The organism is Streptomyces gobitricini (genome assembly GCF_039532985.1).
GTDB classification, from domain to species: Bacteria; Actinomycetota; Actinomycetes; order Streptomycetales; family Streptomycetaceae; genus Streptomyces; species Streptomyces gobitricini.
In genome coordinates, this window is record NZ_BAAASR010000013.1 from 376,747 (window position 1) to 434,057 (window position 57,311).

The following is a 57,311-nucleotide window of genomic DNA, read 5'->3' on the forward strand; positions in this document are numbered from 1 at the left end:
GGCAGCGCCGGGGTGATCGTCCTGGGAAGCGCGAACTCGCCCTGTACGGCGGCGGGCCGGCGGCCGTAACCACCGGAACGCGTCGGCCCGCCGGAGCGGCGCGGTGCGGGCGAGCCGAAGCGGTTGCCGCCCCTCCCCGCGTCGGCACTGCTCTTACGGGTGCGGGCGGATCGGTCGTTGGTGCGTGTGCGGTTCATGCGGAACCTTCCTCGATGTGGCACATATCAAGGAATTCCCGCAGCGATGAGCGGCATGGAGAATTACAAGTATGAACCGATGGAAAAAGAAAGCACATCCGGCCGGCGGAAATACGCGCGGGCGCGGGTGCTGAGACGGGTGGCGCGGCAAAGGACGCGGGATACGGGCGTCGGCCGCGGTGAAGTTCTCCGGGTTTCCGCCCGCGCCCCTTGAAGGGGAGCCGCGTGTGGTGGAACCGCGAGGGCTCCTCGCGCCGGTCCCCCGGGCTGACCGCTGCGGGAAACGCGTGCAGCTGGGGCCCGCACCCCGAAGGATGCGGGCCCCAGCTACAAAGTCCGCGTCAGCGTCAGGCCGGAACGATGTTCTCGGCCGTCGGGCCCTTCTGGCCCTGCGCGATGTCGAAGCTCACCTTCTGGCCTTCGAGCAGCTCACGGAAGCCCTGGGCGGCGATGTTCGAGTAGTGGGCGAACACGTCGGCGCCGCCACCGTCCTGCTCGATGAAGCCGAAGCCCTTTTCCGCGTTGAACCACTTCACGGTGCCAGTAGCCATGTCATATCTCCTTTGGGGCAGTACATCGGATCCGCACTGCGCGGACGCCGTGTCGCCGCGATGATTACCCCGCCCGGAAAATGACCGGAAATACAAAAGTGCTCCCGCCGGCTGGGCCGGGCGGGGGCACTTGAAGTTTTGGGAACCACAACTGCAACTGAGATCGACAGTAGCACGCCGAAACGGCCGGCGCACGCCGCACAATTCGTCTTTGTCCATCGTGGCAAAAACCCTCATTACGCGGTCCGCCAAACCCTCACTTCGCGGCTACAGGTATTGATTCCTCGGGGTGCGACGTTTCGGGCGGATCGGTGTCGCCCGCCGCGACCAGGGGCACCGCCGGGCTCCACGCGCCTGCCCCGTCCGGCGCCGACAGCCGAGGCCGACGCCCGCGCGGAGGGGCCTGCTCACCGCCCCGGGACGGCGGCCGAGGCGTCGCCCTTCCGCCCCGAACGCCCGGAAGGTCGGGCCAGCGGACAGGCCGTCGGCGCGTCGTCCCGTCGGCGGCCCTGTACCGGGACAGGGCGCGGCCGTGGTGCTCGACATCGAGGGGGACGACGTCCTCATGAGCCCGGAGGAGCTCGGCCGGCTGCTGGGGCTGCGGATCGCGTCCCTCACCATGAAACTGGTGGCTGTCCGCCGACGTCGACGTGGTCGGCCAGTACGCCTACGAACCGCTCGGCGGCGAGATCCAGACCTTGTGGCTGGACGGTCGCACGGCGGAGCAGACGGACACGGTCGAGGCGGCCGTCTCGCCACGGCCACCGCGCTTCCGGCACCGACCCGCGCCCTGATCGTCGACCGGAGGGGCATGGGCGACCCCGGCGACTGGGACTCACCGGTGCTGTACGACGGGGAGAACTCGCCGCCCTTCCGGACCGGCTGCCGCTGGACCCCTGCTAGCGGACCGGCATCTGGCGGCCCGGCCGGAGCTGAGGGGCGAGACGACACCAGGAGGGCTGACCTCGCTCATTCCCGCCCCTGCCCGCTGACCCGCCACCCCCGAGGAAAGCCCCGCCGGACCCGCATCCGGCGGGGCTTTCCTGGTGCGCGCGGCGCTTCCGATGGGCGGGCGCGCCCCCAGGGGGTCGCTGGAGCGCACGGAAGGCGGGGAGACGCTGCGCTTCGTCGGACACGGTCACGGCGTGCGGATGCTGTCCGGCACCGACGAATGATGAGCGGTCGACACAGGTCGAGGACCTCGTCGGCCGGGGACTGCCCGGACCGACCGGTGTCCCTGTGCCCTGGAGCAGCGGCTGGCTGGAAACAGGTATTCCGGTGGGACGGCAACCAATCCCGCTTCTGCGGCGACTGCTGAGCAGCCCGTTCCCCACGGGTCCCCCACGTACGTACAGATTGGGAAATCGGCATGACTGAGCTGCACGGCCACGGCAAGGCGCGGCACCGCAGAAAGAAGACGGCACTGCTGGCGGGGGCCCCGCTGGCACTGGCCGCCGCGGGGGCCATGGCCTACGGCACGGCTTTCGGGGTGTTCGGAGAGGGCGCGCGGCCGAAGGCCTCGGCGGCCGCCGCACCGGCCTGGGCCGACGACACCGCCGACGGTTTCGCGTCGGTCCACGCGCTCGGGCAGAAGGGGACGTACGGCGGCAAAGGTGGCAAGACGGTCACCGTGCGGACCCTGGCCGATCTGGAGAAGTACGCGACCGCCCGGGAGCCGTACGTCATCGTGGTGGCCGCCACGATCCCGATGAACCCCAAGGGCAAGGAGATCAGGGTCGCCTCCGACAAGACGATCGTCGGCGCGGGCACCTCGGGGCACATCGTGGGCGGTGGCTTCTTCCTCGGCCAGGGCGTGCACAACGTGATCATCCGGAACCTCACGATCCGGGATTCGTACCAGGGGATCTGGAACGACAAGGAGCACGACTGGGACGCCATCCAGATGGACGGCGCGCACCACGTCTGGATCGATCACAACGACCTGCGGCGCATGGCCGACGGGCTGATCGACAGCCGCAAGGACACCACCTACGTGACGGTGTCCTGGAACAGGCTGAGCGACAACAACAAGACGTTCGGCATCGGCTGGACCGAGAACACGACCGCCGACCTGACGATCCACCACAATTGGTTCCGGGAGACCGGGCAGCGCAACCCGTCGACCGACAACGCCGCACACGCCCATCTCTACAACAACTACCTCCAGGACGCCCCGGGCACGGACATCACGTCGTCCTACGGCAACTACGCGCGCGGCAGGACGAAGATGGTCCTGGAGAACAGCTACTTCGAGGGTGTGAACAACCCCGTCATCAAGGACGGCACGGCAGGACTGGTCCAGCGCGGCAACGTCTTCACCCGCACCAGTGGCCGCAACGAGAGCGGCGGCACCGCGTTCGACCCGAAGTCGTACTACAACTACCGTCTCGACAAGGCAGCCGACGTTCCCGCGCTTCTCACATCCGGTGCGGGGCCGCGGAGTTCGATCGGAACAACGGTGAGCGCCGGGCCCGCGACCGCCGCCGCGCAGAGCACCCTGACCGTGGCCAAGGACGGCAGCGGCCGGTACAAGAGCGTGCAGAAGGCCGTCGACGCCGTCCCGGCGGGCAACACCTCGCGCGTCGTGATCCGGATCGCGCCCGGCACGTACCGCGAGGCGGTGAAGGTCCCGGCGAACAAACCGCACATCACCTTCGAGGGCACCGGTCGCAGCCGCAAGGACACCGTCATCGTCGAAGGCCACGCCGCCGGGATGACCAAGCCGGACGGGTCGGGCACCTACGGCACCGGCGGCAGCGCGACCGTCGCCGTGGAGGCCGACGACTTCCAGGCCCGCAACCTCACGATCTCCAACGACTTCGACGAGGCGAAGCACCAGCAGCTGAACGGCCAGCAGGCGGTGGCGCTGCGCACCGCCGCCGACCGCGTCCGCCTGGACGCCCTCATCATCAGCGGCGACCAGGACACCCTGCTCCTCGACACGGCGGGCAAGGACCGTACGGGCCGGGTGTACCTGACCAACTCCTACGTCATCGGCAACACCGATTTCGTCTTCGGCCGCGCCACCGCGGTCATCGACAAGTGCGTCCTCACGCTGAAGAAGCGCTGGAACGGCACCTCGGCCGGGTACGTCACCGCGCCCAGCACCCCGGCCGGCCGCAAGGGCTTCCTCATCACGCGCACCACCATCGACGGTGACGTGTCCGCCCGGAGCTTCCACCTCGGCCGCCCCTGGCACGCCGGCGGTGACGCGAGCCTCGACCCGCAGACCACCATCCGCGACAGCGTTCTCGGCGCGGCCGTCAAGGCCGCTCCCTGGACCGACATGGGCGGCTTCTCCTGGAAGAACGACCGGTTCGCCGAGTACAACAACGAAGGCCCGGGCGCAGGCGCCGCCGGCGTTGACCGCCCGCACCTGACGGACGCCCAGGCCGCCACCCAGGAGACGGCGGATTGGTTCGGCGGCTGGAAGCCCACCGGCGCCTGATCCCCGGCCCGGAGGAAGCCCCGGCCCCGGGGGAAGCCGCCCAGGCCGCCCGGGGTGTGGCCGCGCTGGACGGTCACACCCGTCGACGCGCCCGATCCCCGGCCAGGGGCGGCCCACCGACGTCCGGCCCCGGCCCCGGGGCTGAGCCGGGGACCCCCGCCGGGCCGCCTGAGCGGCCTGCTCCTGGAAGAGATCACCCACCCCGCCCGTGGCCACGTCGGACAACCGCCACCGCCGGGCCCGCGCCACGCCGCGCATCCCCTCGCCCCGGGCCATAGGAAACACGACGGAGATTCCCCGACCGTCTGCGGCGGGACCCGGCGCGGAATCCGCCGGGCCCCGCAAGGGGGCTGTCCGGACGCGGGCACGCCCTGATCGCCACTTCCGTCACGGGAGGTTCACCACAGCTCCGACACGCGAGCACCATTCGTTCTCTCGAACCCCAACGCCATGTCCACCCCCACCGGAAGGAGAAGCGCGTGAGCCGCACTCTGCGCAACTCTTCGTTCCTCGCCCTGCCCGCCGCCGTCATGCTCGCCCTGATGCCGTCGAGCGCGTCCGCCTACCCGGCCCCCGGGCGGGTCACCGGCGACGTCGTCGTCCACGACCCGACCATGCTCCGCGCGCCCGACGGGCGCTACCTGCTCCATTCCACCCACGGCTACCTCGAGTTCCGCACCTCCACCGACCGCGTCGCCTTCAACCGCCATGGTGACGCCTTCTCCTCACCGCCCCGTTGGTGGTCGCGCTACTCGTCCGAGAACGACCCGTGGGCACCCGACCTCACCTATCACGGCGGCCGGTACCTGATGTACTACGCCGTCTCGGGCTTCCGTTCCAACACCTCGGCCATCGGCCTCGCCACCTCCACGACCGGGACGCCGGGCAGTTGGAAGGACCAGGGCATCGTCCACTCCTCCACGGCCGACAGCGACTACAACGCCATCGACCCCGACCTGTTCGTCGACGACGACGGCAAGTGGTGGCTGGCCTTCGGCTCCCACTGGAGCGGAATCAAGATGATCCGCCTCGACCCCCGGACCGGCAAGCAGTACGCGGGGGACACCACCCGTCACGCGCTCGCCTCGCGTTCCGCGGCACCGCGGGCGGTGGAGGGTCCGACCGTGGTCAAGCGGAACGGGTACTACTACCTCTTCGCCTCGTACGACACCTGCTGCAGCGGTACCACCTCCACGTACAAGATCAAGGTCGGCCGGGCCACCAGCCCCACCGGGCCCTACTACGACCGCGACGGCGTGGCGATGAACCGCGACGGCGGCACCGTGCTCATGGCGTCACAAGGATCCGTGATCGGCCCCGGCGGGCAGGACATCATGCCCGACACCGACGGGGACCTGCTCGTCTACCACTACTACGACGGTAAGGACGGCGGTACGGCCAAGCTCGGCCTCAACCGGCTGAGGTGGGACGGCGGCTGGCCCACCGCGTACTGACCGGAGCTCGGCGGCGAGGGGGCGGTCCGTGTGCGGACGCCTGCGCCAGGGCCCAGCGCGGCAACGGTCGCGCACCGGCCTGCGTGCCCCGGCACGGCGCGGTGTCCCGTCGTGCCGCGCCCCCTCGCACGGCTCACCGGTTCCCGTACACCTCCGGTGGCCAGCCGGTGCGCGGCACGCCGCGTTCCCGGGCGGTCCGAAACGGTGCTCAGCCCACGGCCTTCCCGGGCGCGGCCCCGCCGCGAGCGCGGAAGGCGCCGCCGGCCGCCTCTCCCAGGAGCCGGTGCACGGCCCGCAGGAGCGGCCGGTCCCCTCGGCCGGCGCGCGGGTGGAGGCGCCCGCGTCGCTCAAGACCCCGTCCTACCGCGCCGACGCCCCGGACCGTGGTCCACCTTCGCCACGCTGGTCCGCGACGGATGGGCGGCCCGCCTCTGGCAGGGCCAGTCGCTCAGCGCCGATACGCGGCGGGTCTTCGCCTACTTGGCCGGCACGGGTACCGGGTCCCGGCCGGCACCAGCGTCGCCATGCCGCTTCGGCACCCCGATCGACCCCCGGCGAGCCAGACGCGCTCGCTGGCCGTTCTCACCGGACACCACATGGACCTCGGACCCGGCCCCGCGCACCCGACTTCGTCGCCGGACTACACGGATAACCGTACGACAGCCCCCACGACACCTGTGTGGAGTACCCGACCGAGGTCCGGTCCTGATCGGAACGGAGGACGCGGTCGCCGGAGCGGGCGACGGCGCGTCCGTCGGCCTGCCGGTCCTCGGCGCCCGCGCCCTGGTCGACTCAGGATTCTTCCTCGACGGCCCGCCCGAGGACATCGCCGCGCGACTGGCCGGATACGGTCGGGCGGGAGTGAACAAAGTTGTCGGCAGCGTCGCAGGTGTGTATCCCGAGCATGGCCGACCCGACCCGTGCGGGGTCTCCAGGAGGATCCTCACGGCCTGCCGGGAGCAGACGGACTGACCAACGACGGGGTGCGTCAGACCGGCCGCCCCGAAGGGCCGCCCGGCAGTACGCAGGAGGGGGAGGCACCGGGGTGCCCGACGACATCGCCCGCTGGCTGACCGAGCACGCCCGCCCCCTGGGCACGCTCACACCGGGCGCTCCCACGGAGGACCTGAAACCCCTGGGCGAGGCCCTGCGCGGGACGCGGATCATCGGTCTGGGCGAGTCCACCCACGGCACGGGCGAGTTCTTCCGGCTGAAGCACCGCATCGTGGAGTTCCTGGTACGCGAGGAGGGGTTCACCACCCTCGCCATGGAGGCCAGCCAGTCCGCAGGCCGGGCGCTTGACGCGTATGTACGGCACGGCAACGGCGACCCCGAACGGCTCGTCGCCCGGCTGGGCTTCTGGACCTGGTGCACCAGGGAGATGGTCGACCTCGTCCAATGGCTGCGCGCCCACAACCGCGGCCTGCCCGAGCAGCGCCGAGTCCGCTTCATCGGCACGGACCCCCAGCGCTGCGCCGACTCGGTGGAGGCCGTCGCCGCCTTCCTGCGCCGGACGGCACCCGAACGCGCCGGCGACGTCCGCGCCCTCGAGGTGCTGGCCCAGGCCAGCCCCGCCTCGTACCCCGACCCCGCCCAGGCCCTGATGCGGCGCGCCGAGGATGTCGCCCGCCTTCTGGCGGACCGCCGCGAGGCGTCGGGTCCTGACGCCGACGCCGACGAGGCCTTGGAACACGCGCGGATCCTCGTCCGCGCCGCCGACCTGGTGACCCGCTCCTTCGAGCCCTCGGCAGGGGAGGACAGCGTGTTCGCCGTGCGCGACCGCTACATGGCCGAGGCCGTCGTACGTCTCGTGGACGACGACCCGCAGACGCGCGTCATGGTCTGGGCGCACAACGGCCACATCGCGAAAGGCGCGTACGGGAAACAGGTCCCCGCCCTCGGCAGCAGGCTCCGCGAACGGTACGGCGACGCCTACTACGCCCTGGCCCTCTTCTTCGGCAAGGGATCGTTCCTCGCCCGGCGCGGCGACGACCTCCAGGGCCCACCGGTACGCCACCGGATCGGCACGGGAGTCCGTTCTCTGGAGGCGCGGCTCGCGGACGCCGTACGCGGCGACTACTACGCCGACCTGCGGACCGGGACCGCGCCATGGCTGCACACCCCGCAGGCGCAGCGCAGCTTCGGAGCCAACGTCCCCCGGTTCGCCTACCGTTTCCACACGGCCCCGCTCGTCCCGGCGCAGGACTATGACGGCTTCTCGTTCGTCGCGCGCTCGACCTGCTCCCACCCGCTTCCCCGGACGGAGCCCTGTGGCCGTTGACTCCGGGCCACAATGCGAGGACGTAGTGCGTCATCGGGGACCATGCGCACCGGCGGAGTGATCCGAAAACTGGCGGGCCAGAGGCCTTCCGACGCAACGTCGGCCACGGTCGGGTGGGCGCGAGCGTCACACGGGCGTCACGTGAGGGTCGTGTGCGCCTGACCGCTTCCCGGCTCAGCGGCCCGATTCGTCGGCGTCTCCCGCGGGTCCCGGCGGCAGAGCGGCCCCCGTGGTCGAGATCGAGCGGTACACGCGGTCCAGATACCGGCGCAGGCGCTCGGTCATGTCCAGCCACTCCGGCTCCAGCGCCCACTGGAGCTGGAACCCGTCCATGACGGCGATAAGTTCCTGGGCTTCCGCCAGGTAGTCCGTGTCGGGCTTGAGTTCCCCCGAGTCGACGCCGCGCCGCAGGGTGTCGGACAGGTCGCGCAGGACCTTGCGGTAGCGCCGGGTGAAGAAGGCGTGCGCGGGATGGCCGGGGTCCGACGACTCGCCGACAAGGACGTTGAACATCCGGGTCCGCCCGGGGCGGCGGCTGTTGTACTCGACGAGCTCGAGCAGGCGCAGGAAGCAGTCGGCGGCGGAGTCGAACTCGGTCGAGAAGAACCGTTCGATGTCGTGCTCCTCACTGCGCTCCAGCACGGAGACGAGCAGGTCCTCCTTGCTGCGGAAATGGTGCAGCAGGCCGCCTTGGGTGATGCCGACGTCCTTGGCGATGCGGGCGAGCGAGGAGGCATGGAAGCCCCACTGGGCGAAGTGCTCCACCGCGGCGTCCAGGATGCGCAGGCGCCGCTCGTCCCCCACGGCGTAGCCGCCGCGAGCTGCGCCCTCGCCGTTCCCCGGGGTCTTCGTGCGCGCCGACCGCCCGTCCTTGTGATCCATGGGCAGCACCTTAACCAGTCGGCGAACCGGGCCGGATTGCTGTGACCCACGCCACATTCACAAAACCTACTACCCACTCGGTATTCGTGATTGCCTGTGCTCGCCCGAACGGCGGGGCCACCCCCCACGCCCGGTACGGAGCCCTCCGGCGATCACGGCCGCCCTCTCGTCCACGCCTCCCCACAAAGGCCCCGTTCCTCCTTCCCCGTTGCCTGCTTCGGCGTCCCCGTCCCACTTCCCCTCTTCCGTCCGCGAGAGCCGCCGCACCCCGAGGAGCCGGACATGTCCAGATCCGAGACCGATCGCGTCTCCGTACCACCGTCCGCACCAGCCTCCGCCGCGCCGCATGCCGGCGGCCCGCTGGGCAGGCTGTTGTTCCTGCTCGCCGTCGGCAACACCGCGATGTTCGTGGTCTACATGGGCGTCGGGCAGGTACTGCTCCCCGTGCAGGTGGAGCTGCTGGACCCGGCCGACAAGATCGCCAACCTGGGCCTGGTCTCCGGGATCGCCGCCGTCTTCGCGACCCTGTTCAATCCGCTGGCCGGACTGCTGTCGGACCGCTCCCGGCGGCGCAACCCTTGGATCCTCGGCGGCGGCCTGGCCGCGCTGGGGGCGCTCGCGCTGCTGGGCGCGATGAGGACGATCCTGCTGGTCACCATCGGTTGGTGCCTGGTGCAGGCGATGATGAACGTCTACCAGGCCGCCATCACCGCGGTCGTCCCCGACCGGGTCCCCATGGAGCGCCGGGGGCTCGCCTCCGCCATGGTCGGCATGGGCATCCCCATCGGCACGATCATCGGTGTCATGGCCGCCGCCGCGTTCGTCCCGCACGACGTGCGCACGGGCTACCTCGTCCTCGGTGCGGTCGTCGCCGGGGTGGCGGTGCTCTTCACCGCTCTCGTACGGGAGCGGAAGCTCCCCGAGGTGGAGACGGTGCCACTGGGCCGGCAGCTCGCCGCCTTCGGCTCCGCACTGAAGACGGGTGACTTCCGGTGGGCGTTCATCGGCCGGTTCCTGATGATGCTCGGCTACTTCGCCGTCTTCCTGTACCAGCTGTACATCCTCCAGGACCACATCGACCTGCCCAAGGGTCTTTCGCCCGCCGCCGCGGTGGCGATCATCTCGCCGGTCAGCGCGGTCTGCACGCTGCTGTCGACGGTGGTCGGCGGTGTGCTCTCCGACCGGATCGGCCGGCGCAAGCCGTTCATCGCGGTCTCCTGCGTCTTCACGGCGCTCGGCATGATCGTGCCGGTGGTCAGCCCCACCTGGACCGGCATGCTCGCCTTCTGCGTGATCACCGGGCTGTCGTTCGGCTGTTTCATGGCCGTGGACACGGCCCTGGTGACGCTGGTGCTGCCGAGTGCGGACGACGCCGCCCGCGACATGGGCGTCCTGAACATCGCCAACGCCGGTCCGCAGATCATCGCGCCCTTCATGGCCTCGCTCGTCGTCGCCTCGCTCGGCGGTTACACCGCCCTCTTCATCACCGGTGCCGTGATCACCGTCCTCGGCGCCCTGTCCGTCGTCCCGATCCGCGGCGTCCGCTGACCGAGTCGTTCCCCCTGACCCCCCGCTCCTGCCCCGGTTCTGTCCCAGCCCCGTCCCCGGAGAACCCATGCCTCCCGCACCGCCCCGCAACGACGGCCACCCCTACCAGGACCCGTCCCTCCCCGTGGACGCGCGCGTCGCCGACCTCCTCGCCCGGATGACGTTGGAGGAGAAGGCCGGCCTGCTCTTCCACACCATGCTGGCGATGCACCCCGACGGCCGCCCGGTCGAGGCGGGCGACGACGCCCTGATCCCGTCCGACACCACCGGCCTGCTGCGGTCGAAGCTGATGAGCCACGTCAACCTGGTCGGCACCGCCGGGCCCCGGCAGCTGGCCGAATGGCACAACGCCGTCCAGGAGATCTCGGCCGGCACGCGCCTCGGCATCCCGGTGACCGTCTCCACCGACCCCCGCCACTCCTTCACCGCCAACATCGGCGCGTCGATCCAGGCCGGCGCGTTCTCCGCCTGGCCCGAGCCGACCGGCCTCGCCGCCACCCGCGATCCCGAACTCGTCCACCGCTTCGCCGACATCGCCCGCCGCGAATACCTCGCCGTCGGCCTGCGCGTCGCCCTGCACCCGCAGATCGACCTCGCCACCGAGCCCCGCTGGTCGCGCCAGTCCGGCACGTTCGGCGCCGATGCCGCCCTGACGAGCGAGCTCGCCCAGGCGTACATCCGCGGCTTCCAGGGCGAGACGCTCGGCCCGCACAGCGTCGCCACCATGGTGAAGCACTTCCCGGCCGGCGGCCCGCAGAAGGACGGCGAGGACCCGCACTTCCCGCACGGCAAGGAGCAGGTCTACCCGGGCGGCATGCGCGACCACCACCTGGAGCCGTTCAAGGCCGCCATCGCCGCCGGGGCCTCGCAGATGATGCCGTATTACGGCCGGCCCATCGGCACCGACTGGGAAGAGGTCGGCTTCGGCTTCAACAAGGACGTCATCACCGGTCTGCTGCGCGAGCGGCTCGGCTTCGACGGCATCGTCTGCACCGACTGGGGCTTGCTGACGGACGCGTCGATCTTCGGCGAGCTGCACCAGGCCCGTGCCTGGGGCGTCGAGCACCTCACCGTCGCCGAGCGCGCGGCGAAGGCCCTCGACGCGGGCGCCGACCAATTCGGCGGTGAGGACTGCCCCGAGACCGTGGTCGAGCTGGTCCGCTCCGGCCGGATCACCGAGGGTCGCGTCGACGCCTCCGTACGCCGCCTGCTGCGCGAGAAGTTCGTCCTCGGCCTCTTCGACCACCCGTACGTCGATCCGGACCTGGCGGAGGAGGTCGTCGGCAACAGCGAGTTCCGTGCCGCGGGCGAGGCCGCGCAGCGCCGCTCCCTCACCGTCCTGGTCAACCGCGGCAGCACCCTGCCGGCCAGTTGCGCACCGGACCTGCGCCCGAAGCTGTACGCCGAGGGCGTCGACGCCCGCGTCGCGGCCGAGTACGGCGACGTGGTGACCGACCCGGCCGACGCCGACCTCGCGGTGCTGCGGCTCCACACCCCGTACGAGCACCGGGAAAACCAGTTCGAGTCGCTGTTCCACTCCGGACGCCTCGACTTCACCGACGAGGAGCTGCAGCCGATCCTGCGGCTGCTCGACGCCGTACCGACCGTCGTCCTCCTCAACCTCGAACGGCCCGCCGTCGTCCCGGAGATCGCCGAACGGGCCGCCGCGCTCATCGCCGACTACGGCGCCAGCGACAAGGCGCTGCTCGACGTCGCCTTCGGCCGCGCCACGGCCGAGGGGCGGCTGCCGTTCGAGCTGCCCCGCTCGATGGCCGCCGTCGAGGCCTCCCGCCCCGACGTACCGCACGACACGGCGGACCCCGTCTTCCCGTACGGGTCGGGCCTGGCCCTCTGATCCTCCGTACCCCCTCCCAAGCCGCCGGGGGCGACGACACCTACCCGCGCGCCCCCGGCCCCGCCTGAAGACTGCTCGAAGGGACCCCTCTCACCCATGCCCTCCACCCCGCGCGGACTCCTCGCCGCCACCACGACCGGAATCGCCCTCGTCTGTCTCGGGGTGGCGGCCGCCGCCGACACCACCGACACCACCGGCCCGGGGCCAAGTGCCGACCGCCGCCCGCTCGCCGGGCTGCGCGTGCTGCTGTCCAACGACGACTCCATGCAGGCCGCCAAGGCGTCGAACTCCGACGGACTCGGCCTGTACGAGATCCGCAAGGCGCTGTGCGACGCGGGCGCCGACGTCGTCGTCATGGCACCGTGGCAGGTGCAGTCCGGCAAGGGGACCGCGGTCACCAACGGCGGCACGCTCACGCTCGCCCGGCGCGCCCAGCTGCCCGCCGGTTACGGCAACGACTGCGCCGGCGCCCCTTCCGGCGCCCCCGTCTTCGGCATCTGCCTGTCCGACGGCCCGTGCGGCCCCGACAGCCCGAGCGCCACCCCGGCCGACACCGTGAAGTTCGCGCTGCGTGGGGGCCTCGCCGCCAAGGCCGGCTGGACGGGCGGCCCCGACCTCGTGGTGACCGGTATCAACTCCGGGCCCAATGTCAGCGCCCAGGTCAACGACTCGGGCACGGTCGGCGCCGCCATCGCCGCCATCGACCAGGGGGTGCCCGCCGTGGCCTTCTCCTCTTCCGGGGACGCCTCCCACACGCGCTTTCCGCTCGCCAACTACCGCGCCCACGCCCGGTTCGCCGCCGCCTTCCTCGGCGGGATGCGTGAACGCGACCTGTTCAGCGGCCGCTTCGCGCTGAAGGTGGACTACCCGGACGTGAGCGCAGGGCAGCGGGCCAAGGCCCCGGTGTGGACCAGCGTCGGCCATGGGCAGGTCGTATGGCACGCCTACCAGCCGAAGCGGGCGGGGAGCGACAGCTACGACATCACCATGGGCGTGTGCGCCGACCGCCCCGGCGACCGGTGCACCGAGACCGTGAAGGACGCGGACTCCACCGCCTTGCTCGGCCGGGGCCACATCGCCGTCGCGCCGGTCACCGCCGACCGTACGTACGGGGCGAGGGCCGACGCCACGAGGGAGCTCGCCGGGGTGAGGCACTACATCACGCACGACGCTCCCCGCTCCTGACCGCACTTCCAAGGAGAACCGTCATGCCGCACCTCACCGTCCATACGCCGCGCGGCCCCGTGCGCGGGAGGCGCCACGCCACCGGCGTACGGTTCCTCGGTATTCCCTACGCGCAGCCCCCGGTCGGTGAACTCCGGTTCGCCGCGCCCGTACCGCCCGAGCCGTGGTCGGACGTCCTCGACGCGACCGCGTACGGGCCGACCGCGCAGCGCCGGCCGTTCGCCGAGGTCACCACCGTCCCCGAGCCGACCATCCCCGGCGAGGGCACCCTCAACCTCAACGTCTTCACACCGGACCCGTCCCCGGGCACCGGGCTGCCGGTCCTGGTGTGGATCCACGGCGGCGGCTTCGTCGCCGGGTCCGCCGCGAGCCCCTGGTACGACGGCGGGGCATTCAACCGGGACGGCGTGGTCCTGGTCTCCCTCGGCTACCGGCTCGGCGTCGAGGGGTTCCTCCACCTGCCGGACGCGCCCGACAACCGGGGTGTCCGCGACTGGATCGCGGCGCTGGAGTGGGTGCGCGACACCATCGCCTGCTTCGGCGGCGACCCGGCCAAGGTGACCGTCTCCGGTCAGTCGGCGGGCGGCGGGGCCGTACAGACGCTGCTCGCCACGCCGGCCGCCGGCGGCCTGTTCCGCGCCGCCATCTCGGCGTCGGGTGCCGTGATGCGGCCGCAGGGCCGGGAGGTGGCCGAGGCCGTCAGCCGGCTCTTCACGGCCCGGACCGGCGTCCCGGCGACCGCCGCCGCGCTGAGAGACGTGCCGGACGGCGAACTGCTCACCCACCAGGACGCGCTGGCCGCGCCCGGGCCGGACCGGGGACAGCTGCCGATGCTCCTCCTCGCGCCCTTCGCCGACGGGGAGCTGATCCCGCGCGCGGTGCCGGACGCGCTCATCGCGGGCGACGCGGGCGCGGAAATCCCGCTCATGGCGGGCTTCACGGCGCACGAGTTCAACGGCATGCCGAGGCCGGGCGCCACCGACGCCGACGTGCGCGGCCTGCTCGCCTCCCTCGGCCTCGACGAGGCACGCACCCGGCTCTTCCTCGAGACTTACGAGCAGTACGCGGGCGAGCCGGCGGCCCTGATGGGCCAGGCGGTCACGGACATCACCTTCCGCGCGCCCACGCTGGACATCGCCGAGGCGCGGGCCCGGCGCTCCCGGCCCACCTGGCTCTACCAGTTCGCGTGGTCCGGCACCGCGCCGGGCTTCGCGGGTACGGCGTACCACTGCGTCGACCTGCCGTTCGCCTTCGACCTGCTCGGCGCGGAAGGCGTCACCGATGCCCTCGGCGAGGACCCGCCGCAGCACCTCGCCGACGCCGTGCACGCCGCCTGGACTGCCTTCGTACGCGATCTGGACCCCGGATCGGCCTGGCCGCGGTACACCACCGAGGGGCGGGAAGTGATGCTCTGGGACGGCGAGCCGCGCGTCGCACGGGACCAGCTGCGCCCGGTGCGGGAGGTCTGGCTGTCCGCCTGAGGCCGAAGGGGCGGTGGCCAGCCGGTCATGCCTGAAGCACCGCGGTCCTGACGGTGGCAGGGGCGGTCGAAGCCGACGTCGACGGCCCGCAAAGCCGCATCCGCCATCGCATCGCCCGCAAGGAAAGCCCTGGCCCTCGCGGTCGGGCTCGACGGCGAGGGCCCTTGCCGATCACGGCGGGTTCACGCTGTGGAGTCGGGGGCGTATCGCAGCCCGTGGCCGAAGGGGTAGAGCGGATCGGTGCTCTCCTGCGGGACGTCCGGACGGCCGACCGCGACCTCGTCCATGGAACGAGGAAGTTGGAACGGCAGCCTGCCCTGCGGGGCCGCCCGGCCGAACAGGACGTCGAACAGCGCCCGGTCACCGGCGCCGTAGGCGGCGAGCAACACAGCGGAACGGTCGGCGATTTCGGGGATGACCGCGGGTCGTTCGAGGTGGATGGTGACGACGGTGGGCACTCTGTCGAGCAGGGCGAGGATCTGCTTGAGGCGGTCTTGGTCGAAGTCGAGCCGGCCGGCGTGGAAGAAGGACTCGAACAGGCCCGGTCGGGGCTCGTAGGGGGTGTTCAGGCGCAGCACCGCGAGGTCGGCCCGAGTCGGGTCGGTGACGATGTCGGTGTACTCGGCGGCCACGGCCGAGTCGACGCCTTCCACGTACAGCCGGGGCCGGCCGGTCAGCGGCAGTACGCCGGCACGGTTTTCCAGCAGGGTCAGAGAGCGGCGCTGGGCGGCCTCCCCGGCGGTGCGGAAATCGGCGCGGCCGACGATCTCTTCGGCGGCGTCCGGGTCGACATAGCGGCGGTCGTCGAACAGGCCGAGGCGGAACTTCTCGGCGAGCAGGCGGGTGGCGGAGGCGTCGAGGCGAGATTCCGCCAGCCGTCCGTCGCGGACCAGGCCGGTGATCAGCTCGGGGCATGCCTCGCCGCCGATCTGGTCGGCGCCTGCGTGCAGCACCTTCAGCGCCCGCTCCTGCGGCGCGAGGTGTTCCACGCCCCAGGCGCGGGCGGCGTGCATCTCTCCCATGATCGGGCCGTCGTTGATCAGACCCCAGTCGGTGCAGACGATGCCGTCGAAGCCCAGCTCCTCGCGCAGCAACCCGGTGATGATCCCCTTGTTGAAGCCGAAGCCGACCTCTTCGTGCCCGGTGCCGACCGGCATGCCGTAATACGGCATCACCTGCGTCGCCCCGGCGGCGATGGCCGCCTTGAACGGCTTCAGGTGGTAGTCGAAGAAGCCGCCCGGGTAGACCTGTTCCCTGCCATAGGGGAAGTGCGGGTCCTCGCCGTCCTTCTGCGGGCCACCGCCGGGAAAGTGCTTGACCATCGCTGCCACGCTGTCCTGGCCGAGCTGCTCGTCGGGACCCCGCAGGCCCTCGATGTACGCGGCGGCCAGGCGGGAGGTGAGGTCGGCGTCCTCGCCGAAGGTGCCCGAGATGCGGGCCCAACGCGGTTCGGTGGCCAGGTCGATCTGTGGGTGCAGGGCGACACGGAGACCGACGGCCAGGTACTCGCGGCGCACGGTGTCGCCGTACCGGCGAACCAGTTCGACGTCGTCGATGGCGGCCATGCCCAGGGCTTCGGGCCACTGGGAGAAGGGGCCGGCCATCATCGCGGTGCCCGGGTTGTCGGTGAACGCGTGGCGCGGATCGGTGGACAGCGTCACCGGGATGCCGAGCCGGGTGGCGGCGGCCTGCTCCTGGAGGCGGTTGTGGAGCTCCGCCATCTCGCGTGGGGTGCCCGCGCCCAGCAGGTTGAAGTGCGACATGAGCTGGTCGGACATCATCTGCTCGGCGGTGAGGCCGACTGGTGCGGGGTTCGCTCCGATGCCGATCGCGTGGTGGAAGAGCAGCCCGGCCTTCTCTTCCAGCGTCATCCGGGGCAGCAGGTCCGCCACCCGTTCTTCGACGCTGCGGCTGGGGTCCTGGTACGGGAGGGTCACTGCTGCTCCTCGATGGTGTGGTGGGGGGTGTGGAAGGTGTGGGTGCCCGGGCCGGCCCGGGTCGGTTCGGCGCCCGGCAGGTCGACGGTGGCCTCGGTGCCCCGGGGGACGGTCACGGTGACCGTCAGCCGGCCGTCGGTCAGGCGCCACGCCACCTCGGCCGGTCCGTACGGTGTCTCGTGCGCGGCCTTGGCCCAGGTGAGGCCGCCGCCGGGACGGGGCCGGATAAGCAGGCGGCGGTAGCCGGGGGCAGCGGGGGCGAGACCGGCGACGGTGCGGTGCAGCCAGTCGGCGATCGCGCCGAGCGCGTAGTGGTTGAAGGAGGTCATCTCTCCGGGGTTGACACTGCCGTCGGGCAGCAGGCTGTCCCAGCGCTCCCAGACCGTGGTGGCCCCCATGTCCACCTGGTGGAGCCACGAGGGGCAGGAGCGCTCCAGCAGCAACCGGTAGGCGGTACGGATGTGGCCGGTGGCGGTGAGCGCGTCACACACCAGAGGCGTGCCGAGGAACCCGGTGCCGATCCGGTGCCCACGCTCGGCCACCAGAGCGGCCAGCCGGTTGCCGGCCTCCGTCCGTTCGGCGCGGTCCTGGAGCAGGTCGAAGCCGAGGGCGAGGGCGTAGGCGGTCTGGGTCTCTTCCGTCAGGTGGCCGCCGCGGGTGTGGAAGCGGGCGCGGAAGGCTTGCCGTACGGCACCGGAGAGTGCGTGGTAGTGCTCGGCGTCGTCCTTCTTCCCCAGTACGTCGGCGGTGCGGGCCAGCAGTCGCGACGAGTGCGCGAAGTAGGCGGTGGCGACGAGTGAGGAGGAGGTCGTCGCCCCGCCGGGGTCGTCGGGGGAGGCGGTGGGGTCGAGCCAGTCGCCGAACTGGAAGCCCTCGCCCCACACGTGGGCGGGACCGGCGATCCGGTCGACGGCGTCGACCCAGGCGCGCATGGACGGGTACTGGGTGCGCAGCACCTCGGTGTCGCCGTACCGCTCGTACAGGATCCACGGGACGATGACGGCGGCGTCACACCAACCGGCCATCGGGGGGTTGCCGGGAGGGATCGGTACGGGAATGTTCAAGGGAATGGCGGGGCTGATCACCGGGGGGATGCCTTCGGGGTCCTCGCTCTGGTCGGCGGCCAGGTCGCGCAGCCAGGAGCGCAGGAAGTCCCGGGTGTCGTAGAGGAACGTGGCGGTGGGGGCGAAGACCTGGATGTCGCCGCTCCACCCGAGGCGTTCGTCGCGCTGGGGGCAGTCGGTGGGAACCTCCAGGAAGTTGCCCCGCATCCCCCACACCACGTTCTCGTGCAGCCGGTTCAGCGAAGGGTCCGAGGACTCGAACCAGCCGGTCCGGCGCAGGTCGCTGTGGAGGACCACGGCGGTGACGTCTCCTGTGGCGAGCTCGCCGGGCCAGTTGTCCACTTCGGCGTAACGGAAGCCGTGGAAGGTGAAGCGGGGCTCCCACTGCTCGCCGTCGGTGTCGCCGCGCAACGTGTAGCGGTCGGTGGCCGTGGCACCGCGTAGCGGACGTACGCACAACTCGCCGTCCTCCAGAACCTCGGCATGCCGCAGCGTCACTGTGCGACCCGCCTCACCGCGGACGCGGATGCGGAGTCTGCCGACCAGGTTCTGGCCGAAGTCCACGATGGTGCGCCCGGTGGGCGAGGTGGTGACGGAGGTCGGGGGCAGGCATGCGATGCGCCGTACCGGAGGGCTGTCGGCCGGGAAGAGCACCGAGGTGTCGAAGTCCACCACGCGCACCGGGTGCCAGTCGGTGTCGTCGAAGCCCGGCTCGCTCCAGCCGGGCAGTTCCCGGCGGGCATCGTGGGTCTCCCCCTCGTACAGGCCGGCGGCGGTGACCGGCCCGGCTGCCGCGCGCCAGCCGGGACCGGTGGTGATCGTCTGGACGCTGCCGTCGGCGTACTCGATCCGCAGCTCGGCGAGCAGTCCGGTGTGCGCTCCGTAGATGTCACGCTTGCCGCCGTTGAAGCCGAGCAGGCCCCGGTACCAGCCGTCCGCCAGGTGCGCGCCCCAGGCATTGGGACCGGGGCGCAGCATCCGGGTCACGTCGAAGGACTGGTAGCGGTGACGGTGGTGGTAGCTGGTCCAGCCCGGCGCCAGGACGTGGTCCCCGACCACGGCACCGTTGAGATGCGTCTCGTACACCCCCAGGGCGGTGGCCCTCAGCTCCGCCTTTCTCACCTGGCTGCTCACGGTGAACACCTCACGCAGCAGCGTGGCCGGGCGGCCCGCCGTGCCCGGTGGCTCTTCCGGCCAGGCGGGGGTGATGACCTGAGCGGTCCAGGTGTGTGGCATGTCTGCCTTTCTCGTGTCGGCGGGGCGGAGCGTGGGGCGTTCAGACGAGTGGGGCGGCGTCGGTTTCCGCGGGGTCCCGCAGTGGCGGGATGAACAGCGATATCGCCAGGGTCAGCGCGGTGAGCAGCGCTCCGGTCCAGAAGAGCCAGGCGTAGCCGCCGTCCTGGTAGAAGGCGGTGCCGTCCACGACGGTGCTGTGTGTCGCGAGGGCGGCGAACGAGAGGGCGGTGACGATGGCGCCGAAGAAGTTGATGCCCATGTTGAGCATGCCGCTGCCCAGGCCCTGCTCCTCCTTGGACACCACGCCGACGACCAGCGCCGGAGCTCCCGCGACGACGAGGCCGGAGCCGAGGTTGGCCAGGCACGAGGTGAGGATGAGCTCGGTCTCATTGGCGTGGAAGAAGCCCACCAGGCCGTAACCGACCGCCATCAGAGCCAGCCCCGCCCACCAGATCAACCGGGCGTCGACGGTGCGCAGGAGGCGGCTGGCGACGATTCCGGTACCGAACATCACCACGTTCCAGGTCACGCTGACGGCGGCGTTGTGCTGTGCGGTCCACCCGAGACCGGCGGAGACGCCGGGGATGTGCGGGTAGAGGGCGAGCAGGATGGCCATGCCCGGCATGGTGTAGGCGACGGCCTGCGCGAGTCCGCCGCTGACGAGGACCAGCGCGACCGGGCGCCGGCTGAGCACCTTCAGGTCCAGGATCGGGTGGGGGCTGGAGCGCTCCACGAAGAAGAAGACGACCAGTGCGGCCAGGCCGGCGGCGAGCCAACCGAGGGTTTTGGCGTCGGCCCACCCCCAGCTCTGTCCCTGGCCGACCGCGTAGACGACCGCGGTCAGACCTCCGCCGAGGACCAGCCCGCCGAGCCAGTCGAAGCCGGGCCGGAAGTCGTGCCGTGGGGTCTGGGGCACCAGGAGGGCGATCAGTGCGAAGCCGACGGCGGAGGCCGCGGCGAGGAACCACATCACACCCTTGTAGCCCCAGCCGTCCACCAGCCAGCCGGCGAGGAACGGCGCGGCGAGGGCGACCAGTCCGACGCTGCTGCCCAGGATGGCGCTGGCCGGCTTCACCAGCCGGGCGGGGAAGGTGTCCCGCACGGCGGGGAAGGACAGGGCGGCGAAGGGGCCGTAACAGCCGGCGATGGCCCGTCCGACCAGCAGCAGCCAGAAACTCCCCGCCATCGCGGCGATGACGTCTCCGACGACTCCCAGGCCGGTCATCACGAGCATGAGCCGCTTCTTGCCGTACCGGTCACCCAGTTTCATCACGAACGGCGTCAGCAACGTCGAGACGAGGACGACGGTCAGACCGAACCAGGCCACGTGCGTGGTATGGAAGCTCTGCGCCACGCCGGCGGTGGCATTGGCGCCCAGAATGCCGGCGGCCGCCAGGAGCTGGGTCGGCCAGATGAGCGCGATGAGTACGGCGACCAGTCGCGGGGTCCATCTCGCGGTGTCGTCGGACGGAGCTGCGTCGAGCGAGGGGCTGGCAGACGTCGGTGTCATGAAGCCGCTCCTTTCGCGAACAGGGCGGGTCGGGTTCGTTGCGTGGAACGGCAGGCCGTCAGCCGGGGCTCGTATCTGGCCACAGGCGCGAAACGTTCCCTCGCTTTCGGATGATGATGAGACCAATACTTAGTGCACGCTAGGTATTGGGAGAGTGACGCACATCACATAACTGAGGGTGAGGCGTCCCCTGCCGTGCGGCGGCGACACCTCACGGGAGCCGACGACGGGCACTCGGTACGGTTGTACGCATGGGGACTCCACGCGGGCCGCGCGGCGGCTACACAACAGGGCTGGCCAGGCGCAACCAGATCCTCGAGGCCGCATTGCTGCGCTTCGGCCAGGACGGCTACCGCAAGACCTCACTGGCTCGCATCGCCCGCGACGCCGGCATCACCGACGCCGGCCTTCTCCACCACTTCCGCGACAAGCAGCAACTGCTGCTGGCCGTGGTGCAGTACTGGCACGAGCGCCTCGACGAGCAATGGGTACGCGTGCCCGACTCCGTACGTGACGCCTTCCGCTGCCACCTGGAAGACGCCGCAGAAGCTCTGGACATGCCGGGGATCCTCGAACTCGCCGTCATGATCGGCGCCGAGGCCACCGCCCCCGACCACCCCGCGCACGAGTTCTTCTCCCACTGGCAGGAAAAGGGCGTACGCGAACTCGCGGACCGCCTGCGCGCCGGCGCCGAGTCCGGCGAGCTCAAAGCGGGCCTGGACCACGAGAACATCGCCCGGGAGTGCGCCGCACTCGACGCCGGCCTACGGCTCCAGTGGCTGACCAGCGGGCGCTCATTCGACCTGATCGCCGTGATGCGCTCACACCTGGACCGCCTGATGAGCACGATCGCGGCCGACGGCAGAGGGCTGTAACACCCAGACGGAATCGAGGCGCGCGGCCACTCCGGGCGGCAAGCGCACACCGCGCCGTAGCCGCGCAAGATGTCAGGTAGCCTGACAGAGGTCGCCCCCTCCTACCGGAGGTCCGCCATGACCATGGAGTTCGTCCGCTTCCACCGCGGTGCGACGTGCGGCCTGCCCAACCACCGGAGGAGAAACGGGAGCTGGTCCTGATGGCATACGTGAAGGTGCTTCTGGCCGGGGTGGTGGTCGGGGTTCTGTACGTGGCACTGCGAGTGAAAGCCCCCGCTCCCCCGCCCGTCGCGCTGTGCGGCCTGCTCGGCATGCTGCTGAGCCAGGCCGCCCTGGGGGCCCTGTGACCGCCCCGCGCCAGGTCCGTGCGGCGGCATTCGCGCGGCGGGCGGGGGTCTCCCTCCTCGCCGGAACCGTGATGGGCGCGGTCTTCTGGGCCCTGGACGTCACCGCACCCGCGCCGCCCCTGCTGAGCCTGTGCGGACTGGCGGGCATCCTCCTCGGCGAGCGGGTCGCCACGGCCCTCCGCACGCGGTGGGCACGGCGCCGCCGGCCCGCCGCCCGGCGTGCCGCCCCGGGGCGTGCGCCTACGCCGTAAGTGGCGCAGCCGGATCACGGGGCCGCGGTCTCGGGGCACGCGGTGGACTCCCGTCGGTGCCGGTGGGTCACAGATCCAGGACGAGGCGCGGGCAAGCGGCGCGCGAGACACAGATGAACATCGTGTCGTTGCGGACCTGCTCGGCGGGGGTGAGGAGGGAGTCGCGGTGGTCCACCACCCCGTCGAGGACCGTGGTCTCGCAGGTGCCACAGGTGCCCTCCCGGCACGAGGACAGGATGTGCACGCCGGCTTCCTCGACCGTCTGGAGAACGGACTTGTCCGGGGGGACGGTCACCGTGATGCCGCTCCGGGAGAGTTCCACCTCGAAGGAGGTCGAAGGGGCGTCGTCCTCCCGCGCCTCCGGCGTGAACCGCTCCATGTGCAGCGTGCCCTCCGGCCAGGAGGCACACCGCCGCTCCACCGCGTCGAGCAGGGGCTCGGGACCGCAGCAGTAGACGAGGGTGCCGGGGGCAGGGCTGCCGAGCAGCCCGTCCAGGTCGAGCAGGCCGGTCTCGTCCTGGGGGCACAGCTCCACCCGGCGGGGGTGGTCCTTGGCGAGCTGCCCGGCGAAGGCCATGGTGGCGCGGCTGCGCCCGCCGTACACCAGCCGCCAGTCGGCGCCCCGCTGCTCGGCGGCGGCGATCATCGGCTGGATCGGGGTGATGCCGATGCCACCGGCGATGAACAGGTAGCGGGGGGAGTCGACAAGGTGGAAGTGGTTGCGGGGGCCGCGCACCCGGACCGTGTCTCCCTCGGCCAGGGTGTCGTGCACGTGAAGGGAGCCGCCCCGACTCGCCGGCTCGCGCAGCACGGCCGCTTGGAGGAGGGAGGTGTCCCCCGGGTCGCCGCACAGCGAGTACTGCCGTACCAGGTCCGGACCCAGTATCAGGTCGATATGGGCGCCCGGGCTCCATGCGGGCAGCCGCTCGCCGGAGGGGTGGGCCAGGCTGAGCAGGACGACGTCCTCGGCGAGGGGCTCCTTGCGCACCAGGGTCAGATCGAGTCCGGCGTCGGTGCGTTGAGGGCTTGTATTGGTCATGGTGGTTCTCTTTCGGGACCGGGGGCCGCTTCAGGCGAAGGCCGCGTGCCGAGGCTGAGGGGTGGATGCGGGAGCACGCTCCGGGACAGGGCCGGGGCGGTGGTCCTCGGGGTGGCCCAGGAGCCAGTCCCACAGCTCCACCGGGTCCTCGAACTCCCGCTGCGCACCGCAGTGGCAGACGGCCAGCAGCCGGTCGGTGCCCAGCACCCAGTGGATACGGAAGACGCTTTCACCCGTCAGGGCTGCGGGGTGCGGTGGAGTCATCGGGCCGGCGCCGCCGGCTGTTCGGCACCGGTCTGTGCCAGGCGGGCGAGAATGCGGCGGGCGGCAAGGCCGCCGGTGTCGATGTTGACGCTCAGTTCCTGGTAACCGGCCTTCTCGGTGTCCAGGGACTTCTGGAGCACGTTGAGGGCCACGACATCCTGCATGACCACCGTGTGGTTGTTGGTACGCAGGAACTCGGTGATGTCCTGGTCGTCGAGAGCGAAGTCGCGGGCCACGGCCCAGAAGTCGTACGTCGTCTTCTCCGTCGACGGGGTGATGCCGTAGACCACTTCGACGTGGAAGGCGTGCGGGTCGCTGCCGTCCGGATTCGGTCCGGGAGAGCCGACGGGCGCGACGCGCGAGTGGAGCAGGTAGAGACCGGGCGCGTGGTACTCGACGTCCTGCCAGCGCGTGATCCGGCCCTCGACACCCGTCGACTTCGCGTAGAACGGAGGGCACTCCGCGTCGTCCATGTGGCGGCTGACGTACACGATGCCGGCCGCGTCGTCGACCTCGGTGGTGATGGGCGTCTCGGCCACTTCGGGAGTGCCGATGTAACCGCCGTGCAGGTACGTCTCGTGGGACAGGTCCATGAGGTTGTCGACGAGCAGACCGTAGTCGCTGTCGATCGGCTCCATGCCCGACACGACGGTGTAATCGGGTGAGTCCATCCACGGGGCGCGGGGCGGCAGCTTGTCCCCCGGCTCCCGGTCGCCGATCCATATCCACACGAAGGAGTCCTGCTCGACGACCGGGTAGGTCTTCAGCCGTGCGGTGCGCGGGATGCGCTGCTGGCCGGGCACGGAGACGCAGCCGCCGTCGGTGCCGTAGGTGAAGCCGTGGTACCCGCACACCACCCGGTCGCCGTCCAGCCGGCTCGGCGCCTGCGACAGCGGGAAGCGCCGGTGTACACAGCGCTCCGACATCGCCACCGGCCGGCCGTCCTCGGTGCGGTACAGCAGGATCGGCTCGCCCAGTACGGTGCGTCCGAGCAGCTCGCGCCCGACCTCGCGGCCATAGGCGGCGACGTACCACTCATCGCGTACGAAAGCAGTCATGATCGTTTCCTTTGGGAGTGGGGCGTTCAGTGCGCGGTGCCGGCGGCCGGGGCCGCGGCGGCGGGCTCTGTGTCCCCTGCCGTGGCGGGGCGCAGCAGCAGGAGGAGGGCCGCGGTGGCGATGAAGATCAGGCTGACGGCCAGGTAGAGGTTCTGCGGGGTCCAGCCGGCGTCGAGCATGCCGCCCGCGACGGTCGGGGCGAGGATCGCGCCGATGCGGCCGACCGCGAGGGCGCTGCCGAGTCCGGTGGCCCGGATCCCTGGGCCGTACGTGGCCGGGGTGAGGGCGTACAGGCCGGCCACGCAGCCGTTGGCGAACAGGCCGATCAGCGCGCCGAGGGCGAAGGCGGCCCCCAGCGAGGACGTCGAGGCGATGAAGGCCGACAGCATCACGGCCGTGGTGATCAGGTAGGCCATGAGTACCGAGCGGAGCGCGAAGCGGGCGGCGAGGGCCCCGAGCGCGGCCGCGCCGAAGATGCCGCCGAGGTTGAGCAGTGTCCCGCCGGTGAGGCCCTGGGTGCCGGACAGGCCGGCCTCGACCAGCAAGGTCGGCGTCCAGCTCGTCACGAAGTAGAAGCCGGCCATGACGAGGAAGAAGGCGGACCAGAGCAGCAGCGTCGAGCGGCGCAGCGCGGGTGAGAGCAGCTCGCGGAATCCGGCCCCCACTCCGGACGGTTGGGCGGCGGGCTCGGGCAGACTCTCCAGCGGTGGTTGGCCCATGCGCCGGGCCAGGGCGTTCATCCTCTCCAGGGCGCCCTTCGGCCTTCGGGAGGCGAGGAAGTCCACGGACTCGGGCAGGCGGAAGTAGGCCAGCGGGACGGCGACAGCGGTGGCCAGGCCGCCGGTCAGGAAGACCGAGCGCCAGCCGAACTGCCCGATCATGCCGACCGCGAGCAGCCCGCCCACGGTGGCGCCGACCGCGTAGCCGGTGGAATTGAGGCTGACGGCGAGCCCGCGCCAGCGGCGGGAGGCGTATTCGCCGGCGATGACGTTGCTGCCCGCCAGGACACCTCCGATGCCGACGCCGGTGAGTACGCGCAGCGCTCCGAGCTGTGCCGGTGACTGGCTGACCGAGGAGAGCAGCATCCCGACGGCGGCCACCGCCAGGCAGCCGAGGATGACCGGCCGGCGGCCGATCCGGTCGGCCCAGGGGGCGACGCACAGGGCGCCCAGAGCCATGCCGACGAGGCCCGCGCTGAGCAGCAGCCCGAGCTCGGAAGCGCTGAGTTCCCACTCCGCCGACACGGCTTTCCCTGTGAAGGCCATGACGAGTACGTCGAAGCCGTCGAGCGTGTTGAGCAGGACGCACACCGCGATCGTGCTCCATTGGAAGCGGCTCATCGGCCCCTCGTCGAGCGCGGCGCGCAGAGCGGAGCCGGTCACCGGACGGTTCCGGAAGGACGGGGAGAGGACAGTGGCAGAACCATGGCAGCACTCCGTTGTCGACTGCGTGGTGGTGGTCGGCACCCTCCGCGCTGGGGGTCCTCCACGCCGCCAGGACGTGGGGGAGGGCGCGGCCCCGGCGGACCGGGGCGCGGGCGTCGACCGGTGCGGACCATCGTGGGGTCGGCGCCCTCAGGTCACCATGGGGCTTTCCGGATGCCGGGAAACATCTGCGAAATGCCGGCCGCGCTGCCGTGGCGGACGGACACCGGGACCTGGCCGCAGGGGTTGGCCCGCGACACGGCATGGGCGGGTACCGGAACTCTGTCGCAGGACGGCGAGGCTCAGACCTGCGGCGTGATCATGGCGCGGGAGATCGCCCGGGCGCTGGTACGGACGAGCCTGGCCAGCGCGTGCGCGGAGGTGCTGCCGTGGCGTACCACCAGTGAGACCGCGGCGATCACCGCTCCGCCGCCGCCGTGCACCGGGGCGGCGACCGACAGGGCGTCCATCGTGACCTGACGGTCGCTGACCGCGTAGCCATGGGTCCGCGCCTCGGCCAGCATGCTCCGCAGCTCGCGCGGATCGGTGACCGTGCAGGGCGTGAAGCGCTCGATGGGGCCGGCGAGCGCCTGCTCCTGTATCTCGATGGGGGCGTGCGCGAGCAGCACCAGCCCGACGCCGGTGGCCGTGAGGGCGAAACGCCCGCCCACACGCGTCAGCACGGGCACCGCACCGGAACCCGCGATGCGCTCGACGAAGACGACCTCCGTACCCTCGCGCACCGCGAGCTGAACGTTCTCCCGGGTGATCCGGGAGAGGTCCTCCAGGAACGGCAGCGCCCGCTCCCGCAGGCCCTGTCCGCGCGGCGCGAGGGAGGCGACTTCCCACAGCCGCAGGCCGACGCGGTAACACCCCTGGTCACCGCGCTCCAGCGCTCCCCAGGCGAGGAGCTCACCGAGCATCCGGTGCACGGTCGACACCGGCAACCCGGACCGCCGGGACAGCTCGCTCAACGTCATCTCCGGGCAGCTCGCGCTGAACGCCCCGAGGATCTGCAGCGCACGGCCCAGCACGGGCCCGGTGGCCGACCCGGAGCTGTGGCGGCGGGTCGTCGGGGTGCCTCCTTCGTCCGTCACCGGCGAAGGCTCCTCATCGGCATGCTGCGGCTCACGTACGAGCGAGTCTCCCAAGGCGCCCTCACCGATTCCCGACTGTGCGTTCCGGTCGGCCGCCGCACGGCCGACCGCGGCGCCTGACGACCCGCGGGCGACTCGTCCAGAGCCGTGGCGGTCAGTGTGCAAGAAGGTCGCGGCCACGTCGAGACGTCGAAGGAGCCGCGGTCCCCGCTGGGATTGTCCGTACGGGGGCCAAGAGCCCCGGACGACGTGAACGACCAATGGCGCGCGGCCCATTGACCAACCGTCGAGCCCCCCCCTACGTTGAACCGCATTCCGGCACGATTGATTCGCATCACGGAACCAAGGGGGTTCTGGTGCCACTCGCTCCTGCTGCTTCTCCTCTCTCCCGCTTCACCGTTGACGGGCGTTCGATCGTCATCACCGGTGCCACCGGCGCCCTCGGCAGTGCGGCGGCACGCGCCCTGAACGCCCTGGGAGCTCGCCTCACCCTCGCCGGTGGCAACGCCGACAAGCTCGACACGCTGGCCGCGGACCTGGAAGGTCCCGGACCGGTCGAGACCGTCCGGCGCAGGCCGGACACCCCGGACGACGCGGAGGCGATCCTGTCCGCCGCGGTGAAGACGTACGGTGACGTGCACGGTTTGCTCGTCGCCTCCGGCATGAACCACGTCGCGCCGATCACCGAGATGACGGTCGAGGACTTCGACGCCGTTCAGTCGGCGAACGTCCGTGGCTCCTGGCTGATGTGTCAGGCGGTGGGGCGGCACATGCTCGGCCGGGACGGCGGGGGCAGCGTCGTACTCGTGTCCTCCACCCGCGGCCGGCTGGGTCACCCCGCCGGGTACTCCGCGTACTGTCCGTCCAAGGCCGCGGTCGACCTGCTCGGCCGCAGTCTCGCCGCCGAGTGGGGGAGCGCCGGAGTCCGGGTGAACGTGCTGGCTCCCACCGTGTTCCGCTCGGAGCTGACCGCCTGGATGTACGAGGAGGACGAGAAGGCCACCGCGACCCGCGAGGCCATGCTCGCCCGCATCCCACTTGGCCGGCTGGCTGAACCGGAGGACTTCGCCGGGGCGTTGATCTACCTGCTGAGCGACGCGTCCTCGTTCGTCACCGGACAGGTCCTGTACCTCGACGGGGGGTATACCGCATGCTGACCGTCGCCGTCGTCGGCGCGGGGCTGATGGGCCGTGGCATCGCCGAGGTGTTCGCGGGGGCGGGCCATCCGGTACGTCTGCACGACGTCGACGCCGGCGCCCTGCGCGGGGCGGTGGGCAGCCTGCGGGACGTCGCCGGGGCCGTCGACGGCAGCACTGACCTCGCCGAAGCCGTCACGGGAGCGGGCCTTGTCGTCGAGGCCGTCGCCGAGAGCCTGGAGGCCAAGCGGGATCTGTTCGCCCGCCTGGACCGCCTGTTGCCCGACGCGCTGCTGGCCAGCAACACCTCCGTGCTGCCGGTGAGCAGCATCGCCGAACGCACCACCCGCCCCGAGCGGGTGGTCGGGACCCATTGGTGGAACCCGCCCGGCCTGATCCCCGTGGTCGAGGTCGTCCGCGGGAAGCACACCAGCGAGGAGACGATGGAGCGCACCGCCGCTCTTCTGACGTCCCTCGGCAAACTGCCGGTACGCGTCGAGCGCGACGTACCGGGTTTCGTCGGCAACCGTCTGCAGCACGCCCTGTGGCGCGAGGCGATCGCACTGGTCGCGGACGGAGTGTGCACCGCTGAGACAGTCGAGACGGTGGTACGCAACACCATCGGCCTGCGCCTGGCCGCCATGGGCCCCCTGGAGAACGCCGACTACGTCGGGCTCGACCTCACCCTCGCCATCCACGAAGCCGTACTGGCCGACCTGAACCGCTCCCCGAGCCCTTCTCCGCTGCTGAGGGAGTTGGTGGCGGCGGGCGACCTGGGTGCAAAGAGCGGCCGGGGCTTCCTCACGTGGCCCGAGAACAGCCGCGAACGGGCAAGCAAACGCCTGGCGCGGCACATCGCCCGGCAGCTCGCGGCCACGGCGGACAACGACCCGCCCGCGGCGTGACCTGCCCACTACCACCCGACCGGTGTGATCGCCGATCCGCTTGAGCTTACTGCGGCCGGGAGTTCCATGCGGAGCTGCCCCTCCTCTTTCTCCGCCCGGACGGCTTCGCCGTGCGCCCGCCGCGGTGTCCGCCCGCGCTCATGCCCACCACCATCGAGATACGGAAGCCCATGACCGACAGCTCCGGCCCGTCCGACGCCGCTGCCGACGGCATACCTCGCCGCACGCTGGGCGGGCTGCTCGGCGTAAGCGCTCTTGCCTCCGCCACCGGACCGGCAGCCCCATCCTCCGCCTCCGCTGCACCCGGTGGCGGCAGTGCACGGCGGATGGAGCAGCCGATCCGCGCCCGGACCGATCGTACGAACATGTGGCGCCCGAACCTGCTGGTGATCCTCGCTGACGACCTGGGCTGGGCGGACCTGTCCTGCTGGGAGAGGACCGCCGCGACCCTGCTGCCCTGCCCCGACTGACGTCCGAGTCCCCAGGACACCCCGACGTCATGCTCCGAATCCGTGGCGTCGGGCCGGCTCCTCGACGACTCCCACAGCCACAGCGCACCGGACGGCGCCCCGTCCGGACACCCGACGAAGAACGAAAGGCGGAACACCATGTCCCAGACCCCCTTCACCTGGCCGCTCGGTGCCGACGAGCAGGGCCTGGAGTTCTACGACCTCTCCCACCCGTGGGGGCACGGAACGCCGTGCTGGCCGTACTTCGAGGACGTGAAGATCGAGCGCCTGCACAGCATGTCCAAGTCCCGCGTGCTCACCCAGAAGATCACCACGGTCATGCACTCCGGCACCCACATCGACGCCCCCGGCCACGTCGTGGAGAACACCCCGCTGCTCGACGAGATACCGCTCAGCTCCTTCTTCGGCACCGGCGTGGTCGTCTCGATCCCCAAGAAGAAGTGGGAGGTCGTCACCGCTGCCGACCTGGAGGCCGCCACCCCCGGGATCCGCCCCGGCGACATCGTCGTCGTCAACACCGGCTGGCACCACACCTACGGCGACAACAGCGACTACTACGCCTACTCGCCCGGCTTCTACAAGGAGGCCGGAGAGTGGTTCGCCGCCAAGGGCGTCAAGGCGGTCGGAACCGACACCCAGGCACTCGACCATCCGCTGGCCACCGCCATCGGCCCGCACGGCCCCGGCGCCCCGAAGGGTCTACTGCCGTGGGCCTGCGAGGAGTACGAGACCGAGACGGGCCGCAAGGTCCTGGACGACTTTCCCGAGTGGGAGCCGTGCCACCGCGCCATCCTGTCCAAGGGGATCATCGGCTTCGAGAACGTCGGTGGCGACCTGGACAAGGTCACCGGCAAGCGGGTCACCTTTGCCGCGTTCCCCTGGCGCTGGACCGGAGGTGACGGCTGCATCGTGCGTCTGGTCGCCATCGTCGACCCCACCGGTGCGTACCGGATCGAGAAGGGTGAGCGCCGGTGAGTCCGATGCGCGTCACCCGGCTCCAGCAGGCCCCTCCGTACCGGCCGCCGTCGCACCACGGCGTCGGCGCAGTGCGGCTGCAGGGCCACGAAGCCGGGCCGACCGCACGGTTCTGGACCGGGCTGTCGTACTACCTGCCCGGCGGAGCTGCGGACGCGGCGCCGACGGTGGAGGAGACCGTGTACGTCGTCCTCGACGGCGAGGCCGTTGTCACCGCAGACGGCCATGAGGAGACTCTGCGGCCCTACGACTCCGTACACCTGACCAAAGGACAGGTCCGCTCGGTGGAGAACCGCTCCAAGCGACCCGCCACCCTGCTCGTCACCATCGCCCTGCCGCACGGGGAGGACTGACATGGGCGTCGTCATCACCGTCGCGCCCACCGGGCCGGTCGCCACGAAAGCCGACAACCCTCATCTGCCGACCTCCCCGGAGGAGATCGCCGAAGCCGTCGCCGACGCCTACCGGGCCGGCGCGTCGGTCGCCCACATCCATCTGCGCGACGAGCACCAGCGGCCGACCGCCGACCTGGACACCGCGCGCCGGACCATGGACCTGATCAGGGCACGCTGCCCGGTCCTGATCCAGCTCTCGACCGGAGTGGGACTCGGCGTGCCGTTCGAGGAACGGGAGCGGCTGGTGGAGCTACGGCCTCGCATGGCCACCCTCAATCCCTGCTCGATGAGCTTCGGCGACGGCGAGTTCCGCAATCCGCCGGACAAGGTACGCCGTCTCGCGGCCCGCATGCGCGAGCTCGGCGTCAAACCGGAGCTGGAGATCTACGACACGGGGCACCTGGACGCGTGTCTGACCCTGTGGAAGGAGGGGCTGCTCGCCGAGCCGCTGCAGTTCTCCCTCGTCCTCGGCGTACGCGGCGGCATGGCCGCCACCGCGGACAACCTCCTCACCATGGTCCGCCGACTGCCACCGGGCGCGATCTGGCAGGTCATCGCGATCGGACGGCACAACCTGCCGCTCACCGCGATGGGCCTGGCGCTCGGCGGCAACGCCCGCGCGGGGCTGGAGGACACCCTGCACCTGCGCAAGGACGAACTCGCCCCCGGCAACCGGCCCCTCGTCGACCGGGCGGTCGAGCTGGCCCGCGGCCTGGACCTGCCCCTCGCCGGGGTCGAGGAGACCGAACGGCTCCTCGGCCTGCCGGACCGCAAGGCCTGAGGACGGCACCTTGATCCTGTTCCGGTTGCCGGAGCGGGAGGAGAGAGGAGGCGCACGGACGCCGTGCCACCCGGACCGCACTCATGGGGCAGGCTGTCCGGGACACGACGCAGGAAAGGAACACACGCCATGACGGCGGTCGACGAGCACACCAGGCCGGGGCGCGGCAGCGCGAGCGGCATCCAGGTCATCGCACGCGCGGCGGAGGTGCTGCGCCTGCTCCAGGCAGCCCCGTCCGGTCTCACCCAGGCCGAGGTGGTCGAGCGGATCGGCCTCGCCAAGTCCACGGTGCACCGCATCCTCGGTGCCCTGGAGGCGGAGGGGCTGGTGACCGTGGCCGGCACCCGCGGGCGGTACCGGCTGGGCCCGGAGATCCCCCGCATGGCCGCGTCCGTGCGATCGGCGATGATCGTCGACCTGCGTCCTTATCTCGAGGATCTGTCCCGCCGGCTCGACGAAACGGTCGACCTGTCGCTCCTTGAGGACCATCATGTCGTCTTCGTCGACCAGGTCATCGCCGACCGCCGGCTGCGCGCTGTCAGCGCGGTCGGCGCCGGTTTCCCCCTGCACTGCTGCGCCCCCGGCAAGGCACTGCTCGCCGCCCTCCCGGCGGCCGCACTCGAGCACGCCGTACCGAACCGGCTCACCGCCGAGACCCCGCACACCCTCACCGCCCGCCCCGAGCTGCACCGCGAGCTCAACGAGATCCGCCGCACCGGCGTCGCCTTCGACCGCGAGGAGCACACCCTCGGCATATCCGCGGCCGGCGTCGCCATCCGCACCGCGGCCTGGGGCACCGCAGCCATCAGTGTGCCCACCCCGACGCAACGCTTCGCCGGGCGCGAACAGGCGATCACCGATGCCCTGTTGCAGGCCAAGGAGCGCATCGAAACGGACTTCGGCGCCATGAAGCCGACACCGACACCGACACCGACACCGACACCGTGACGACGCATCGCACGGCTCCGGGCACGTGCTTCCCGCGTCCGCCTCCTGCACCTGTCCCGAGACCCGAGGAATCGCCCTCATGAAAGCGAAACCACCGCCAAGTTGCCCTGACCCACAACGTCCCGCGAACGTACGCCTGTTCATCCTCATGGCCACCCTGATCGCGATGTTCGAGGGCTACGACCTGTCCGTGTACGGAGCCACCGTGCCGGCCCTGCTCCGTGAGCCCGGCTGGAACCTGTCCAAGGAAGAAGCGGGCGACACAGGATCGCTCGTCGCCGCCGGCATGCTGATCGGCGCGGGCATCGCCGGGGCCGCGGGACGGCGCCTGGGCAGCCGCCGACTGCTCCTGAGCGGCCTGTCGTTCTTCTCCCTGTGCATGCTCGGTTCCGCCCTGGCCGAGGGGCCGGACGCATTCGCCGCGTCCCGCCTCTTCGCCGGGATCGGTCTGGGCGTGGTGCTGCCCACGCTCACCGCCGCCGTGGGTGACATGTCCGCACCGCGCGTACGCGCCCGCAACATCGCCATCACCATGGCCGGCTCCTGCGTCGGCTCCCTCGGAGCACCGCTTCTCGGCTCGTGGCTGCTGCCGGACGTCTCCTTCCGTGTGCTGTATCTCGTCGGCGCCGCCGCTTTGCTCACCGTGGTGCCGTGGGCCTTCCTGCGTCTGCCCGAGAGCCCGCTGTACCTGGTGCGTACCGGCCGCGCCGACGAAGCCGCCCGGACCGCCGCCCGGTTCGGCCTGCCGGCCCCGCAACCGCCCGCCGCATCGCAGCCCAGGCACCGGTTCCTCGGGCTCGGCCCGCTGCTCCACCGCCCGCTGGTCGTCACCACCCTGCTGTTCTGGCTGATGACCTTCTGCGGGCTGCTGCTGATCTTCGGCTTCAGCACGTGGCTGCCGACGCTCATGCAGACCGGCGGCTTCTCCATCGGCTCGGCCCTGACCATGACGTGCCTGTCCTGGATCGGCGCGGGCGTCGGCATGGTGCCCGGAGGGGTGCTCGCCGACCGGCTCGGCCCCAAGCGCGTGGTGACCGGCGCTTTCCTTGTCGGTGCCGCCGGTCTGCTCGTGATCAGCCGGGGCCCGGCCGGCTGGATCCTGTACCTGTGCCTGCTCATGTGCGGCTTCGGGCTGCTGGCCTGCCAGGCGTTCGTCAACGCCTACCTGATCGGCTGCATGCCGGCGGACCTGCGCGTCCCGGCCCTCGGGTGGTCGCTGTCCGTCGGCCGGCTCGGCGCCATCGTCGGCCCCTCGCTCGGCGGGCGGATCCTCGACTCCGGGCTGGGCCTTGAATGGAATTTCTACTTCTTCGCCGCCACCGCCGCAGTCGGCGCCACGGCAGCGATCGCCGTGCCCACTCGCCCGGCCGGCCGCCCCGCCCCGCGCCGGACGACCGCTCCCATCGGCACGGCCGACAGCGCCGCAGCCGGCTGACCCCGTCTCCACCGGCTCCGCCGCCGCCTTCACCCCGCTCTGGCCTTCCCGCCGGGCCGGCCTCCACTCTCAGCCGAGCCCCTCACTCCGGAGGACCTCCGCCATGAAGAAGATCGCGATCGAAGAGCACTTCACCACCGCCGCCCTGGCCCACTACAGCCTGCCCGCCGCCGCCTTGTTCGACCCGCCCCAGTGGGACGCCTCCATGCGGGGACTGCTGGACTTCACCGACGTACGCCTGCCTCAGATGGACGAGCTCGGCATCGACATGGAGGTGCTGTCGCTGACCGCCCCCGGCATCCAGGCGGAAACCGACACGGCCGTGGCGGTCAAACGCGCCGCCGAGGCCAACGACTTCCTCGCCGAGATCACCCGCAAACACCCCACCCGCTTCTCCGGCTTCGCCGCACTGGCCCTGCAGGATCCGAACGGCGCCGCGGCGGAGCTGGAGCGCGCCGTCACCCAACTCGGCCTGCGTGGCGCCCTGATCAACGGCCACACGCACGGCGAGTACCTGGACGCGGACCGGTTCCGGCCGGTCTGGGAGCGCGCCGAGGGCCTCGGCGTACCGATCTACCTGCACCCTGCCAGCTCCTACGACGTGTGGCACAACCTACGCGGCCACGAGGAACTGATCGGGCCGATGTGGAGCTGGGGCGTGGAGACCGCCACCCACACCCTGCGCATCATCTTCGGCGGCGTCTTCGACCGCTTCCCCGACGCCACCCTCATCCTCGGCCACATGGGCGAAGGGCTCCCCGGCCACCTGTGGCGCCTCGACAGCCGATGGGACTTCCTCGACCAACGCGGCATCCACCTGGCCAAACCACGGCCCTCGGACTACATCCGCGACAACGTGATGATCACCACCAGTGGAGTGTGCACCCACGCGCCTCTTCTCGGCAGCCTGCTGGCGCTCGGTGCCGACCGCATCATGTTCTCCACGGACTACCCCCTGGAAAGCAACCACGACGCCGTCCGGTTCGTCGAGACGGCACCGATCAGCGAGACCGACCGCGCCAAGATCTGCCACCTCAACGCCGAGCGCCTGCTCCGGCTCTGATGAGTGGCCTCGCTCGTGATGACCCGCTCGTTCCGTCACACGCCGGTCGTGGGTCAAGCTCAGCGACGAGCGCAGGCCGGCCGCTTGCCCCGGTCGGGCAACCGCCCGGCGCAACCCTCCGCCGGACGGACAAGCGGCTGGAGCTCCGCCCAGCCGGTCGCCCTGCCCGGGGCCTGATTCCGCGAGGGCCGTCGTGGACGCCTCACTTCGGGCTCAGGGAGGGCGGCCGGCCCCACGGCACCTCCAGCGCCGCCCGCAGGGCATCGACCGCCTTCTGGCCGATCCGCTCGGCGAGCTGCTCCTCCAGCCGTTCAAGGATGACGGCGGCTTGGCGGTGTGCGCGTTCCCCTTCCTGGGTGCGCCGAATCAACCGCTGTCGGGCGGAGGCGGAGTCCGGGACTTGTTCGAGCAGCCCGGTGGCGACCAGGCCGTGCACGGCCTGATGCGCGGTCTGCCGGGTGACGCCCATGCGCCGGGCCAGCTCCGAGACCGTGGTGCCCTGGTCGTCCAGCACGGCGAAGAGCTGCGCCTGCGTCGGGGACACCGGCACGGCTCCGGCTGCTTCCAGGGCCGCCAGCAGCCCTTCTTCGAACCAGCGACGGGCCTCTCCGAGCAACTGGGGAAGGCTGTGGCGGGTGGACTGCATCTGTTCCTCACATGGGTGCCGGCTCAATACCCAGCGCTTGATCCCCGACACTCTCTTATGTCAGGCTACCTGACATTCTTCACGGAGTCCGATCACTGGAGAAACACATGACCATCGAGTACGCCACCCGCTACCGGCAGGCATCACGCATACCCGCGGAACCGGGCAAGCCCTACTTCATCGAGAAGGGGGAGGGAGACCGCGCCCACCTGTTCGGTGATCTGATCACCATCTACGCGGGCGGGGAGCAGACCGAGAACACCTTCAACTTCTTCACCGTCGAAGGCCCCAAGGGCGACCTCATCCCGGCCCACCTGCACGCCGATACCCATGAGGTCTTCTACATCACCCAAGGCGCGGTCCGGCTGTTCGTCGAGGACACCGAGGGCAACCAGCAGGAAAAACTGCTCACCCCAGGAGACTTCGGATTCGTACCGAAGAACTGCCGCCACGCCTACCGCATGGAGCGCCACCACAGCCAGGTCGTCGGCGTCGCCGCCGGCCCTGGAGGCACCTTCGAGCGGTTCTTCGAGAACCTTGGCGCGCCTGCCGAGCAACTGGGCCTGCCGCACCAGCCGGTCGTCCCCGCACCCCACAAGTTCGCCAGCGTTCCCGAGCAGTACGACGTGCGCTTCCTGCCCGACCACCAGTGGCGTACCCGATGACGGCAAGCGGGCCCTCGCTGCGGGAACTGATCGCCGCGCCCCACCCCGACCACGCCCCTCTACCGTCCGGCACACCGGGCGAGCCCGGCGTACGCGAACTGCGCGGCGTCCCCTACGGCAACGTCGAGGGCAGCCGTCCGCTGGAACTCGACCTGTGGCTGCCGGAGGCCGTCCAGGAGGAGCCTCTTCCGCTGGTGCTGTTCGTGCACGGCGGCGCCTGGCGTCGGGGCCGGCGCGACGACATGGGTATGCGCACACGCCACTGGATTCCCAGGCCCTTCGCGCGCATCGCGGCCGCCGGTCTCGCCGTCGCCTGCGTCGACTACCGGCTCAGCGGCGAGGCCACCTTCCCCGCCCCGCTGGACGACCTGCGCGCCGCACTGCGCTGGCTCACCCTGCGCTCCGAGGAACTCGGCATCGACACCGGGCGCACGGTCGTGTGGGGCGAGTCAGCCGGCGGACATCTCGCCTCTCTCCTCGCCCTGACCCACGCCGATCCACCACTGGCCGGCGCCGTCATCTGGTACGCACCGAGCGACCTCACCACCGTACGGGGGGGCTTCGCCCCCGATGACGCCGCCACCCCCGAGGGAGTCATGCTCGGCAGGGCCCCGTCAGCCGCCCCGGAGCTCGCCCGTGCGGCCAGCCCCCTCGTCCACGTCCACTCCGGCGCGCCACCGTTCCTCCTCGTCCACGGCGAGCAGGACACCATGGTGGACTGCTCACACAGCCAATCCCTCGCCGCGGCTCTGGACGGCGCCCGGGCACCGGTCGAGTTGCGGACAGTGCCGGGCGCCGACCACGGTTGGCACGGGCTTCCCGACGCCCAGGTGGAGGAGATCTTCACCCACGCCCTGGCCTTCGCCCGTCGTATCGTGGCCTGACCGCAGCCTGTGATCCCGTGCGCCCCGATCGAGGGCGGCGGCGTCGACCAGATGGTCGGCGCCGGGCGAGACCGGAGGGTTCTCCAGGAGGTAGCTGTCGTGGTCGACGTCGCGATCAACACGTCAGCATGCAACCCTGCAGATCTCACCAGCGTCCCGGCCGCCCTCGAACCGGCACCGGTGAACACAGCCGGAGCCCTGGGCACGCAGGGCAGCGAAGGCGTCAACCACCCCGGTATACGGCGCCCCTTCGGCACCTTCGGGCTCCCGGTAGAAGCTCCTCGGACAGCCCAAGCTCCTGATCAACACATGCAGTGCTACTCGTTCCGCCCCCCCACCACTGACGTCCAACGTCAGGACACGGGAAACCAGGTCGAGAGGTGCTTGGCGATGACCGGTACATCGAGGTTGTCCTGCGCGACTTCCTCGACGAACGGGCCGGCAATGGAGACGGGTGGCGGGACGGTACTGGCGCTGACGCCGTTGAACCGCAGGAAGACACGCATGGCGAGCCAGGCGGTGGGCTTGTTGCCGTCGATCAGCGCGTGATCGCGGGCGACGGAGTGCAGCAGCGCCGCAGCCTTCTCGTGCAGCGTGGGATACAACTCGGTTCCGAACACGTATCAAAGTGGCGCGGTCGGGCCACGTTCTCAGCTCCAAGCAACGTGGGCCGGATGGTCGCTCGCACCGCCCGCGGAGCCGGCAGCGGGGACGTCCGCTTCGAGCGTCAAGCATCTGCGAAAGAGCCTTTGAAGGCGTCGCCGATGCAAGCGCCTTGCTCACGAATCCGCAGGTCAGGCGTCCTTCTTCACCGGCTCCAGAATCGCCACGCACTCCACATGATGCGTCATCGGGAACAGGTCGAACGCCCGCAGCGTGCGCACCCGGTAGCCCGCCTCCGCGAAGTACGCCAGGTCGCGGGCGAGGGCCGCCGGGTCGCAGGCGACGTAGGCGACGCGGCGGGCGCCCAGCGACGCGAGGTGGCGGACCGTCTGCTTGCCGGCGCCGGCGCGGGGCGGGTCCAGGACGATGAGGTCGACCTCGGTGATGCCCGTGCGCGGGAGGGCCTGCTCCACCTTGCCCTGCTCGATGCGGACGCGCTCGAAGTGCTGGAGGTTGTGGCGGGCGTCCTCCACCGCGCGCTTGCCCGACTCGATGCCGAGGACCGCGCCCTTGTCGCCCACCCGGTCGGCGATCGCGCCCGCGAAGAGGCCGACGCCGCAGTAGAGGTCCAGGGCCGTGTCGCCCTTGCGGGGCAGGAGGCCCTGCATGACCGCGCGGACCAGGGTGTCGGCGGCCTGCGGGTGGACCTGCCAGAAGCCGCCGTTGCCGACGCGGTACGTGCGGTCGTCGGCGCGCTCGCGCACGAAGGGGCGGCCGTGGACGCGGTGCACTCCCCCGTCCTCGGCGACCCGCAGGACCGAGACCGGCCTGTCGAGCTCCACCAGAGGCAGGCGTGCGCCGGGGCGGGGCTCGAGGACGACCTGACGGTCCTGCGAACCGCTCGCGGCGATCGCGTCGACCGACGCCATTCCGGACCAGTCGCGCTGCTCGATGCCCAGCTCGCTGACGCCCGGCGCCGCGATCAGGCATCGGTCGATCGGCTGGACCTCGTGCGACCGGTGCTTGCGCAGCCCCGCGTGACCGGAGTCGTCGATCGCGTACTGCACACGCGTGCGCCAGGCGGGGACCTCGCCCGCCGGGACCTTGTCGCCCTCGGCCGGCATCACCGTTCCGTCCCAGCCGGCCTCCTCGGGCGTCAGGCCGGCGAGCCGCTTCAGCTGCTCGGCGACGACCTCACCCTTCAGACGGCGCTGGGCGCCGGGCTTGGCGTGCTGCCAGTCGCAGCCGCCGCACTTGCCGGGCCCGGCGTACGGGCAGGGCGCCTCGACCCGGTCCTTGGAGGCCTCCAGGACGCGTACGGCGTCGGCGCGCAGGAAACGGGAGTCCTCGTTCCCTTCCGTGACCCGTACGACGACCTTCTCGCCGGGCAGCGCGTGCCGGACGAAGAGGACGCGGCCCTCGTCGGTACGGGCGATGCAGTGGCCGCCATGCGCGACGGGGCCGACCTCGACCTCGTACTCCTCCCCGAGGAGGGAGGAGGGCTCGGGTGCGTTTGGCATGACGGGGTGACTCCAGGGGATGAGGGAGGGCTGCCAGGCGGCGGCAGCCCTCCAGTCTACGCGCCTGCGGGGTCAGCTCTTCGCCGTCGGCTCCTTGGGGCGCTCCACGGCGGGGCCGCGGCGCACCGAACCGGGCGCGTTCCACTCCTGGCGCTTCTTCGCCCGCTTCTTGGCGAGTTCGGAGGACTGGAGCTGGTACGGCACCGAGGTGACCATGACGCCCGGGGTGAACAGGAGCCGGCCCTTGAGGCGCAGCGCGCTCTGGTTGTGCAGCAGGTGCTCGTACCAGTGGCCGACGACGTACTCGGGAATGATCACGCTGACGGCGTCGCGCGGGCTCTCACGGCGGATGTTCTTGACGTACTCGATGACGGGCCGGGTGACTTCCCGGTACGGGGAGTCGAGGATCTTCAGCGGGACGTTGATGCCGCGCCGCTCCCACTCGGCCTTGAGCGCCTTGGTCTCGGCCGGGTCGACGTTGATGCTGAGCGCCTCGAGCTTGTCGGAGCGCATCAGCTTGGCGTACGCGACGGCCCGCAGCGTCGGCCGGTGGACCTTGGAGACCAGGACGATGGAGTGGACGCGGGACGGGCGGACGGTGTCGTCGCTCGGCTCGTCGGGAGCGGCGATCTCATCGGCGACCCGGTCGTAGTGCTTACGGATCGCGGTCATCGTCCCGTAGAAGATGACCATGCCGAGCAGGGCGACCCAGGCACCGTGGGTGAACTTCGTCGCGAGGACGACGACCAGGACCAGGCCGGTGAAGAACGCGCCGAAGGTGTTGATCGCGCGGGAGCGGATCATGCGGCGGCGGCGCGCGGGGTCGTGTTCGGTCTTCAGGTGGCGGTTCCAGTGGCGCACCATGCCGGTCTGGCTGAGCGTGAAGGAGACGAAGACACCGACGATGTAGAGCTGGATCAGCTTGGTGGAGTCCGCCCCGTACACCCACACCAGCAGCATGGCGGCACCGGCGAGGAGCACGATGCCGTTGGAGAACGCGAGCCGGTCGCCGCGCGTGTGGAGCTGGCGCGGCAGGTAGCGGTCCTGGGCGAGGATCGAGCCGAGGAGCGGGAAGCCGTTGTACGCGGTGTTCGCGGCGAGGAACAGCACGAGGGCGGTGGCCGCGGCGAGCAGGACGAAGAAGAAGGTGTGCTCGCCGAAGACCGCGGCGGCCACCTGCGAGATCACCGGGTTCTGTACGTAGTCCTCGCCGACCGGAACGCCGTCGCGGATGAGGTCGTGGGCCGGCTGCTCGGCCATCTTGACGTCGGTGGCCATCGCCAGGCCGATGATGCCGCAGAACATGGTCACGGCCAGACCGCCCATGAAAGCGAGGGTGGTCGCGGCGTTCCTGCTCTTGGGCTTGCGGAAGGCGGGGACGCCGTTGCTGATCGCCTCCACGCCGGTGAGCGCGGCACAGCCGGAGGAGAAGGCGCGCAGGAGCAGGAAGAGAAGGGCGAAACCCGCGAGGCCTTCGTGTTCGGGCCTGATCTCCAGGTCGGCGGTCGGCGCCCTCATGGTGTCGTCGAGGACGATTCCCTTGAACGCACCCCAGCCGATCATGATGAACACGCCGGCGACGAAGACATAGGTGGGAATCGCGAAGAGCTTCCCCGATTCCTTCACACCCCGCAGGTTCATGAGGGTGAGGAGAAGGATTATCGCTATGGCGGAGAAGACCTTGTGCTCGACGACGAAGGGAATGGCCGAACCGAGGTTCTCCACTCCGGAGGAGATGGATACGGCCACGGTGAGCACGTAGTCGACGAGGAGCGCGCTGGCGACGGTGAGACCGGCCTTCGGGCCGAGATTGGTGTTGGCGACCTCGTAGTCCCCGCCGCCGCTGGGATACGCGTGGACGTTCTGCCGGTAGGAGGCGACGACCGTGAACATCAGGACCACGACGGCGACCGCGATCCAGGGGCTGAAGTGGTATGCCGACACGCCCGCGATGGAGAGGACCAGCAGGACTTCTCCCGGCGCGTACGCCACCGAGGAAAGCGGGTCGGACGCGAAGACGGGGAGCGCGATGCGTTTGGGGAGAAGGGTTTCTCCCAGCCTGTCGCTGCGCAGCGCCCGGCCGATCAGGATCCGTTTGGGCACGTCGGTCAGTTTGGACACGCAGAGGATCGTAAGCGCTTGAAATGAGCCCGGCCCACCCACCACCCCTGGTTCCCGCAGAAACTTGCGCTCCCTTAACGCGGACGGCACGGAAGGCCGTGAGGCGTGCCACCGATCCGTCCGATCGCCCGGTTGCTCCGTGGTTTCGGCGACAACCGATCGGACGGCGGCCGCGTCCTGAACGGAGGGCGCCCCGTACCGATGAGTGGCCTGAAGAAGCCGAGGACGCGTCGGCCGCCTCGGATGAGGGCAACAGCGCGGAGGCGGCATAAGCTCGTCACCGGGCAACACCGCACGCAGGCTGAGAGAGAAGAGTGAGCAGGGTGTTTTCGCAGGTCAGTAAGATGACCAGGAGTGCGGGGTAAGCAGACGTGCACATCGTCATCATGGGCTGCGGGCGAGTGGGAGCCGCACTCGCGCAGACCCTGGAACAGCAGGGCCACACGGTCGCCGTCGTTGACCAGGATCCGACGGCTTTCCGACGCCTCGGTTCCGGCTTCGGCGGGCGCCGCGTCACCGGCGTCGGGTTCGACCAGGACACCCTGCGTGAAGCGGGGATCGAGGAGGCCGGGGCGTTCGCCGCGGTCAGCAGCGGCGACAACTCCAACATCATCGCGGCGCGGGTCGCCCGCGAGATGTTCGGCATCGAGAACGTCGCCGCCCGGATCTACGACCCCCGGCGCGCCGAGGTGTACCAGCGCCTGGGCATCCCGACGGTCGCCACCGTGCGCTGGACCGCCGACCAGATGCTGCGGCGGCTGCTGCCTTCCGGCGCCGAACCGCTGTGGCGGGACCCGAGCGGCGGTGTCCAGCTCGCCGAGGTGCACACGTCCCCCTCGTGGATCGGGCACAAGGTCAGCCGGCTGCAGGAGGAGACGGGCGTCCGCGTCGCCTTCCTCACCCGGCTGGGCGAGGCGGTCCTGCCGACGTCCCAGACGGTGTTGCAGGAGGGCGACCTGGTGCACGTGATGATGCGGACGGACGAGATCGAGAAGGTCGAGGCGGCGTTCGCCGAAGGCCCTGAGGAGGGCGGTCACTGATGCGGGTCGCTATTGCGGGCGCCGGTGCGGTGGGCCGTTCCATCGCGGGCGAGCTGCTGGAGAACGGGCACGAGGTGCTGCTCATCGACAAGGCGCCGACCGCGATCTCGGTGGAGCGGGTGCCGCAGGCGGAGTGGCTGCTGGCCGACGCGTGCGAGATCACCTCGCTGGACGAGGCCGCGCTGCAGCGCTGCAACGTCGTCATCGCGGCGACCGGCGACGACAAGGTCAACCTCGTCGTCTCGCTGCTCGCCAAGACCGAGTACGGCGTCCCCCGGGTCGTCGCCCGGGTGAACAACCCGAAGAACGAGTGGCTGTTCAACGAGTCCTGGGGCGTCGACGTCGCGGTCTCCACGCCGCGCCTGATGTCGGCGCTGGTGGAGGAGGCGGTGAGCGTCGGCGACCTGGTCCGGCTGCTGCGCTTCAGCCACGGCGACGCGAACCTCGTCGAGCTCACGCTCCCGCCGGAGTCGGCGGTCGCCGGTACGTCGGTGGGGGACGTCGCCTGGCCGCAGGACACGTCGCTGGTGACGATCATCCGCGGCTCGCGCGTCCTGACGCCGAGCGCGGAGGAGACGCTGGAGTCCGGCGACGAACTGCTCTTCGTCGCGGCCCAGGCCCGCGAGGAGCAGCTGGAGGACTTGCTGTCCGTTCGCCGCGAGGACGCCACGGGCGGCTGACTCCGCACGGTACGACGAGGGGCTCGGGACGGCGTACGTTCCGGGCCCTTCCTCGTACGGGCAGGCCGGGGCCCCGACGAGCGGCTCGGCACCGCGTACGGTTCCGGGCCCTTCCTCGTACGGGCAGGCCGGGGCCCCGACGAACGGCTCGGCCCCCCGTACGTTCCGGGCCCTTCCTCGTACGGGCAGGCCGGGGCCCGAGGAGCGAGGCTCAGGACCACGTACGTCCGGTGCCCCTGCGCCGACCGGTCGGGACGAGAGGCCGCGCTCCGGCGGGACGGGCGGGCCGTGGCGGGCGAGCGATCCGTGGCAGCCGCCGACCCTGCGGGCGGCCCGCTGCGGGCGGTGAGGCGACCGGCGGGCGAGTCGCCCGGCCGCGCGACCGGCGAGCGGGCGGCGGCCACGGGACCGGTGGACGTTTCGCGGTCGGTACGTACGCGGGCGAGGGCGCGTACCGCGAGCGGGGCACCGACGCCCAGCCGCTCCCCGGGCGGGCCCGCCGCGCCGGGCGTGCCCGTCGGCCGGGCGGCTGGGGCGGGTGGCCCGGCAGGCCACACCAGGGCGAGGGTCCCGCGGCTCGAGGGGCCCGGGCGTCAGGCCCCGCGGTGGTGTGGGGCTACGGCTGCGCGGCCCGGGCCGCGGCGGCCTTGCGCTCTGCCGCGGCGCGCTCCTCCGCCTCCATCTCCGCGAACACGTCGATCGGCGGCGGCGCCTTCGCCAGGAACAGCCACGTCAGGTAGACCGCGAGCAGGAACGGCGGGATCTTCAGGGCGACCAGCACCCAGCCGAGCTGTGTGGTGTCCGCCCACCAGTACAGCGGGAAGAGGATCGCGCACTTGGCGAGCAGGATCAGACCCCACGCCCAGCTGGCCTTGGCGTACGCCTTCTTGCGGCCGGGGTTGCGGGTGCGCCAGGAGAGGTTCTCCTTGAAGACCGGGCCGAGCATCAGGCCGATCAGCGGGACGCCCGCCAGAGTGGAGACGATGTACGCCACCGCCAGGCCCAGCGTGTAGAGCATGCCGGGCAGGTAGAAGTCCTTGGCGTTGCCGGTCATCATCGCGAAGACCACGCCGAAGGCGACGCCGAAGACGCCGCTGAAGGCGTGCTTCACGGTGTCGCGGCGGATCAGGCGGACCGCGACGAGAAGCAGGGACACGCCCAGTGCCGCGATGGCCGACAGGTGCAGGTCCTTGTTGACCGTGTAGATCGTGACGAAGAGCAGGCCGGGGAGGACGGTCTCCACCATGCCGCGTACGCCGCCGAAGGCGTCGAACAGGGCCGCTTCCGTCACGGCCTTCGAGTCGTGCGCGCCCTGGGGGGCGTCCTGGTCGGTGGTGGTCGGCTTGTCGAGTGACGTCACCGGCTACTCCTGTCCGAGCGGTCGGAGTTCGTATTTGGGATTGAAGAGGACCCTGCGACCCTGGCTCATGGATATCCGGCCGGAGGCGATGAGCTTGCGGCCCGGCTCTATGCCCGCGATGGAACGGCGGCCCAGCCACACCACGTCCAGCGGGGCCGTGCCGTCGAAGAGCTCCGCCTCCAGGGCGGGCACACCGGCCCGCGGGCGCAGAGTGACCGTCCGCAAGGTACCAGTCACCTTGACTATCTGCCGGTCGTCGCAGTCCGAGATACGGATGCACCCCGAAGCCTGCGTGTCCTCCCGCAGCTCCTCCGACTCGAGATCCCCCTGGGAGCTGGACAACCGGTCGAACATCCGGCGGAAACGGCCGGCCTGCTTCTCGGCTCGCGGTGCAGCACTCATACCCAAAGCGTACCGGCCCCCACTGTCGGGGAATCAGCGCTCGAACCGGTATCCCATGCCGGGCTCGGTGATGAAGTGCTCGGGGTGCGAGGGGTCCGCCTCCAGCTTGCGGCGCAGCTGTGCCATGTAGACCCGCAGATAGTTGGTCTCGGTGCCGTACGAGGGCCCCCACACCTCCTGGAGCAGCCGCTTCTGGCTGACCAGCCGGCCGCCGTTGCGGACGAGCACCTCCAGCAGGTGCCACTCGGTGGGGGTCAGCCGGACGTCCCGCCCGTCGCGCTGCACCTTCTTCGCCGCGAGGTCGACGGTGAAGCCGGGGGTCTCGACGACGACCGTGCCGTCGTCGCCGTTGCCCACCGGCTCGGCCCGGCGTACGGCGGCGCGCAGCCGTGCCAGCAGCTCGTCCATGCCGAAGGGCTTGGTGACGTAGTCGTCGGCGCCCGCGTCCAGGGCCTCGACCTTCTCGTCGGAGGTCTGGCGGGCGGAGAGCACCAGGATCGGTACGCGGGTCCAGCCGCGCAGCCCCTTGATCACCTCGACGCCGTCCATGTCGGGCAGGCCCAGGTCGAGGATGACGACGTCGGGGTGACGGCCGGCGGCCAGTTCGAGCGCCGTGGCGCCGTCGGGCGCCGCGTCGACCTCGTACTTCCGTGCCCTCAGGTTGATCACGAGGGCGCGTACGATCTGCGGCTCGTCGTCGACCACGAGCACCCGCGTCATGAGGGGCCTGCTTTCTCCAGCGAGGGGACTTGGGGAGCGGCGGTGGCCGGGGCGGCCGCCGCCTTGAGCGTGAGGACCATCGTCAGGCCGCCGCCCGGGGTGTCCTCGGCCGTGATGGTGCCGCCCATCGCCTCGACGAAGCCGCGCGCGACGGCGAGGCCGAGGCCTACTCCGGCGCCGCGCGGCGCGTCGCCGTAGCGCTGGAACGGGGCGAATATCCGGTCCTTGGCGTCGTCGGGCACGCCGGTGCCCCGGTCCACGACCCGGAGCTCCACACGGTCGGCCATGGCGCTGGCGGACACCAGGACCGGTGCGGCGTCCGGGCTGTACTTGACGGCGTTCTCGACGACGTTGGCGACGGCGCGTTCCAGCAGGCCCTTGTCGACCTCGACCATGGGCAGGCTCTCGGGAACGTCCAGCTCCGCGCTGCCGTCCGGGACGCCGCCGAGCGCCATGGGGACCACCTCGTCGAGGTCGACGGCCCTGATCAGGGGCGTGACCGTACCGGTCTGGAGGCGGGACATGTCCAGGAGGTTGCCGACCAGGTGGTCGAGCCGGTCGGCACCCGCCTCGATGCCTTCGAGGAGTTCGGCGCGGTCCTCCTCGGACCACTCCACGTCGTCGGACCGCAGCGACGACACCGCCGCCTTGATGCCGGCGAGCGGGGTACGGAGGTCATGGCTGACGGCCGCCAGCAGCGATGTACGGATCTTGTTGCCCTCGGCGAGCTTGCGGGCCTCCTCGGCCTCCCCGACCAGCCGCTGCCGGTCGAGTACGACGGCGGCCTGGGCGGCGAAGGCCCCCAGCACCCGGCGGTCCTCGGCGGGCAGGACGCGGCCCGACAGGGCGAGCGCCATGTGGTCGCCCACCGGCATGTCGACGTCGGCGTCCTCGGGGCGTGCCACGGGCCGGCGGCCGACGCTGCCCGCGCGGGTCCACGGTTCGACGTCGTTCTCGCGTTCCAGCAGCGCCACCGATTCCATGGAGAACGTCTCGCGGACCCGTTCCAGCAGGGCGTCCAGGGCGGTCTCGCCGCGCAGCACGCTGCCGGCCAGGAAGGACAGCACCTCGGACTCGGCGCGCAGCCGTGCCGCCTGGTGGGTGCGGCGGGCGGCCAGGTCCACGACGGAGGCGACCGAGACGGCGACCCCGAAGAAGACGGCGATCGCGACGACGTTCCTGGGGTCGGCGATGGTGAACCGGTACAGCGGCGGGGCGAAGAACCAGTTGAGGAGGAGGGAGCCGCAGGCGGCCGACGCCAGGGACGGTGCCAGTCCGCCGAGCAGCGCGGACGTCACGGTCAGCGACAGGAACAGCAGCATGTCGTTGGCGAGGCCGGGGTCCGCCTCGATGTGGGTGAGCAGCAGGGCGAGCAGGGCGGGGCCGGCGACGCCGGTCAGCCAGCCCCAGATGATCCGGGACCGGCCGAGGCGGGCACCGCGCGCGACGGGCAGGCCGCGGCCTCTGGCGACCTCCTCGTGGGTGACGATGTGGACGTCGAGGTCGGGCCCGGAGTCGCGGGCGACGGTGGCGCCGACGCCGGGACCGAACACGTACTGCCACGTCTTGCGGCGGCTGGAGCCGAGCACGATCTGCGTGGCGTTGACCCCGCGCGCGAACTCCAGCAGCGCCGGGGGGACGTCGTCGCCGATGACGTGGTGGAAGGAGCCGCCGAGGTCCTCGACGAGGGTGCGCTGGACGGCCAGCTCCTTGGGGGACGCGGACGTCAGGCCGTCGCTGCGGGCGATGTAGACGGCGAGGATCTCGCTGCCGGAGCCCTTGGCGGCCATCCGGGCGGCGCGGCGGATCAGGGTGCGGCCCTCGGGTCCGCCGGTGAGGCCGACGACGATGCGCTCGCGCGCCTGCCAGGTGGTGCGGATGTTGTGCTCGCCGCGGTACTGCTGGAGGTATTCGTCGACCCGGTCGGCGGTCCACAGGAGCGCGAGCTCGCGCAGGGCGGTGAGGTTGCCGGGGCGGAAGTAGTTGGAGAGGGCCGCGTCGACCTTGTCCGGTTTGTAGATGTTGCCGTGGGCCATGCGGCGGCGCAGCGCCTGGGGCGACATGTCGACCAGCTCGATCTGGTCGGCGCGCCGGACGACCTCGTCGGGGACGGTCTCCTGCTGTCGTACGCCGGTTATGGACTCGACGACGTCGCCCAGCGACTCCAGGTGCTGGATGTTGACGGTGGAGATGACGTCGATACCGGCGGCGAGCAGCTCCTCGACGTCCTGCCAGCGCTTGGCGTTGCGGGCGCCGGGGACGTTGGTGTGGGCCAGCTCGTCCACGAGGACGACGGCGGGCCGCCGCTCCAGCACCGCGTCCACGTCCATCTCGGCGACGACGGTGCCCCGGTGGGCGAGCTCCTTGCGCGGTACTTGTTCGAGGCCGTGGAGCATCGCTTCCGTACGGGGCCGGTCGTGGTGCTCGACGAAGGCGACGGCGCAGTCGGTACCGCGTCCGACGCGTCGGTGTGCCTCGGAGAGCATCGCGTACGTCTTGCCGACGCCCGGTGCCGCACCGAGGTATATCCGAAGCTTGCCGCGTCCCATGGCCTCATTGTCGCTGTGTGTCGTTCGACTGCTTGTGCGTAGACCTTACGACCAGGTGCTCCGGCAAATAGGACAGGGAGGTCGCTTCCCGGACCCTTTGACGGGATTCTGATGCCCCGCAGGGCGCCGGACGGAGCCCCGTACCGCTCGGCGCACAGGGCCGCCGGTCACGCGCGGCGGCAGACCGTACCCGGCGGCACCCGGGGCGGCGGTGTCCGGCCTGCCGGAGAGCATGCCGCCGCGCCCCGCGCCGCCCCTGGCACGACGCGGCCACGCGGGCCGCGGGGCCCGCGGCGGCAGGGCCCGGGAGCCGTGCGTCGTGCGTGGCGGCGAGGGCGGTGACGCCCTGGCCCCGTACGACGGCGCGCCGCGACGCGGTCACCGCGTGGAGCCGACCGGCCGGCTCCACGGCGTCAGCAGAAGGTGACGCCCCGGTTCGAGGACGGCGGCAGCCCCGCTCCCGTACGACCTGTGCGTGTGCGCGTCTCGACGCACACCCCTGGCACCCGGCTCCCGGCGGCGGCCGTGCCGGTACCTTTCCCCACCGCGCTGCCACCGCGCTGCCACCGCGCTGCCACCGTGCGCGCTCAGCGCTCAGCGTGTGGCCGCCCGAACAGGCCCCGCAACGCCTGTGCCCGCCTGTGGAAAACGCGAGGGGCCGCGCCCCGTCGTACGGGGTGCGGCCCCTCGTCCGTGCGCGCCGGGCGACGGCTCAGCGGACCTCGGTGATCTCCGGGCCCCGCTGCAGCTGGCCCATGCCGCCGGAGAAACGTGACGTCTCCTGGTCTTCCTGCTGCACGCCCTCGGGCACCATCTGCGCGTCGTTCGGCAGCTTCAGAACGATCGGGTCGCGCGGCGCCATCGGCCCCTCGCCCCGGACCACGACGGTGTCCCGGAAGATCTGCTCCAGCAGCCCCGCGGCCTCCGGCTGCACCGCGCCCTGCCCGGAGATGACACCGCGCAGGAACCAGCGGGGGCCGTCGACGCCGACGAAGCGCACCAGCTGTACGCCGCCGGTGCCGTCCGGCAGCTTGACGGGGACCTGGGCGCGCAGCTCCCAGCCGAGCGGGCCCTCGACCTCGTCGATGACGCCGCCCTGCTGCGTGATCCCGGAGGCGATCTCCTCGCGGACCTCGCCCCAGATGCCCTCCTTCTTGGGCGCGGCGAACGCCTGCAGCTGGACGGCGCTGTCGCGCAGCACCACCGTCGCCGCGACGATCGCGTCGCCCGCGACCTCCACCCGCAGCTCCATGCCCTCGACCCCGGGCACGAACATGCCGCCCAGGTCCACCCGGCCCTCCTCGGGCCTGGAGACCTCGGAGACGTCCCACGGACCGTCGGGCCGGGGTGCCGGCGGAAGGTTCACCCGGCGCGGCTCGCCGTCCGCGTCATCAGTGTCGACCTCGTCGACGACCTGCTCGGCCTCGCCCGCTGCCTCGACAGCGGCACCGCTCTTCTTGCGACGTCCGAACACGTCACTGTCCTTCCCGGTCGGATACGACCGAAGCGTATCGATTCCCACCCGTCCAGCCCTCCGTGGCGGCATGACCGCCGGTGGACCCGAAGCCCCCCTCGGCCCGCGCCGAGCCGGGAAGCTCCGCCACTTCGTGGAAACGGACCTTCTCGACTTGCTGAACGACCAGTTGGGCGATCCGGTCGAACCGTTCGAACCGCACGCTCTCGCGCGGGTCCAGGTTGACCACGATCACCTTGATCTCTCCACGGTACCCGGCATCCACCGTCCCTGGGGCATTCACGAGGGCCACTCCGCAACGAGCTGCGAGACCCGAACGCGGGTGCACGAACGCCGCGTACCCGTCGGGCAGCGCGATGGACACCCCCGTGGGCAGGACCGCGCGCTCTCCGGGGGCCAGCTCGGCGGCCTCGGTGGTGACGAGATCGGCGCCCGCGTCGCCCGGGTGCCCGTACGACGGGACGGGCACCTCCGGGTCCACGCGGCGGATCAGGACGTCGACAGGGTTACGCATCAGGGGTTCACCTCGAAGGCGCGGGCGCGCCGGACCTGGTCGGGGTCGGCCATCGCCGCCTGGATCTCCTCCGGGCGGCCGTTGTCGATGAAGTGATCGACCTTGACCTCGATGAAGAGGGCGTCGGCGCGGACCGCGACGGGCCCCTCGGGGCCACCGATCCTGCCCGTCGCCGTGGAGTAGATCTTCCGGCCGTGTACGGCGGTGATCTCGGCCTCCAGGTGCAGCACCGTGCCGACGGGCACCGGGCGCACGAAGTCGGTCTCCAGCCGGCCCGTCACGGCGATGACCCGCAGCAGCCAGTTCAGCGAGCCGAGCGTCTCGTCCAGCGCGGTGGCGAGGATGCCGCCATGCGCCAGGCCCGGGGCGCCCTGGTGGTCGCCCGTGACCGTGAACTCGGCCGTGACCGTCACGCCCTCACCGGCCCGGGCCGCCAGGTGCAGCCCGTGGGGCTGTCCCCCGCCACAGCCGAAGCAGTGCTCGTAGTGGGCGCCCAGGAGCTCGCCGGGGGCGGGCGCGTCGGGGTGCCGTACCGGCGGTATGGCGTCGGCCGGGGGCGTCAGTGCAGTGCTCACAGCGGGAGACCTTACCCGCGCGGCGGACCACCGGTCGCGCCGTGCCAAGCTTGGGTGTATGCAGCCTTCCGCAGCGGCTTCCGTCCCGGCCTCCGACCCGCAGTACGACGAGCGTCTCACCGCTCCCCCCGCCTGGTGGGTGCTGGCCGCCCTGGCCGGTGTCGCGGGCGGGCTGATCATGCTGCCGCTGGGCACGCTGCCCATGCTGGGCGGTGTGATCCTGGCCGGCGCGCTGGCGTGCATGGCGGTCAGTTCGTACGGCTCCGCGCGTGTCAGGGTCGTGGCCGGTTCGCTGGTCGCCGGGGACGCCCGGATCCCGGTGTCGGCGCTGGGCGAGCCGGAGGTGCTGGACGCCGAGGAGGCGCGCGCCTGGCGGACGTACCGGGCGGACACGCGCGCGTTCATGCTGCTGCGCGGATACATCCCGGGCGCGGTACGCGTCGTGGTCACGGACCCGGCCGATCCGACGCCGTACGTGTACCTGTCGAGCCGCGACCCGAAGGCCCTGGCGGCCGCGCTGACCGACGTACGGGCGCAGGCGCGGAAGTAGACCCCGGGCGTCCCCGGCCGCGCGGCGCGTGCTCGCGGACGGCGCCCGGGAGGGGCGTGAAAGCGGAGAGCCGTCCCGGGGGCGCTAGAAGCCGATCCCCTTGGGGGGCCGCGGCTGTTCCAGCGGGGGCAGCGGGGGAAGCGCGTCCCAGGGCACCTGGCGGCTGCGGAGGTCCTTGCGGATGCGTTCGGCGAGCTTCTTGGTGTCGCGCCGGTTCATGACGGCGCCGACGGCCGCTCCGACCATGAACGGCATCAGGTTGGGCAGGTTGCGCACCATGCGCTTCATGATCTGCTGGCGCAGTTCGCGCTTCATACGACCGCCGAGGGCGGCGTTGACGGTGGTGGGCTTGGTGACGTCGATCCCGCGCTCCTCCGTCCAGGAGGTCAGGTACGCCGCCGCACGCTCCTTGAGGTTGCCCGGAGGCCGCTGGCCGTAGACCTCGTGGAGTTCGGCGATGAGCTTCAGCTCGATCGCCGCGACGCCCGTGATCTCGGCGGCCAGTTCGGCCGGCATGGCCGGCGGTACGGGCAGCATGGCGGCCGCGCCGATACCGGCACCCACGCTGGAGGTGCCGTTGGCCGCGCCCGCGATCAGCTTGTCCGCGAGTTGCTCGGGCGTCAGGCCCGGGAACTGTGCGCGCAGGGTCGCCAGGTCCCGGACGGGAACCCGGGGGGCGTTCTCGATGAGCCGGTCGGCGAGGTGGGCGAGGCCCGCCCTGGCGCCCTCACGGCTCCTGTGGACGCCGCGCATGACGGCGCCGAGGCGTCGGTCCCGGACGGGCGTCCCGGCCGGTGTACCGGCCGTTCCGTCCTGCCGGGTCGGCGCCCCTGCCCTTCCGGCTGCCTCGAGCGAGGCCGAGGGGCCTCGCTCGTCGTCACGCGCGCCGGGAGGGGGCAGGAGGGCGGGGTGCTCGGCGGGCGCGTCGTGGGCGCCTGGTGCCGGGCGTGTGCCGCCCTGGTACGCCTCCGGCTTCTTACGGAGCCGGAAGCGTCGCTTCCGAAAAGGGGTGTCGCCTGCCACGGCCGACGGACCTCAGTCGCAGTCGCGGCAGATCGGCTGACCGTTCTTCTCGCGGGCCAGCTGACTGCGGTGGTGGACCAGGAAGCAGCTCATGCAGGTGAACTCGTCCGCCTGCTTGGGCAGAACCCGGACGGCCAGTTCCTCGTTCGAGAGGTCCGCCCCGGGCAGTTCCAGACCCTCGGCCGCCTCGAACTCGTCGACGTCGACGGTCGACGTCGACTTGTCGTTGCGCCGGGCCTTCAGCTCTTCAAGACTGTCCGAGTCGACGTCGTCGTCGGTCTTGCGTGGGGTGTCGTAATCCGTTGCCATGTCGCTCTCCCCCTCTGGGTGGTTGCGGTGTCTCCAGCGCACGTAACGCGTGAGAGGCCGGACTTGTGCCCGACCTGAGGCGGAGATTTTGCCTCACATCAAGGTCTGTTACTCAATCGACACCCAACCGGACCCCTTGAGAGCGATCGGGTTTGGATGGCGAACGGGACCGTACACGGTCCGGAGGCCGCGCCGGATGGGCGCCACCCCGTTTACTTCCCGTGATCCCACCCCCTGGAAACCCGGACTTTTCCTGGTTTTCCGGGGAATTGTTGATCACGGAGAGTAGGTGTCCGGAAACGGTTCCCTGTGATCGATCACACACGGAAGCCTCGTGAGCGGGTCACGAGAATTCCGCGTAAAGCGAACACCAGGGACGGTCACCCGGCGTGTCACACCGGCAGCGTGACGCGCATGACGAGACCGCCGCCCTCGCGAGGCTCCGCGATGATACGGCCCCCGTGGGCCCGCGCCACCGACCGGGCGATCGAAAGACCGAGTCCGACGCCCTTGTCGCTGCCGGTTCGCTCCTGCCGGAGCCGCCGGAAGGGCTCGAAGAGGTTGTCGATCTCGTACGCCGGGACCACCGGCCCCGTGTTCGACACCACCAACAGCGCCTGCCCTGGCTGCGCCTGGGTGGTGACCTCCACCCAGCCCCCGTCCACGTTGTAGCGGACGGCGTTCTGCACCAGGTTCAGGGCGATGCGCTCCAGCAGGACGCCATTGCCCTGTACGGCGGCGGGGGCGCGCTCACCGCGGATCTCCACGCCCTTGGCCTCGGCCTCCGTCCGGGTCTGGTCGATGGCGCGCGAGGCGACCTCCGCCAGGTCCACCGGCTTGCGCTCCACGATCTCGTTGTCGCTCCGGGCGAGCAGCAGCAGGCCCTCCACGAGCTGCTCACTGCGCTCGTTGGTGGCGAGCAGCGTCTTGCCCAGCTGGTGGAGCTCCGCTGGGGCCCCGGGGTCGGACAGATGCACCTCCAGCAGGGTGCGGTTGATCGCCAGCGGCGTACGCAGCTCGTGCGAGGCGTTGGCGACGAACCGCTGCTGTGCGGTGAACGCCCGGTCCAGGCGGTCCAGCATGTCGTCGAAGGTGTCGGCCAGCTCCTTGAGCTCGTCGTCCGGGCCGTCCAGCTCGATCCGGCGGGACAGGTCGGTGCCCGCCACGTTGCGGGCGGTACGGGTGATCCGGCCCAGGGGGGACAGCACACGGCCCGCCATGGCGTAACCGAAGGCGAAGGCGATGACGCTGAGGCCCAGGAGGGCGAAGAGCGAGCGGCGGAGCAGGTCGTCCAGGGCATGCTGGCGCTGCTGGTTGACGCAGGCGTTCATCGCCCGGTTGAACTCGTCGGGGCCGGCCTCGACCGGGAAGTTGCAGACGGTGCTCGTCACCTGGCCGTTGACGATCTTGAAGGGGAGTTCGCTGCCGATGTGGAGCGCCTGGGCGGCGAGCAGGTAGATGATCGACAGCAGCAGGATGCCGGCGATCAGGAACATCCCGCCGTACAGCAGGGTGAGCCGTATGCGGATCGTCGGACGCAGCCAGGGGCGGACGGGGTCCCTGGGGTCCCAGGTCGGCTTCGGGGGCGCCTGTGGTGGCACGGGAGCGGGCGTCGTGGCCACGGGATCAGATCCGGTACCCGGAACCGGGCACGGTGACGATCACGGGCGGTTCGCCGAGCTTGCGGCGGAGGGTCATCACGGTGACGCGTACGACGTTGGTGAAGGGGTCGGTGTTCTCGTCCCAGGCCTTCTCCAGCAGCTGCTCGGCGGAGACGACCGCGCCTTCACTGCGCATGAGGACCTCCAGGACGGCGAACTCCTTCGGCGCCAGCTGGATCTCCTTGCCGTCCCGGAACACCTCGCGCCGGTTCGGGTCCAGCTTGATCCCGGCCCGCTCCAGCACGGGCGGCAGCGGTACCGTCGTACGCCGCCCGAGCGCCCGCACACGGGCCGTGAGCTCACTGAAGGCGAACGGCTTGGGGAGGTAGTCGTCGGCTCCGATCTCCAGGCCCTCCACCCGGTCGCTGACGTCACCGGAGGCGGTCAGCATCAGGACGCGGGTGGGCATGCCGAGGTCGACGACCTTGCGGCAGACGTCGTCACCGTGGACGAGCGGCAGGTCACGGTCGAGCACCACCACGTCGTAATCGTTGACCCCGATGCGCTCCAGGGCGGCCGCCCCGTCGTACACGACGTCGACGGCCATGGCCTCCCGGCGCAGACCGGTGGCCACCGCATCGGCGAGCAGCTGCTCGTCCTCGACGACGAGTACGCGCACGGCGTGGTTCCTTCCTCCGAGCCCGGTTCCGGGCAGGTCGTTCGCACTGACTGTGCGTGTCCATCCTGCCCCGAACGCGCGTAAACCGGCTGTAAGGCGGCCTGGGACGGGAGGCTACCGCTGGGCGGCGGTAGGGGAATGAACGGAATTCACGGACCAGTTGAGGTTTCCGTGAGGAAGCCGCTGGGGAGGACGACTGCACACCCGAGATCACGCCCCGTATGTGGCGCGCCACAAACCGCTCTGTCCCCCAGAGGTGCAGTGCGTGATCGATCGACAACCCTCGGCACACCCCCGTGCCACCGACCCATGACGAGGGGGCGCACGATGGACGCTTTCACCGCAGGACTGCTGCAGCGCATAAGGGCCACGGAGACCGACCTCACTCGGGCTCGCGAGACGGGAGACGACTTCCTGGCCGATGTCGAGCAGGCTGAGCTCGACGACCTGCACCGCCTCGCGGCGGAACACGGCGTGGAGGTCACCACCGCGATGGCCTGACCCGGGGCAGGGCAGCGCCAAGGCCCCGGTGTGCCGCGGATCCCCCGCGGCACACCGGGGCCTTTCACTTGCCTGCCTCCTGCCTCCTGCCGCCCGTCTCTCGCGCCGGGGCGCGGTTCCGGCCGGCCGGGCGCCGGGGCACGGTGCGGCAGCGCCCGGCTCCTGCGGGGCCTGTGGGAGGCGGGAGCCGGGCCGGAGGGCCTCGCTAGTCGTGCCAGGCGCCGAAGTCCTCCAAGAGCGCCTGGAGCGGTTCGAAGACCCCCGGAGGCGCCGCCACAGTCAGCTCGCCGGTCGGCGGCGTACCCGGCCGGCCACCGGTCAGGGCGCCGGCCTCGCGGGCGATCAGGGACCCGGCCGCCAGGTCCCAGGGGCTGAGCCCCCGCTCGTAGTACCCGTCCAGGCGGCCGGCGGCGACGTCGCACAGGTCGATCGCGGCGGAGCCGCCGCGCCGGATGTCGCGGAGCCTGGGGATCAGGCGCTGCGCCACGTCGGCCTGGTGGGCGCGGACCCGGGCCACGTAGTTGAACCCCGTCGAGACCAGGGCCTGGTCCAGCGGCGGGGCGGGGCGGCAGCGGACGGGCCGGTCGTTGAGGAACGCGCCGCCGCCGAGGACCGCGCGGAACGTCTCACCCCGCATGGGGGCCACGACGACCCCGACGACGGCCTCGCCGTTCCGCTCGGCGGCGATCGACACGGCCCAGGTCGGCAGGCCGTAGAGGTAGTTGACCGTGCCGTCGAGCGGGTCGACGACCCAGCGGACGCCGCTCACGCCCTCCTTGGCGGCTCCTTCCTCGCCGAGGAGCCCGTCGTCGGGGCGGTGCTCGGCGAGGAAGCCGGTGATCAGCTTCTCGGCGGCGATGTCCATCTCGGTGACGACGTCGATGGGGCTCGACTTGGTCGCCGCGACACCGAGGTCGTCCGGGCGGCCGTCGCGCAGCAGGGCGCCCGCCCGGCGCCCGGCCTCCAGGGCCACGTCGAGGAGCTCCATCAGGAGCGGGTCACGCTGGTCGGTCACGGCCCCTCCTCAGGCGTACGGGCTGTCGGCACCGGCAGCCGCGGGGCGCGCGGCGCGGGCGGGGCAGCAGCCCACGGGGCACAGGTCGTGCGACGCGCCGAGGGCGCCCAGCGCACAACGCTCCACCGCCCTCCCGCGCTCGGCCGCCGCGCGTTCGAGGAGCAGGTCGCGGACGGCGGCCGCGAAGCGCGGGTCGTCGCCCACAGTCGCGGACCTGCGCACCGGCAGGCCCAGCTCGGCGGCCTTGGCGATGGCCTCGGTGTCCAGGTCGTACAGGACCTCCATGTGGTCCGAGACGAACCCGATCGGGACCATGACGACGGCCGGCGCCCCGGCGCCGTGCAGGGCCTCCAGGTGGTCGCAGATGTCGGGCTCCAGCCAGGGGATGTGCGGGGCGCCGCTGCGGGACTGGTAGACGAGCTGCCAGGGGTGCTCCACGCCCGTCTCGTCCCGTACGGCGTCGGCGACGAGCCGGGCGACGTCCAGGTGCTGCCTCACGTACGCGCCGCCCTCCCCGTGCTCCTCCACCGGGCCGGAGGTGTCGGCCGCGGCGGTCGGGATGGAGTGGGTGGTGAAGGCGAGGTGGGCGCCGGCGCGGACGGACTCGTCGAGCTGGGCCAGCGACGTGAGGACGCCCTCGACCATGGGCCGGACGAAGCCGGGGTGGTTGAAGTAGTGCCGCAGCTTGTCGACCCGCGGCAGCGGCAGCCCCTCCGCCTCCAGAGTGGCGAGGGCGTCCGCCAGGTTCTCCCGGTACTGGCGACAGCCGGAGTACGAGGCGTAGGCGC

The 57,311-nt window shown here is 71.3% G+C and carries 51 protein-coding genes and 1 pseudogene (2 of these 52 only partly in view); 24 read left to right on the top strand and 28 right to left on the bottom strand.

The window, feature by feature from the left end; translation table 11 throughout:
- Both ABD347_RS11255 and ABD347_RS11260 read right to left on the bottom strand, forming a co-directional pair.
- On the bottom strand, positions 1–197 hold the start of the coding sequence (locus tag ABD347_RS11255; protein ID WP_344359735.1) for a DEAD/DEAH box helicase. It extends 1,297 nt beyond the left edge of the window; 197 of the gene's 1,494 nt are visible here — the first part of the coding sequence; its start codon is at positions 195–197; its stop codon lies off the left edge, out of view.
- A gap of 347 nt (positions 198–544) precedes the next feature.
- A complete protein-coding gene (locus ABD347_RS11260) occupies positions 545–748 on the bottom strand; it encodes a cold-shock protein (RefSeq protein WP_004986771.1) in 204 nt (67 codons plus the stop codon).
- 1,369 nt (positions 749–2,117) lie between these two features.
- Between ABD347_RS11260 and ABD347_RS11265 the strand changes: the two genes are divergently transcribed.
- From ABD347_RS11265 to ABD347_RS11275, 3 genes are all read left to right on the top strand, one after another.
- Positions 2,118–4,196, top strand: a complete 2,079-nt coding sequence (locus ABD347_RS11265; RefSeq protein ID WP_344359738.1) for a pectinesterase family protein — start codon at positions 2,118–2,120, stop codon at positions 4,194–4,196.
- Positions 4,197–4,675: 479 nt separating this feature from the next.
- Entirely contained in the window at positions 4,676–5,650 is a 975-nt protein-coding gene (locus ABD347_RS11270) for an arabinan endo-1,5-alpha-L-arabinosidase (protein ID WP_425575621.1), read from the top strand.
- A 1,045-nt stretch (positions 5,651–6,695) separates the two neighbouring features.
- On the top strand, positions 6,696–7,931 hold the full coding sequence (locus tag ABD347_RS11275; RefSeq protein ID WP_344359739.1) for an erythromycin esterase family protein: 1,236 nt from the start codon (positions 6,696–6,698) through the stop codon (positions 7,929–7,931).
- A gap of 174 nt (positions 7,932–8,105) precedes the next feature.
- Here the strand turns inward: ABD347_RS11275 and ABD347_RS11280 are convergent, their stop codons facing one another.
- A complete protein-coding gene (locus ABD347_RS11280; RefSeq protein WP_344359741.1) occupies positions 8,106–8,813 on the bottom strand; it encodes a TetR/AcrR family transcriptional regulator in 708 nt (235 codons plus the stop codon).
- A 282-nt stretch (positions 8,814–9,095) separates the two neighbouring features.
- On the opposite strand from ABD347_RS11280, the gene ABD347_RS11285 reads away from it, so the two are divergent.
- The 4 genes from ABD347_RS11285 to ABD347_RS11300 all read left to right on the top strand — a co-directional run bounded on the left by ABD347_RS11285 (position 9,096) and on the right by ABD347_RS11300 (position 14,882).
- A complete protein-coding gene (locus tag ABD347_RS11285) occupies positions 9,096–10,361 on the top strand; it encodes an MFS transporter (protein WP_344359743.1) in 1,266 nt (421 codons plus the stop codon).
- Positions 10,362–10,428: 67 nt separating this feature from the next.
- Entirely contained in the window at positions 10,429–12,216 is a 1,788-nt protein-coding gene (locus tag ABD347_RS11290; RefSeq protein WP_344359745.1) for a glycoside hydrolase family 3 protein, read from the top strand.
- A gap of 96 nt (positions 12,217–12,312) precedes the next feature.
- Positions 12,313–13,401, top strand: a complete 1,089-nt coding sequence (locus ABD347_RS11295) for a 5'/3'-nucleotidase SurE (RefSeq protein WP_344359747.1) — start codon at positions 12,313–12,315, stop codon at positions 13,399–13,401.
- A 23-nt stretch (positions 13,402–13,424) separates the two neighbouring features.
- A complete protein-coding gene (locus ABD347_RS11300; RefSeq protein ID WP_344359748.1) occupies positions 13,425–14,882 on the top strand; it encodes a carboxylesterase/lipase family protein in 1,458 nt (485 codons plus the stop codon).
- Positions 14,883–15,064: 182 nt separating this feature from the next.
- Here the strand turns inward: ABD347_RS11300 and ABD347_RS11305 are convergent, their stop codons facing one another.
- The 3 genes from ABD347_RS11305 to ABD347_RS11315 are packed head-to-tail and all read right to left on the bottom strand — an operon-like array spanning position 15,065 to position 20,629.
- Positions 15,065–16,819, bottom strand: coding sequence for a glycoside hydrolase family 3 protein (locus ABD347_RS11305; protein ID WP_344359750.1), 1,755 nt, complete (start codon positions 16,817–16,819; stop codon positions 15,065–15,067).
- Complete coding sequence (locus ABD347_RS11310; RefSeq protein ID WP_344359752.1) at positions 16,816–19,119, bottom strand: family 78 glycoside hydrolase catalytic domain; 2,304 nt, start codon at positions 19,117–19,119, stop codon at positions 16,816–16,818. The genes ABD347_RS11305 and ABD347_RS11310 overlap by 4 nt, the downstream gene beginning before the upstream one ends.
- 40 nt (positions 19,120–19,159) lie before the next feature.
- Positions 19,160–20,629, bottom strand: a complete 1,470-nt coding sequence (locus tag ABD347_RS11315; protein ID WP_344359753.1) for an MFS transporter — start codon at positions 20,627–20,629, stop codon at positions 19,160–19,162.
- Between the two features lie 251 nt (positions 20,630–20,880).
- Here ABD347_RS11315 and ABD347_RS11320 point away from each other — a divergent pair, with 251 nt between their 5' ends.
- The 3 genes from ABD347_RS11320 (at position 20,881) to ABD347_RS11330 (ending at position 22,102) form a co-directional block, all read left to right on the top strand.
- A complete protein-coding gene (locus ABD347_RS11320) occupies positions 20,881–21,504 on the top strand; it encodes a TetR/AcrR family transcriptional regulator (protein ID WP_344359755.1) in 624 nt (207 codons plus the stop codon).
- Positions 21,505–21,704: 200 nt separating this feature from the next.
- Positions 21,705–21,851, top strand: coding sequence for a DUF1427 family protein (locus ABD347_RS11325; RefSeq protein WP_344359757.1), 147 nt, complete (start codon positions 21,705–21,707; stop codon positions 21,849–21,851).
- On the top strand, positions 21,848–22,102 hold the full coding sequence (locus tag ABD347_RS11330) for a DUF1427 family protein (protein ID WP_344359758.1): 255 nt from the start codon (positions 21,848–21,850) through the stop codon (positions 22,100–22,102). Before ABD347_RS11325 ends, ABD347_RS11330 begins: the two co-directional genes overlap by 4 nt.
- A 67-nt stretch (positions 22,103–22,169) precedes the next feature.
- On the opposite strand, the gene ABD347_RS11335 is transcribed toward ABD347_RS11330, so the two are convergent.
- The 5 genes from ABD347_RS11335 to ABD347_RS11355 all read right to left on the bottom strand — a co-directional run bounded on the left by ABD347_RS11335 (position 22,170) and on the right by ABD347_RS11355 (position 26,984).
- Positions 22,170–23,141, bottom strand: coding sequence for a PDR/VanB family oxidoreductase (locus ABD347_RS11335; protein WP_344359760.1), 972 nt, complete (start codon positions 23,139–23,141; stop codon positions 22,170–22,172).
- Positions 23,142–23,171: 30 nt separating this feature from the next.
- Complete coding sequence (locus tag ABD347_RS11340) at positions 23,172–23,405, bottom strand: hypothetical protein (RefSeq protein WP_344359762.1); 234 nt, start codon at positions 23,403–23,405, stop codon at positions 23,172–23,174.
- Positions 23,402–24,463 carry a Rieske 2Fe-2S domain-containing protein gene (locus ABD347_RS11345; protein ID WP_344359764.1) on the bottom strand — a complete coding sequence of 354 codons (1,062 nt, stop codon included), beginning with the start codon at positions 24,461–24,463 and terminating at the stop codon, positions 23,402–23,404. Before ABD347_RS11345 ends, ABD347_RS11340 begins: the two co-directional genes overlap by 4 nt.
- Before the next feature lie 26 nt (positions 24,464–24,489).
- Positions 24,490–25,845 carry an MFS transporter gene (locus ABD347_RS11350; RefSeq protein WP_344359766.1) on the bottom strand — a complete coding sequence of 452 codons (1,356 nt, stop codon included), beginning with the start codon at positions 25,843–25,845 and terminating at the stop codon, positions 24,490–24,492.
- 344 nt (positions 25,846–26,189) lie between these two features.
- A complete protein-coding gene (locus ABD347_RS11355; RefSeq protein ID WP_344359768.1) occupies positions 26,190–26,984 on the bottom strand; it encodes an IclR family transcriptional regulator in 795 nt (264 codons plus the stop codon).
- Positions 26,985–27,340: 356 nt separating this feature from the next.
- Here ABD347_RS11355 and ABD347_RS11360 point away from each other — a divergent pair, with 356 nt between their 5' ends.
- From ABD347_RS11360 to ABD347_RS11395, 8 genes are all read left to right on the top strand, one after another.
- A complete protein-coding gene (locus tag ABD347_RS11360) occupies positions 27,341–28,141 on the top strand; it encodes an SDR family NAD(P)-dependent oxidoreductase (RefSeq protein ID WP_344359770.1) in 801 nt (266 codons plus the stop codon).
- Positions 28,135–29,025: a 3-hydroxyacyl-CoA dehydrogenase family protein gene (locus ABD347_RS11365; RefSeq protein WP_344359772.1), complete on the top strand. Its 891-nt coding sequence runs from the start codon at positions 28,135–28,137 to the stop codon at positions 29,023–29,025. Before ABD347_RS11360 ends, ABD347_RS11365 begins: the two co-directional genes overlap by 7 nt.
- A gap of 608 nt (positions 29,026–29,633) precedes the next feature.
- Entirely contained in the window at positions 29,634–30,470 is an 837-nt protein-coding gene (locus ABD347_RS11370; protein WP_344359774.1) for a cyclase family protein, read from the top strand.
- Positions 30,471–30,475: 5 nt separating this feature from the next.
- Positions 30,476–30,823 (top strand): beta-D-galactosidase, encoded by a 348-nt coding sequence (locus ABD347_RS11375; protein WP_344359864.1) that lies wholly within the window; start codon positions 30,476–30,478, stop codon positions 30,821–30,823.
- Between the two features lies 1 nt (position 30,824).
- The gene (locus ABD347_RS11380) at positions 30,825–31,646 is read left to right on the top strand and encodes a beta-keto acid cleavage family enzyme (RefSeq protein WP_344359776.1); all 822 of its coding nucleotides are present in this window, start codon (positions 30,825–30,827) and stop codon (positions 31,644–31,646) included.
- Between the two features lie 129 nt (positions 31,647–31,775).
- Positions 31,776–32,594 carry an IclR family transcriptional regulator gene (locus tag ABD347_RS11385; RefSeq protein ID WP_344359778.1) on the top strand — a complete coding sequence of 273 codons (819 nt, stop codon included), beginning with the start codon at positions 31,776–31,778 and terminating at the stop codon, positions 32,592–32,594.
- A gap of 148 nt (positions 32,595–32,742) precedes the next feature.
- Positions 32,743–34,029 carry an MFS transporter gene (locus ABD347_RS11390; protein WP_344359779.1) on the top strand — a complete coding sequence of 429 codons (1,287 nt, stop codon included), beginning with the start codon at positions 32,743–32,745 and terminating at the stop codon, positions 34,027–34,029.
- A gap of 103 nt (positions 34,030–34,132) precedes the next feature.
- Complete coding sequence (locus ABD347_RS11395) at positions 34,133–35,092, top strand: amidohydrolase family protein (RefSeq protein WP_344359781.1); 960 nt, start codon at positions 34,133–34,135, stop codon at positions 35,090–35,092.
- 202 nt (positions 35,093–35,294) lie between these two features.
- Here the strand turns inward: ABD347_RS11395 and ABD347_RS11400 are convergent, their stop codons facing one another.
- Positions 35,295–35,738, bottom strand: a complete 444-nt coding sequence (locus tag ABD347_RS11400; protein WP_344359783.1) for a MarR family winged helix-turn-helix transcriptional regulator — start codon at positions 35,736–35,738, stop codon at positions 35,295–35,297.
- A gap of 107 nt (positions 35,739–35,845) precedes the next feature.
- Here ABD347_RS11400 and ABD347_RS11405 point away from each other — a divergent pair, with 107 nt between their 5' ends.
- Complete coding sequence (locus tag ABD347_RS11405; RefSeq protein ID WP_344359785.1) at positions 35,846–36,403, top strand: quercetin 2,3-dioxygenase; 558 nt, start codon at positions 35,846–35,848, stop codon at positions 36,401–36,403.
- The gene (locus ABD347_RS11410; RefSeq protein WP_344359787.1) at positions 36,400–37,287 is read left to right on the top strand and encodes an alpha/beta hydrolase fold domain-containing protein; all 888 of its coding nucleotides are present in this window, start codon (positions 36,400–36,402) and stop codon (positions 37,285–37,287) included. The genes ABD347_RS11405 and ABD347_RS11410 overlap by 4 nt, the downstream gene beginning before the upstream one ends.
- 353 nt (positions 37,288–37,640) lie before the next feature.
- Here ABD347_RS11410 and ABD347_RS11415 read toward each other — a convergent pair.
- The 3 genes and pseudogenes from ABD347_RS11415 to ABD347_RS11425 all read right to left on the bottom strand — a co-directional run.
- A pseudogene (locus ABD347_RS11415) lies at positions 37,641–37,907 on the bottom strand (type II toxin-antitoxin system death-on-curing family toxin); the annotation flags it as partial.
- Between the two features lie 174 nt (positions 37,908–38,081).
- Entirely contained in the window at positions 38,082–39,410 is a 1,329-nt protein-coding gene (locus ABD347_RS11420) for a class I SAM-dependent RNA methyltransferase (protein ID WP_344359789.1), read from the bottom strand.
- A gap of 72 nt (positions 39,411–39,482) precedes the next feature.
- Positions 39,483–41,531: an APC family permease gene (locus ABD347_RS11425; RefSeq protein WP_344359791.1), complete on the bottom strand. Its 2,049-nt coding sequence runs from the start codon at positions 41,529–41,531 to the stop codon at positions 39,483–39,485.
- 371 nt (positions 41,532–41,902) lie between these two features.
- Here ABD347_RS11425 and ABD347_RS11430 point away from each other — a divergent pair, with 371 nt between their 5' ends.
- On the top strand, positions 41,903–42,571 hold the full coding sequence (locus ABD347_RS11430; protein ID WP_064071475.1) for a potassium channel family protein: 669 nt from the start codon (positions 41,903–41,905) through the stop codon (positions 42,569–42,571).
- Positions 42,571–43,251 (top strand): potassium channel family protein, encoded by a 681-nt coding sequence (locus ABD347_RS11435; RefSeq protein WP_344359793.1) that lies wholly within the window; start codon positions 42,571–42,573, stop codon positions 43,249–43,251. The genes ABD347_RS11430 and ABD347_RS11435 overlap by 1 nt, the downstream gene beginning before the upstream one ends.
- 616 nt (positions 43,252–43,867) lie before the next feature.
- On the opposite strand, the gene ABD347_RS11440 is transcribed toward ABD347_RS11435, so the two are convergent.
- The 7 genes from ABD347_RS11440 to ABD347_RS11470 all read right to left on the bottom strand — a co-directional run bounded on the left by ABD347_RS11440 (position 43,868) and on the right by ABD347_RS11470 (position 50,845).
- Entirely contained in the window at positions 43,868–44,611 is a 744-nt protein-coding gene (locus tag ABD347_RS11440; protein ID WP_344359794.1) for a DUF3159 domain-containing protein, read from the bottom strand.
- 3 nt (positions 44,612–44,614) lie between these two features.
- Positions 44,615–45,013: an OB-fold nucleic acid binding domain-containing protein gene (locus tag ABD347_RS11445; protein WP_344359795.1), complete on the bottom strand. Its 399-nt coding sequence runs from the start codon at positions 45,011–45,013 to the stop codon at positions 44,615–44,617.
- 33 nt (positions 45,014–45,046) lie between these two features.
- Positions 45,047–45,733 (bottom strand): response regulator, encoded by a 687-nt coding sequence (locus tag ABD347_RS11450; RefSeq protein ID WP_344359796.1) that lies wholly within the window; start codon positions 45,731–45,733, stop codon positions 45,047–45,049.
- Positions 45,730–48,282, bottom strand: a complete 2,553-nt coding sequence (locus ABD347_RS11455; RefSeq protein WP_344359797.1) for a DUF4118 domain-containing protein — start codon at positions 48,280–48,282, stop codon at positions 45,730–45,732. Before ABD347_RS11455 ends, ABD347_RS11450 begins: the two co-directional genes overlap by 4 nt.
- A gap of 712 nt (positions 48,283–48,994) precedes the next feature.
- Positions 48,995–49,756, bottom strand: a complete 762-nt coding sequence (locus ABD347_RS11460) for a DUF3710 domain-containing protein (RefSeq protein WP_344359799.1) — start codon at positions 49,754–49,756, stop codon at positions 48,995–48,997.
- 1 nt (position 49,757) lies between these two features.
- Complete coding sequence (dut, locus tag ABD347_RS11465; protein ID WP_344359801.1) at positions 49,758–50,270, bottom strand: dUTP diphosphatase; 513 nt, start codon at positions 50,268–50,270, stop codon at positions 49,758–49,760.
- A complete protein-coding gene (locus ABD347_RS11470) occupies positions 50,270–50,845 on the bottom strand; it encodes a PaaI family thioesterase (protein WP_344359803.1) in 576 nt (191 codons plus the stop codon). Before ABD347_RS11470 ends, dut begins: the two co-directional genes overlap by 1 nt.
- Before the next feature lie 58 nt (positions 50,846–50,903).
- Here ABD347_RS11470 and ABD347_RS11475 point away from each other — a divergent pair, with 58 nt between their 5' ends.
- Positions 50,904–51,395: a DUF3093 domain-containing protein gene (locus tag ABD347_RS11475; protein WP_344359805.1), complete on the top strand. Its 492-nt coding sequence runs from the start codon at positions 50,904–50,906 to the stop codon at positions 51,393–51,395.
- Positions 51,396–51,479: 84 nt separating this feature from the next.
- On the opposite strand, the gene ABD347_RS11480 is transcribed toward ABD347_RS11475, so the two are convergent.
- The 4 genes from ABD347_RS11480 to ABD347_RS11495 all read right to left on the bottom strand — a co-directional run bounded on the left by ABD347_RS11480 (position 51,480) and on the right by ABD347_RS11495 (position 55,007).
- Positions 51,480–52,418, bottom strand: coding sequence for a hypothetical protein (locus tag ABD347_RS11480; RefSeq protein WP_344359807.1), 939 nt, complete (start codon positions 52,416–52,418; stop codon positions 51,480–51,482).
- Positions 52,419–52,430: 12 nt separating this feature from the next.
- Positions 52,431–52,727 (bottom strand): DUF4193 domain-containing protein, encoded by a 297-nt coding sequence (locus ABD347_RS11485; RefSeq protein ID WP_003955561.1) that lies wholly within the window; start codon positions 52,725–52,727, stop codon positions 52,431–52,433.
- Between the two features lie 392 nt (positions 52,728–53,119).
- Positions 53,120–54,349: a sensor histidine kinase gene (locus tag ABD347_RS11490; protein ID WP_344359809.1), complete on the bottom strand. Its 1,230-nt coding sequence runs from the start codon at positions 54,347–54,349 to the stop codon at positions 53,120–53,122.
- A gap of 4 nt (positions 54,350–54,353) precedes the next feature.
- Positions 54,354–55,007, bottom strand: coding sequence for a response regulator transcription factor (locus tag ABD347_RS11495; RefSeq protein WP_084902137.1), 654 nt, complete (start codon positions 55,005–55,007; stop codon positions 54,354–54,356).
- A 327-nt stretch (positions 55,008–55,334) separates the two neighbouring features.
- On the opposite strand from ABD347_RS11495, the gene ABD347_RS11500 reads away from it, so the two are divergent.
- On the top strand, positions 55,335–55,508 hold the full coding sequence (locus ABD347_RS11500) for a hypothetical protein (RefSeq protein ID WP_344359812.1): 174 nt from the start codon (positions 55,335–55,337) through the stop codon (positions 55,506–55,508).
- A gap of 205 nt (positions 55,509–55,713) precedes the next feature.
- Here the strand turns inward: ABD347_RS11500 and ABD347_RS11505 are convergent, their stop codons facing one another.
- Both ABD347_RS11505 and ABD347_RS11510 read right to left on the bottom strand, forming a co-directional pair.
- Positions 55,714–56,496: an inositol monophosphatase family protein gene (locus ABD347_RS11505; protein WP_344359866.1), complete on the bottom strand. Its 783-nt coding sequence runs from the start codon at positions 56,494–56,496 to the stop codon at positions 55,714–55,716.
- Positions 56,497–56,532: 36 nt separating this feature from the next.
- Positions 56,533–57,311 carry the 3' portion of a ferrochelatase gene (locus ABD347_RS11510; RefSeq protein WP_344359868.1) on the bottom strand. The gene runs 349 nt beyond the window's last position, so the window shows 779 of its 1,128 coding nt (coding positions 350–1,128); the start codon falls outside the window, past its right edge; its stop codon occupies positions 56,533–56,535.

Bases quoted from the DNA above. Each gene is read 5' to 3' on its own strand.
- ABD347_RS11300 (WP_344359748.1), top strand. From the start codon at position 13,425: ATGCCGCACCTCACCGTCCATACGCCGCGCGGCCCCGTGCGCGGGAGG.
- ABD347_RS11395 (WP_344359781.1), top strand. From the start codon at position 34,133: ATGAAGAAGATCGCGATCGAAGAGCACTTCACCACCGCCGCCCTGGCC.
- ABD347_RS11315 (WP_344359753.1), bottom strand. From the start codon at position 20,629: ATGACACCGACGTCTGCCAGCCCCTCGCTCGACGCAGCTCCGTCCGAC.
- ABD347_RS11390 (WP_344359779.1), top strand. From the start codon at position 32,743: ATGGCCACCCTGATCGCGATGTTCGAGGGCTACGACCTGTCCGTGTAC.
- ABD347_RS11345 (WP_344359764.1), bottom strand. From the start codon at position 24,463: ATGACTGCTTTCGTACGCGATGAGTGGTACGTCGCCGCCTATGGCCGC.
- ABD347_RS11410 (WP_344359787.1), top strand. From the start codon at position 36,400: ATGACGGCAAGCGGGCCCTCGCTGCGGGAACTGATCGCCGCGCCCCAC.
- ABD347_RS11405 (WP_344359785.1), top strand. From the start codon at position 35,846: ATGACCATCGAGTACGCCACCCGCTACCGGCAGGCATCACGCATACCC.
- ABD347_RS11400 (WP_344359783.1), bottom strand. From the start codon at position 35,738: ATGCAGTCCACCCGCCACAGCCTTCCCCAGTTGCTCGGAGAGGCCCGT.
- ABD347_RS11310 (WP_344359752.1), bottom strand. From the start codon at position 19,119: ATGCCACACACCTGGACCGCTCAGGTCATCACCCCCGCCTGGCCGGAA.
- ABD347_RS11340 (WP_344359762.1), bottom strand. From the start codon at position 23,405: ATGACTCCACCGCACCCCGCAGCCCTGACGGGTGAAAGCGTCTTCCGT.
- ABD347_RS11455 (WP_344359797.1), bottom strand. From the start codon at position 48,282: ATGGGACGCGGCAAGCTTCGGATATACCTCGGTGCGGCACCGGGCGTC.
- ABD347_RS11325 (WP_344359757.1), top strand. From the start codon at position 21,705: ATGGCATACGTGAAGGTGCTTCTGGCCGGGGTGGTGGTCGGGGTTCTG.
- ABD347_RS11280 (WP_344359741.1), bottom strand. From the start codon at position 8,813: ATGGATCACAAGGACGGGCGGTCGGCGCGCACGAAGACCCCGGGGAAC.
- ABD347_RS11265 (WP_344359738.1), top strand. From the start codon at position 2,118: ATGACTGAGCTGCACGGCCACGGCAAGGCGCGGCACCGCAGAAAGAAG.
- ABD347_RS11445 (WP_344359795.1), bottom strand. From the start codon at position 45,013: ATGAGTGCTGCACCGCGAGCCGAGAAGCAGGCCGGCCGTTTCCGCCGG.
- ABD347_RS11475 (WP_344359805.1), top strand. From the start codon at position 50,904: ATGCAGCCTTCCGCAGCGGCTTCCGTCCCGGCCTCCGACCCGCAGTAC.
- ABD347_RS11505 (WP_344359866.1), bottom strand. From the start codon at position 56,496: ATGGAGCTCCTCGACGTGGCCCTGGAGGCCGGGCGCCGGGCGGGCGCC.
- ABD347_RS11335 (WP_344359760.1), bottom strand. From the start codon at position 23,141: ATGACCAATACAAGCCCTCAACGCACCGACGCCGGACTCGATCTGACC.
- ABD347_RS11290 (WP_344359745.1), top strand. From the start codon at position 10,429: ATGCCTCCCGCACCGCCCCGCAACGACGGCCACCCCTACCAGGACCCG.
- dut (WP_344359801.1), bottom strand. From the start codon at position 50,270: ATGCGTAACCCTGTCGACGTCCTGATCCGCCGCGTGGACCCGGAGGTG.
- ABD347_RS11500 (WP_344359812.1), top strand. From the start codon at position 55,335: ATGGACGCTTTCACCGCAGGACTGCTGCAGCGCATAAGGGCCACGGAG.
- ABD347_RS11420 (WP_344359789.1), bottom strand. From the start codon at position 39,410: ATGCCAAACGCACCCGAGCCCTCCTCCCTCCTCGGGGAGGAGTACGAG.
- ABD347_RS11450 (WP_344359796.1), bottom strand. From the start codon at position 45,733: ATGACGCGGGTGCTCGTGGTCGACGACGAGCCGCAGATCGTACGCGCC.
- ABD347_RS11365 (WP_344359772.1), top strand. From the start codon at position 28,135: ATGCTGACCGTCGCCGTCGTCGGCGCGGGGCTGATGGGCCGTGGCATC.
- ABD347_RS11435 (WP_344359793.1), top strand. From the start codon at position 42,571: ATGCGGGTCGCTATTGCGGGCGCCGGTGCGGTGGGCCGTTCCATCGCG.
- ABD347_RS11385 (WP_344359778.1), top strand. From the start codon at position 31,776: ATGACGGCGGTCGACGAGCACACCAGGCCGGGGCGCGGCAGCGCGAGC.
- ABD347_RS11320 (WP_344359755.1), top strand. From the start codon at position 20,881: ATGGGGACTCCACGCGGGCCGCGCGGCGGCTACACAACAGGGCTGGCC.
- ABD347_RS11485 (WP_003955561.1), bottom strand. From the start codon at position 52,727: ATGGCAACGGATTACGACACCCCACGCAAGACCGACGACGACGTCGAC.
- ABD347_RS11260 (WP_004986771.1), bottom strand. From the start codon at position 748: ATGGCTACTGGCACCGTGAAGTGGTTCAACGCGGAAAAGGGCTTCGGC.
- ABD347_RS11295 (WP_344359747.1), top strand. From the start codon at position 12,313: ATGCCCTCCACCCCGCGCGGACTCCTCGCCGCCACCACGACCGGAATC.
- ABD347_RS11380 (WP_344359776.1), top strand. From the start codon at position 30,825: ATGGGCGTCGTCATCACCGTCGCGCCCACCGGGCCGGTCGCCACGAAA.
- ABD347_RS11370 (WP_344359774.1), top strand. From the start codon at position 29,634: ATGTCCCAGACCCCCTTCACCTGGCCGCTCGGTGCCGACGAGCAGGGC.
- ABD347_RS11375 (WP_344359864.1), top strand. From the start codon at position 30,476: ATGCGCGTCACCCGGCTCCAGCAGGCCCCTCCGTACCGGCCGCCGTCG.
- ABD347_RS11285 (WP_344359743.1), top strand. From the start codon at position 9,096: ATGTCCAGATCCGAGACCGATCGCGTCTCCGTACCACCGTCCGCACCA.